This window comes from Luteococcus sanguinis, assembly GCF_039527675.1.
GTDB classification, from domain to species: Bacteria; Actinomycetota; Actinomycetes; order Propionibacteriales; family Propionibacteriaceae; genus Luteococcus; species Luteococcus sanguinis.
On sequence record NZ_BAAAKI010000013.1, the window covers coordinates 58,391 to 114,403 of the forward strand.

Here is a 56,013-nt window from a genome sequence, read left to right on the forward strand (position 1 = left end):
CTGGGGTCGGTGACATTCCGCCAGAACGCGCAGCTCACGGCGATCCGGTCCCGTGGCGGGACCGGATCGCCCTGAGCGGGCGATTTTGGCGGACGTTGACTCGCCAAGGGTCAGGCGACGGCCTTGGCGACCGTCTCGAGCACCAGCGCCAGGCTGGTGGCCCCGGGGTCGGGAGTGCCGACCGACTTCTGGCCCAGCGGACGGGCGCGGCCGAGCTTCGCGACCATGTCGGCGGTGGACTCAGCACCCGTCTGCGCCGCGGGCACCGACTCGGCGAAAGCCTGGGCAGCGGGCTTGCCACTCTCGATGGCGGCGACGAAGGCGTCGACCGCAGGCTGCAGCGCGTCGACCATCGTCTTGTCCCCCACCTGCGCTCCACCCAGGCGCTGCACCGATGCCAGCGTGGCGCGGGCTGCGCCAGCCAGCGTCGTGGTCTGCGGATCGTCGTCGTCGCCGAGCGCATTGCCCAGCGCTGTGAGAACGGCGCCCCACAGCGCGCCCGAGGTGCCACCGGCCGCATCGGACCAGGCGGCCCCGGCCCCACTCAACGTCGTCTGGACACCCGCCCGCTGACCGGTCAAATCCCTGGCTGCGGCCACGGCAGCTGCCGAGCCGCGGGCCATGCCGATGCCATGGTCTCCGTCGCCGGCCACCGCGTCCAGGTCACCCAGCTTCTCCTCGTTCTGCTTGAGCGTGGCCGCAACCTGCTCCAGCACCTGCGCGACACGGCCAGCCAGCGCCTGGGAGTTCTCGCTACCGGGACGCTCGACGGACGCCTTGATCGCCTCTTGCTGCAACTCGGTCTCGTCGCGCTCGACGTCCCCGATCGAGCCACGACGGTAGGCGGGGGTGTCGCAGGGCGCGAACCAGAACTTCTCCAGTTCCTCGTCCAGGAAGACCAGCGTCAGGCTGATGCCGGCCATGTCGAGGCTGGTGACGAACTCCCCCACCTCACCCTGGGCGATCACCAGTCCGGCCTCCCGCAGGTACTTCTGCACCGAATGCCAGACGACGAACATCTCCTCGTACTTGCTCGCGCCCAGGCCGTTGAGAAGCGCGACGACGCGCTGGCCGTCATCAGCAGGGTGGTCGGCGAGCAGGCCGTCGACGAGCAGCTTGGCGACCTCGTCGGCGGTGCCCAGCGGCGCTTCGTCGACGCCGGGCTCGCCGTGGATGCCCAGGCCGATGCCCATCTGCCCGCTCGGAACGGTGAACAGCGGGTGGTTCTGGCCGGGCAGGGTGCAGCCGGCGAAGGCGACGCCATAGCTGCGGGTGGCTTCGTTGGCCTTGTTGAAAACCCGCACCACCTCGTCGATGTCCAGCCCCGCCTCGCAGGCGGCGCCGGTGATCTTGAAGGTGGGCAGGTCGCCGGCGATGCCGCGGCGCTTGAGATGTTCCTGCGGCTTGGCCGAGGCGATGTCGTCGGTGACCAGCAAGGTGCGGGCATCGATCCCCTCACCGGACAGCCGCTCGACGGCCTGGCCGAAGTGCAGCACGTCCCCGGCATAGTTGCCGAAGCCGATCAGCACGCCAGCGCCGCGGTCGGCGGCCTTGCAGACCGAGTAGGCCTGAGCGCCCGACGGTGAGGAGAAGATGTTTCCGCAGACCGCACCGTCGGCGAAGCCCTGGCCGACCCAACCGGCGAAGGCCGGGTAATGGCCGGAGCCACCTCCGACCACCAGCGCTACCTTGCCCTGACGCGTCTTGGTGGAGCGGACGACGCCGCCGAAGACGGGCTTCACATACTCGCTGTAGGCGTCCGCGAAGCCGGCCACGGCCTCCGCGGGAAAGTCATCGGGATTGTTCACAAGACGCGTCATGGCTGTCTCCTTCGACAGGTGAGGGGTTCCGCGGGCGGATCAGGCCCCACGCTATGGCCGGGCCTGCACCTTGGCTAGGTTTGTGGACATGCGAGCAGCCGTCCTCCACGCCCCCGGCAACTTCGGTCTCACCGAGGTTCCCACTCCCACCCCCGGCCCCGATGAAGTACTCCTGCGCGTCGAGGCGACCACCCTGTGCGGCACCGATCTGCGGCTGATCAGCGGCGCCAAGACCGCGGGGGTTCGTCCCGGCGTTGTGCTGGGCCATGAGATCGCCGGACGCGTGGAGTCGGTCGGGGAGAACGTGGACGGCTACCCGGTCGGGGCGCAGGCCACCGTGTCCATCGTCGTCAGCTGCAACCACTGCGCGAATTGTCTGGCCGGGCGTGAGCACTTCTGCGAGAACCTCGAGTTGTTCGGCTACGGAATCGACGGTGGGCTGGCGGAGTACCTGCTGGTGCCCGCGCGCGCCGTCGCCAGCGGAAACGTCGTCCTGACCCCGGAGATGCCAGCCCGGACGCTGTGCCTGGCCGAGCCGCTGAGCTGCGTGCTGAACGGTGCATCGCAGTTCAACACCCAGCCCGGGGAGACCGTGGTGGTGCTGGGCGCGGGACCGATCGGGCTGTTGCACACCCAGTTGGCGCGGCTGCAGGGCGCGTCGAACGTGATCGTCACCAACCGCTCCGCGCAGCGTCGGGCCCTGGCCCTGGAACTCGGCGCAACTCATGCCGTTGACCCGACGTCGGAGGACGTCGCGGCCGTTGTCGGTGAGGTCACGAACGGACGCGGCGCGGACGTCGTCATCGTCGCCATCGGTGCGCTGGACCTGGCCAACCAGGCTCTGGAACTCGCCGGGACGGGTGGACGGGTGAACTACTTCGCGGGCTTCCCGAAGGGGTCGACGGCCGTGATGGACCCGAACCTGATCCACTACAAGGAACTGGTGGTGACCGGCGGCTCGAATGCGCGCCGTTCGGACGTGCATCGCGCGGTGCAGGTGCTGGCGAGCGGCGCCATCGACGCCGACAAGATCGTCACCCACACCTTCGCACTGGACGACGTCGACCAGGCGATCGAGGCGGTCGAGAACAAGCTCGGCGTCAAGGTGTGCGTGGAGCCCTGACCAGCAACAGCACCACCGGCACGTGGCCGAGGGCGGCGAAATCGGCCAGCCCGTCGTGGTGGAGGACGCCCATCACCGGTGCAGGCTCATCGGAAGCCCGACCGTCGCGGTCACGCGTGCCAGGTCACGACGCCGTCACTCGGACGCCCGGGTGCGGGCCACCTTCGCGAGCAGGCCATTCAGGAAGGGTGCGGAGTCGTCCGTGCTGAACTCCTCGGCCAGCTGGACGCACTCGGCGATGATGACCTGGGACGGCGTTTCGGTGTGGTCCAGCTCGTAGACCGCGATCCGAGCCAGGTTTCGGTCGACCCGGGGCATCCGCTCCAAGGGCCACTCCTCGGAGGCTGCCTCGCTGATCCGCTCGTCGATCTCGTCCCGGAAGGCCTCGACACCGCGGACGATGTCACGGGTGTACAGGCGCACGGGCGGCTCATTCGCCGCGATGCGCTCGTCCAGGGTCTCCAGCACGTCACGTCCGCGCAGTTCCGACTCGAACAGCAGGTCCATCGCCCGCATGCGGGCCTTGGTGCGGGTCGTGTGGTGAGGGTTCGGGACGACCGGGATCGGCTCCGGGGTGATCTTGAGCAGGTCGGGCCGCCCGGGAACGGGCTCCCCCACCAGCTCGGGATCGTGCGACGACATCAGTTGCTGACGCGCGAGAGGTAGGAACCGTCGCGGGTGTCGACCTTGATCTTCTCGCCGGTGGTGATGAACAGGGGCACCTGCACCTGCTTGCCGGTCTCCAGCGTGGCGGGCTTGGTGCCGCCGGTGGAGCGGTCGCCCTGCAGGCCGGGCTCGGTGTAGGTGACCTCGAGCTCGACGGAGGCGGGCATGTCAATGTAGAGGGGGGTGCCCTCGTGGATCGCCACGGTGGCGATCTGGTTCTCCAGCAGGTAGTCCTTGGCGTCGCCGACGGTGGCGTCCGGGATCGACATCTGGTCGAAGGAGACGGTGTCCATGAACACGAAGCCATCACCGTCGTGGTACAGGTACTGCATGTCGCGGCGGTCCACCGTGGCGGTGTCGACCTTGGTGTCGGAGTTGAAGGTCTTGTCGACGACCTTGCCGGTCAGGACGTGCTTCAGCTTCGAACGGACGACCGTGTTGCCCTTGCCCGGCTTGTGGTGCTGGAACCAGATCACCTGCCAGAGCTGACCGTCCAGGTCGAGCACCATGCCATTCTTCAGATCGTTGGTGGAGGCCACGAAACACCCTTTCAAGACGTCTGCCGCGAGTCGGCAGGTCAGTCTAACCCAAGCACCAGCGTGGACGCCCCCCGCCGGGACCTCCGCGGATGCGTAGGCTGCCCGGCATGTCGACGTCCCCGAAGCCTGCCACCGCCCCGAAACTCTCGCCGCTGCAGGTTGACCTGCAGCGCGTGGAACTCGTGGACGCGCAGCGGTTCGGGGACGACGAACTGGTCAGCGACTTGTCCTGCGCTCGCCTTGAACTGAGCGGTCTGCGCAGCGAGTTCATCGAGTTGTCGCAACTGCTGGCCGAGGGCGGCAGCCTGGCAGGCAGCCACTGGCGACGCACCAACTGGGTGGACGTGTCGATCAGCCACGCCGACGGCGCCAACGCGGTCTTCGACGAGTCGGGCCTGCACCGCACCTCGTTCACTGCCTGCCGCCTGACCGGTCTGGGCCTGCCCGGTTGCACCGCGCAGGACGTCACTTTCACCGAGTGCCGCCTCGACCTGGCGAACTTTCGGTTTGCCAACCTCAAGCGCGTCAGCTTCGTCGGCTGTGACCTGCGTGGCGCCGACTTCAGCAATGCCATGCTCAACGACGTCACCTTCGCCAACTGCACGCTGGACGAGGCGGTCTTCGACAAGGCCCGCTCCGAGCGCGTCCTGCTCGACGGCGGTTCGATCGTGGACGTGCGTGGGCTTGAGGGTCTGCGGGGCGCGCAGGTGCGCTCCGACCGGGTGCTCGACCTGGCCCGTTCGATGGCGCAGGCACTGGGTCTCGAACTCGTCGACTGATCGACTCGCGGGCTGGACCTGGTATGCAGCGCAGGTCACCAGGGCCCTGCGGTGTCACGTGCGCGCTCATGGCGATCAACACGCCCATGAAAAGGTCACCGCTGCGGGGACGATCAGAGCGGCGAAGGTTGGAGGCTGGGCGAAAGGCTCATGGCAGGAGCCCAGGCAACTACCGGGCCACGCCAGCCCAGCACTCCCGCAGGGCTTCCTCGTCCGGGCCGTCGATGATGGACACTCGACCGACCTCGGGGAGACCGACGAAACGGAGCTTCGCGCCCCGAGCCTTCTTGTCGAGCGACATGGTTGCGCGCAGGGTGTCGAAGTCGGCCCCGGAATAGGTGATCGGGAGTCCGACTGAGGTGAGCACGTCTCGATGTCGCTGGACGCTCGTCTGGTCGAGCCCCAGCGCGCGGGCCGAGAGTTCGGCGGCGAAGACCATGCCGACGCTGATCGCCTCGCCGTGACGCCAGGTGAAGTTCTCCTGCTTCTCGATCGCGTGGCCCAGGGTGTGGCCATAGTTCAGCTTCTCGCGTCCCACCCTGCCACCCACGGACGTCGACTCCCGCAGGTCGGCGCTGACGGTCTCGGCCTTGACGGCGATCCCTCGGGTGACGAGTTCGGCGAGGCGGTCACCACGCACGTCCAGCGCGTCGATCGGGTCGGCCTCGACCAGGTCGAGGATGACGGTGTCGGCGATGAAGCCGCACTTGATCACCTCGGCCAGACCGCTGACCACCTCGGGCGCGGGCAGTCCGTCGAGCACGGCCAGGTCGCAGAGCACGCCGCGCGGCTCATGGAAGGCGCCCACGAGGTTCTTTCCGGCCGGTATGTTGATGCCGGTCTTGCCGCCCACGGCCGCGTCGACCATCGCCAGGACGGTCGTCGGGACGCAGACATAGCCGACGCCGCGCAGCCAGGAGGCGGCGAGGAAACCGGCCATGTCGGTGGTCGCTCCCCCGCCAAAGCCGACGACGACGTCGGAACGGGTGAACCCTGCATCGGCCAGCGTGCTCCAGCCGGCAACGAGTTGCTCGGCGGTCTTGGCCCGCTCACCATCGGGCAGTTCGATGGGCGTGATGGTGCGCCCGGGGGCCTCCAACTGGCGGGCCAGTTCGCTCGCCCGGTCGGCCAGGGCGTGCGGGTGGACGAGCGCGACCCGAGCCGCATCCCCCACCAGCGCTGGGAGTTGGGTGAGCGCGCCGGCTTCGACGTGCACCTGGTAGGGGTTGTCCGCGTGAACCTCGATCGTCGTCATCGGGACTGCTCGCCAGGCTCGGGGAAGGTCTGGGGCGGCCCCTCGACAGGCTCGCCGAGGATATCGGGCTGCTCCGAGCCCGTGGCGGCCGGGAAACCCAGCATTTCCATCACGTCACGGGCCACCTGGTTGGGGCGGCGCCCGTTGGTGTCCACGCGATGGGTCGAGACCTGCTCGTACACGGGCAGGCGCTCGTTGAGCAGCCTCACCATCGTCGAATGGATGCCCTGACCGGCGAGCAGCGGACGGCTGTCCCCCAAGCCCACCCGACGGGTGGCCTGCGCGGCGCTGACGTCCAGCCACACCACGGTGTGTCGACCCAGCGCGTCCCGGATCTCCGGGCTCATCACTGCGCCGCCGCCCAGCGACACGACGCCGGGGCGCTGCAGGGCGCCCAGGGTCACCCGACGCTCCAACTCGCGAAACGCCGGTTCGCCGTCCTCCAGGAAGATGGCCGAGATTGGCTTGCCGGCGACCTGCTCGATCGCGGCGTCGACGTCGGTGAACTCGCACCCGGTGCGGCGGGCGAGCACGACCCCGACGGTCGACTTCCCGGCGCCCGGGGCGCCCACGAGCACAATCGTCTGGTCGGGGGGCAAGGGCTCAGCCATGGATGCGCAACCCCTGTTCGTCGACCCGCGCCAGGTAGGCGTCGATATTGCGTGTGGTCTCGCCCACCGAGTCGCCGCCGAACTTCTCCAGCAGGGCCTCCGCCAGCACCAACGCGACCATCGCCTCTGCGACGACGCCGGCTGCCGGGACGGCGCAGACGTCGGAGCGCTGGTGGTGCGCGCGCGCCGCCTCGCCGGTGGTGACGTCGATCGTGCGCAGCGCCTTCGGAACAGTTGCGATCGGCTTCATCGCGGCCCGCACGCGCAGCACCTCGCCCGTGCTCATGCCGGCCTCGGTGCCGCCAGCATGGTGGGTGAGTCGCTCGATGCCGTCGGCGCCAGGGACGATCTCGTCGTGGGCCTGCGAACCGCGGACGCGAGCCAGGTCGAAGCCGTCGCCGAGCTCCACGCCCTTGATGGCCTGGATGCCCATCAACGCGCCGGCCAGGCGCGCGTCCAGACGGCGGTCGCCCTGTGAATGCGAGCCCAGGCCCGGTGGCAGGCCCCAGGCCAGCACCTCGACGATCCCGCCGAGGGTGTCGCCCTCCTTGTGGCAGGCCTCCACCTCCGCCTGCATCAGCACGGCAGCCTCGGGATCGTTGCAGCGCAGGGGGTCGGCGTCGATGCGCTCCAGGTCGTCCACCGTCGGGAAGGTCTGCGCGGCCTTGACCGGGCCGAGCTCGACGACATGGCTCAGAACCGTGATGCCAGCCGCCTGCCGCAGGAAGTTCTTCGCCACCTGGCCAATCGCCACCCGAGCGGCGGTCTCGCGCGCCGATGCACGCTCCAGCAGCGGTCGCGCCTCGTCCCAGTCGTACTTCTGCATGCCGGCCAGGTCCGCGTGACCCGGGCGCGGACGGGTCAGCTTCTCGTTGCGCGCCAGCTGGGAGAGCACCTCCGGATCGACCTCGTCGGGGCTCATCACCTGCTCCCACTTGGGCCATTCGGTGTTGCCCACCATGATCGCGACCGGGCTGCCCAGGGTCTGGCCGTGGCGGAAGCCGGCGACCATCGTCACCTCGTCCGCCTCGAACTTCATCCGCGCGCCGCGGCCAGCGCCCAGACGACGCCGGGCCAGCGCATGGCGAATCTCGTCGCTGGAGACGCGGACGTGGGCGGGGATGCCCTCGATCGTGGCGACCAGCGCCTGCCCATGGGACTCACCGGCGGTCATGTAGCGCAACATGCCGGACAGTCTCTCAGAGGTCGCCGCGCCGCCGAAGTTCTTCTTGACCCGCAGAACGCAGCAGCTCGAAGTCCACCTCTCCCCCGGTCATCAGGCGCACCTGTTCGACGGCCTGACCCGCCAGCAGGTCCAGCCCGGTGATGACCGGACGGCCACCCTCGGCAGCAACCCGCGCCAAAGCGGTCGGCCAGGGGTGGTAGCTCACGTCGAAGACGGCCTGCGCGCTGGTGGCCAGCGGCTCGGCCAGTTCCGTCACACCCTTGGAGGGGACGGTGGAGACGAGCAGGTCAGCTGGCAGCACCTGACCCGACTCGAGCGGACGGACCCCGCAGACCATGCCCAGGCGGTTGGAGGCGAGATCCTTGAGCCCCGATGCGCGCTGCGGGCTCCTGGCCAGGACGAGCACCCGCTCGACGCCCATCTCCCGCAGCGCCACCACGGCCGACCGGGCCGTGGCGCCGGCCCCAACGACGGTCGCGGAATCGGCGGATTCGATGCCCGCGGCGGCGAAGGCCGTCAGGAAGCCACCCACGTCGGTGTTGCGCACGACGGGTCGCCCCAGCTCTGGGTTGTTCAACACCAAGGTGTTGGCCACGCCGGTCAGCTCGACCAGCTCGTTGGCCTCCCCCCAGCCCCGGATCGCCTCCTTGTGCGGCATCGTGACGCTGAGCCCGCGCCACGACCCGTCGAGATGGCCGACGAAATGGTCCAGTTCCTCGGGGGCGAGGTCGTGGGCGTCGTAGGTCCAGTTCAGCCCGAGCTCGCGGTACGCGGCCCGGTGCAGGGCCGGCGAGAGGGAGTGACCGGCCGGATGGCCGATCACCCCGCACTGGAATGCGGAGTCTTGCGAGTCAGGCATCAGCCGGTCGGGCAGCCGGACTTGTCGGTGGCCTTCTTGCACCAGGCCTCGAAGGCCGCGACATTCTTCTGGTGCTGCTGGAAGGTCTTGGCGAACTTCGTCTCGCCCGTCTCCAGATTCACCGCCACCCAGAACTTGTAGTCGGTGTCGGCGGGGTTCAGTGCCGCCTTGATCGCCGCCTCGCCCGGAGACCCGATGGGGCCCGGGGGCAGCCCCTGGTACAGGTAGGTGTTGTACGCGAAGTCCTTCGTGGTGAAGTTCGCCGGCAGGGGCTCGTCGTTGGGGATCTTCAGGCCGTAGTGCGCCGTCGAGTCGAGTTCGAGCTTGTCGCCGTCATCCAGACGGTTGTAGATCGCGCTGGCGACCATCGGCAAATACTCCGGCTTGTTCACCTCGCCCTCGATGATCGAGGCGACGGTGATGATCTCTTCCGGGCTGCGTCCCAGCTTCTCCGCCTTGGCGACCAGGTCGTTGGTCTTCGCCACGGCCTTGTACTGGGTCGACATCAGCTTGAGGATGCTGGTCGCGGTCGGCTTCTGGCCGATCTCGTAGGTCTCGGGGTACAGGAAGCCCTCGGGGTCCTTGACATAGGACGGGTAGCCGACGACCTTCGGGTCATCAAGCAGCTTCTTGAAGCTCGCCACCGGGATCTTGGTCTTCTTGCTGATCAGCGCCAGTGAGTCATCCAGCCACATGCCCTCCGGCACGGTGAGCTGGTTGCGGACGACGTGTTGCCCATCCAGCAGGAAGGCGATCGCATCGGCCGCGGGGATTTGCGTGGCCAGCTTGTAGTAGCCCGCCTGGATCGACTTCGACTGCTCGTTGCTCTCGTAGGCCTTGTTGAAGGCCTTGCGCGACTTGATGATGTCGTTGTCGAGCAGGGTGTTGGCGATGTCGGCGCCGGTGCTCTCCTCGACGATCTGGATCATCACCGGGGTGCCGCCGGGGCCGGGGTAGTCGTCCGCGGTCTTCCACGAGGTGTAGGCGTCGCTGGCCTTGGAGTAGGCGAACCACGCCCCGGCGAACAGGACCGCGAGGCTCAGCAGCACCGCGAAGGCGCTCCGCCCGTGGTAGCCGATCTTCTTCCAGTTGGTGTTGCCGTTGTTGTCGGTGAACAGGCTCAACTCCGCGTCCCCTTAGAACCTTGGGCCAGTGCTTGTTCCAATATGGCAACTGCCGCCATCTGGTCAATCATGCCCCGCCGTTGGCGGGAGTTCTTTCCTGCTTCCGCGAGCCGCTGGTGGGCGGTCGCGCTGGTGAGGCGTTCGTCGACGAGCGTGACGGGCAGCGGTGCGAGCGCGGCGGCCAGCTGCTCGGCCACCTCGCGCATCGCCAGCGCGGCTACGCCTTCTGCACCGCGCAGGTCGATCGGCAGCCCGAGCAGCACCTCCACCGGTTCGTACTGGGCCACCACCTGCTGCACCCGTCGCAGGGTCTGCGCCGGGTCCTTGGGCAGGTTCTGGATCGTGTCGACCGGGTAGGCGAGGACCCGGCCGGCATCGCACGCGGCGACGCCGATCCGGGCCTTGCCCCAGTCGAGCGCGACGAGCGCGCCAGTTGTCGTCAGCAAGAGGTCGGTTTCTCGGGGGGTCAGCCGGCCAGGGCCTGCTCGACGGCCTTCAATGCGTCCACGGCACCGGCACGATTCGTGCCACCGCCCTGCGCCAGGTCGTCCTTGCCACCGCCACGACCACCCAGCAAGGGGGCTGCGGCGCCGATCAGCACACCGGCCTTGGCGCCCTTGTCTCGGGCGGCGGGGCTGGTGGCGACGATGATGGCGGGCTTGTCGTCCGTCCCACCGACCAGCGCCACGACCGACGCGACGTCACCGAGGCGTCCCCGTAGCTCGGTGGCCAGGTTGCGCAGCTCGTTGCCGCCCACCCCGGGAACCTGATGGGTGATGACGGTGTAGCCATTGACGTCGTGCGCACCGGCCAGGATGTCGCCGATGCCGGCCAGAAGCTGCTGGGCCTTGAGCTCGGCGATCTGCTTCTCGGCATCCTTCAGCTGCGCGACCATCCGCTCGACGCGTTCGGTGAGCTGGTCGGGCTGGGTCTTCAGCACATCGGTCAGCTGCGCCACCAGCGCGCGCTCGGCGGCCATGTGCTTGAAGGCGTCGGTGGAGACCAGCGCCTCGACGCGGCGAGCGCCCGAACCGATCGACTGCTCACCGACCAGGGTCAGCATGCCGATCTGGGAGGAGTGCGCCACGTGGGTTCCACCACACAGCTCACGGCTCCATGGCCCCCCCATCTCGACCATCCGGACGATGGCGGGGTACTTCTCCCCGAACATCGCCATCGCGCCCATCGCCTTGGCATCGTCGAGCTTCATCGACTGTGCCGTGACCGCCAGGTCGTCGCGGATCGCGATGTTGCAACGCTCCTCGAGCTCGGCCTTCAGCGCATCCGACAGGCCGTGCTGGGAGGAGTAGTCGAAGCGCAGGTAACCGGGCTTGTTGTACGAGCCGGCCTGGGTGGCCGTCGGGCCGACGAGCTCACGCAGGGCGGCGTGCACGACGTGGGTTGCGGAGTGCGCCTGGCAAGAGCCGAGGCGGTGGAAGGGGTCCACGGTCGCGTCCACCGCAGACCCGACGCCGAACTCGGCGCCCTCGGGGACGATGACCTTGTGGACGATCAGGCCGGGCACCGGACGCTGCACGTCCACGACGTCGAGGCTGACGCCGTCGATGAACAGGCTGCCCGCGTCGGAATCCTGCCCGCCGGACTCGGCGTAGAAGGGGGTCTCGCCCAACACCAGTTCGACGGTCTGGCCGGCGGTCGCGCGGTCTGCGACCCGTCCGTCCGCCACGATGCCGCGCAAGGTGGTGGAAGCCGCCAGGTCGGTGTAGCCGAGGAAGGGAGTCTCGCCCTGTTCGCGCAGCTGGCTGTAGGCCTCGGTTGAGACCGTGCCGCCCTTCTTCGCCTTCGCGTCGGCCTTGGCGCGGTTGCGCTGCTCGGCCATCAGCGTCTTGAACTGGTCGACGTCGACGTCAAGCCCTTGCTCCGCGGCCATCTCGAGGGTCAGGTCGATCGGGAAGCCGTAGGTGTCGTGCAACTGGAAGGCCTTGTCACCTGACAGGGTCTTTTGGCCCGCTTCCTTCGTTGCGGTGGAGGCGAGGTCGAACAGCTGGGTGCCCGAGTTCAAGGTGCGCCGGAAAGACTCCTCCTCGGCGGTGGCGGCGGCGATCACGCGGTCCCACTGGGCGTCGATGTCGGGGTAGCTGGTGTGCATCAGGTCGCGGCTGGTGGTCAGCAGCTCCGGCAGCACCTTGTCGGTGACGCCCAGCAGGCGCATCGCACGGATGGAACGGCGCAGCAGGCGGCGCAGCACATAGCCGCGCGCCTCATTGCCGGGCGTGACGCCGTCGCTCATCAACATGAGGCCGGAACGCACGTGGTCGCCCACGACGCGCAGGCGGACGTCGTCCTCGCCATTGGCGCCGTACTTCTTGCCCGCCATTTCGGCGGCCTGCTCGATCACCGGGAAGACCTGGTCGATCTCGTACATGTTGTCCTTGCCCTGGAGCAGGTAGCTGATTCGCTCCAGGCCGGCACCGGTGTCGATGTTCTGCGTGGGCAGCTGGCGGGCGATGTCGAAGTCGTCCTTGGCGCGGACGGCCGACAGGTCCTCCTGCTGGAAGACCAGGTTCCAGATCTCCAGAAAGCGGTCCTCGTCCGCCTCGGGCCCACCGTCGGCACCGAACTGCGCGCCGCGGTCGATGTAGATCTCCGAGCAGGGGCCGCCGGGGCCGGGCACGCCCATGTTCCAGTAGTTGTCCTTCAGCGAGCGTCCCTGGATGCGTTCGGCGGGGATGCCTACCGACTTCCAGTAGCTGATCGCGTCCTTGTCACCCTCGGGGTAGTCGGGGTGGAAGCCGGGGCCGAGCACGGTCACCCAGACCTTGGACGGGTCGAAGCCGAAACCGCCGTTGTGCTGCTCGTTGGTGACCAGTTCCCAGGCGAACTCGATCGCCTCCTTCTTGAAGTAGTCGCCGAAGGAGAAGTTGCCGAGCATCTGGAAGAAGGTGCCGTGGCGGGTGGTCTTGCCCACCTCCTCGATGTCAAGGGTGCGGACGCACTTCTGGTTGCTCACCGCGCGCTTCCACGGGGCGGGTTCCTCGCCGGTGAAGTAGGGCTTGAAGGGCACCATGCCCGCGTTGACGAACAGCAGCGTCGGGTCGTTGTAGAGCAGCGATGCGCTGGGGACGACGGCATGCCCGTTCTTCTCGAAGTAGTCGAGGTAGGTCTGCGCGATGTCAGCGGCTTTCATGGTCGTCCCTGTTCTTGATTGACGTGCTGGGCTTGTTGGACGTGATGGGCTTGTTGGACGTGCTGGGCGTGCCAGCGGAATCGGGGGTGGTGCGGTCCCCCACCCTACCGGCCGGCAACTCCCCGGCCGGGAGCCGGACGCGGCGACGGCGGCGACGCACATTGCCGGCGACGGTTGAGACTGCACTGGCGCCCTTGCCGACCACCTCGGCGGTCTTGACCAGCGGGGTGGAGACGACGGTCGAGACGTCGGCGGCCTGCTTGGTCATGGCGGACGCGTTCTGGCTCATCCGGGTGAGTTCCTCGGTCACCTGGCTGAGCCGGGCGATCTCGTCGGTCGTCGTCGTGACGGTGCCCTTCAGCTCGTCCAGGATGGGTGTGGTCGACATCCCCAGGTCCTTGACGACGGCGCGCAGTTCGTCCAGCACGCCGCCGAGCTTCAGCAGCGGGACGGCGCACAGGCCGACGAAGACGATCGCGGCCAGCGCCGCGAGCAGACCGGCCACCTCACCGACGGACATGACAGCTCCTCCCTTGTTCAGCCATCAGCCGAACCTGGACGAGCGTAGTGCAAAGCGACTGCGCAGCATCGTTATGGTCGATCCGAAATCCAGCGAATCCCAGTGCGCGGAGGCACCCCCATGACCGAACAGCACACCACCGACGAGACGCGGGCGAAAGACGCCCGGGCGCCCCACCCGGACGATGCGCGCAAGCCCGCATCTCCCGCGGACCTCAAGCCCGTGGGCTGGAAGTTCACCGCGAAGAATGCCTGGCGCGAGTTCGGCTCCGACCAGTGCACCGACCTGGCCGCGGCGTTGACCTACTACACGGTGCTGGCCCTGTTCCCCGGGCTGATGGCGCTGGTCTCGTTGCTGGCGCTGTTCGGGCAGTCGGAGGGTGGCATCGAGCAGCTGATGAACATCGTGCGCCAGCTGGCACCGGCCGATGCGATCAGCCAGATCGAGGGTCCGCTGACCCAGATGGTGAACTCTCGCGGTACCGGGCTCGCGCTGGTGATCGGCCTGTTGTCGGCGCTGTGGTCGGCGTCGGGTTATGTGGGTGCCTTCGGTCGCGCGATGAACCGCGTCTACGAGGTCAGCGAGGGTCGTCCGGTGTGGAAGCTGCGCCCGGTGAACCTGGCCATCACCGTCTTCTGCGTGCTGGTGGCAGCGTTGATGCTGGTGGCGCTGGTCGTCAGCGGTCCGGTCGCCGAGGCGATCGGGAACACGTTGGGTGTCGGCAACACGCTGGTGACGGTGTGGTCCATCGCCAAGTGGCCGGTGATGCTGGCCCTGGTCGTGCTGCTGGTCGCGGTGCTCTACCACTTCACCCCGAATGTCCGTCAGCCCAAGTTCCGCTGGATCTCGGTGGGTGCCCTGGTCGCGATCGGCGTCTGGCTCATCGCCTCCCTCGCCTTTGCGCTCTACGTCTCGAGCGCGGGCAACTACTCCAAGACCTACGGCGCGCTGGCGGGCGTGATCGTCATGCTGTTGTGGATCTGGCTGACCAATCTGGCGCTGCTGTTCGGCGCCGAGGTCGACTCTGAGCTGGAACGGGCCCGTGAGCTGCAGGCGGGGATGCCCGCGGAGCAGAGCCTCCAGCTGCCGCCCCGGGACACCTCCGGCATCGAGAAGACCGAGAAGAAGCAGGCCGCGGCCGAACAGGAGGCGCGCGAGGTGCGCCTCAACTCCGGCAGCTCTCCGGTGGCGGCCTCCCGCCGTAACGAGAAGGCCAAGCAGAAGGGAAAGGGTCCCGACGGCAAGGATCTCGACGAGGACGGGTTCGTCCTCGAGGAGTGACGCAGCCTAGGATCACCCGGTGCCTGACACTGCCCCTAAGCACCCCGAGCCACTCGAGGGGATTGATCCAGCAGACCTCGACGCCCTCGGGCGGATCCTCGATGAGTTGGCTGCCCTGCCCCCGGACCACCCCGACCAGGTTGCCGCCAAGGTCGCCTTCAACCGCTTTCGCCGGCAGGTGCGTCAGGCTCGCCAGCGCGCCTACCGCCAGCCGATCATCGACGCGGACAATGCGGTGCTGGCACTGACCGCGACCGGCGCCCCACAGCGGATCGACGACGAGACCGCCGGCATCCCGCTGGTGTCCTCGGCTCCCGGAGCCGTCGCCGGGACACTGATCGAGCCGCGCGACTGCTACATCTGCAAGACCGACTACACCCAGGTCGACGCCTTCTACCACTGGCTCTGCCCGGCCTGTGCGGCGAAGTCACACGCCAAACGCGACCAGGGCACGGACCTGACCGGACGTCGTGCGCTGCTCACCGGCGGACGCGCGAAGATCGGCATGTACATCGCCCTGCGCCTGCTGCGCGACGGCGCCGACCTGACGATCACCACCCGCTTCCCGCACGACGCCGCGCGGCGGTTCGCGTCCATGCCCGACTCTGACCAGTGGATCGACCGCCTCGGCATCGTCGGCATCGACCTGCGAGACCCAACCCAGGTGGTGGCGCTGGCCGACGAGGTGTCGGCCCGCGGACCCCTGGACATCCTGATCAACAACGCCTGTCAGACGGTTCGGCGCTCGCCGGGCGCCTACACGCACCTGGTGGAGGGTGAGAAGGCGGCGCTGCCGAGTGATCGTCCGATGCCCCGGATGCTCACCTTCGACCGGATCTCCGAGGCCCACCCGGCATCGCTGGTCGGCGCGGGAGGCTCGCTGAACGGGGAACTCGCCAGCCAGTCGGCCGCCTCGATGACCGCCCTGGCATTGGAGGCCGGGCATGCGTCCCTGGAACGCCACCTGGCTGGCACCGCGCTGGACGCGGGCGGACTGCTTCCCGACCTGGCGAGCATCAACTCGTGGACCAAGACCGTCGACCAGGTCGATCCGCTGGAGATGCTCGAGGTCCAGCTCTGCAATGCAACCGCCCCGTTCATCCTGGTCAGCCGGTTGCGTGAGGCGATGCGCCGGTCGCCCGCGCGGCGCAAGTACGTGGTCAACGTCTCCGCGATGGAGGGCCAGTTCGGACGTCGGTACAAGGGCGCCGGCCACCCGCACACCAACATGGCCAAGGCCGCGCTCAACATGATGACCCGCACCAGCGCGCAGGAGATGTTCGAGACCGACCAGATCCTGATGACGGCGGTCGACACCGGCTGGATCACCGACGAGCGTCCGCACGACGAGAAGCTGCGGATCGCCGCCGAGGGCTGGCACGCACCACTCGACCTCGTCGATGGTGCCGCGCGGGTCTACGACCCGGTCGTCCAGGGCGAGCACGGCGTCGACCTGTACGGGGTCTTCCTGAAGGACTACGAACCCTTCCCCTGGTGACCCCTCCGGGATGATGGGATGGGCGCATGCGGACCCATTCGATCACCGTCCTGGCCGCCTCTGCCTGCCTTCTGCTGGTCGCGTGCTCGGGCACCGATAGCGCCACCCCCGGGAGCAGCGCCGGGAGCACGGCCACTGGTTCGGTCGCCACCAGTCCCCCCAGCGCCAGCTCCATCCCCGCGGCGCCGACGACATCATCCCCATCAGCCACGGCGAGCGCACCGAGCAACGCGGCGGCCCCCACGGCGTCCGCGACGCCGTCGGCGTCCAGCGCATCCCCGGCCGCCGAAACCAGTGTGCTGACGCAGGTGGACGCCGCGCTGTTCAAGCAGTCCACCGGCTACTACTTCGTGAGCCCGTCCGGGCACCTGCACTGCGGACAGCTCGAGGTCGAGACGGGGACGTTGACCGGCTGCCAGTCCGACCGCGTCGTCGCGAACCTGCCGAAGTGCAGCCGTCCGACCATGGACTCCGCACCCATCGTCACCTTGTCGGTGGATGGCGCGAAGGCCGACTGCACCAGCCAGGGGGTGTTCAACGTCGAGAAGGCCCGCGTGCTGCGGTACGGCCAGCGGCTCCAGCTGGGCGATGTCACCTGCACCTCGCAGTTTGACGCGGTGACCTGCACCGACCAGTCCGGGGCGTCGATCACGGCGTCCATGCAGGCCTTCCGCGCCCACTGAGGCAGCCGGAGGCACTCCCGTCCGAGCCAATCGACATCCGGACGCGATTTGGGGAACGAATCTTGCGGTGGGACGATGGCGAGTCGCATCTCCCACCGAAGGATTTGTTGTGAAGCACCCCTGTCGGCTCGCCGTGCTCGCGAGCCTCCTCCCGCTGGCCGCTACGGTCGGCTGCTCCAATGCCCTGGAGACCTCCGGCTCGCCCGTCGGCGCCTCGGGCGCTGCCACCGCGTCCATCGCACCGATCACCCCCGACGCCGCGCTCACCGCGAAGCTGCCGGCGAAGGTGCAGTCGGCGAAGAAGATCGTGATCGGCACCAATGCGACCTACAAGCCCAACGAGTACACCGAGGGCGACAAGATCGTGGGCATGGACATCGACCTGTACGACGCCGTCTTCGAGAAGATGGGCGTGGACGTGCAGTGGCAGCAGTCCCCCTTCGACCTGATCATCACCGGCGTCCAGGCCAGCAAGTACGACGCGGGCGTCTCCTCCTTCACCATCACCGCCGAGCGCGAGAAGTCGGTGAACATGGTCAGCTACCTCAATGCCGGAACCCTGTGGGCCGTCAAGGCGGGCAACCCGCTGGGCATCGACCGCACCAAGCCCTGCGGCCACACCATCGCCGTCGAGACCGGCACCATGCAGTACGACGAACTGGCCGCCCTGCAGAAGACCACCTGCACGGCAGACCCGATCGACATCAAGAGCTTCCAGGAGCAGGCCGACGCCACCACCGCGGTCATCTCCGGGCGCGTGGACGCGATGAGCGCCGACTCGCCCATCACCGACTATGCGATCCAGACCGCGGACGGTGCGATGGAGGCGCTGGGCGAGTCCTATGACTCCGCCCCCTATGGCATCGTCCTGCCCAAGGCCGACACCGAGCTCGCCGAGGGCGTCAAGCAGGCGCTGGAGGCACTCAAGGAGGGCGGCCAGTACGACGCCATCCTCGCCAAGTGGGGCCAGACCGACGGCGCCATCGACTCCTTCGAGGTGAACCCCGTATGACCACGTCCTCGACCAACACCTCGTCCGCTGGCGCGGCCGAGCGTCCCGGGACGATCGACGCGATCCCCGTCCGGCACCCCGGTCGCACCATCGCGAGCGTGATCGTCGGCCTGCTGGTGCTGATGCTGGTGCACCAACTCGCCACCAACCGCGGCTTCGACTGGCCCTTCACCATCTTGGCGATGCGCCAGACGCCCGTGTTCATGGGCTTCGTCATCGGCACCTGTCTGGTGACGGTGCTGTCGATGGTGCTGGGCGTCGCCGGGGGCGTGCTGCTGGCCGTGATGCGGATGAGCCCCAACAAGCTGCTCTCGGGCGTCGCCTTCGCCTATGCCTGGTTCTTCCGCTCCATCCCACGCTACGTGCTGCTGATGATGATGGGAGCGCTGGGCTACTTCTTCCCGAATGCGCAGATCGGCATCGGCATCCCCTACGACCAGCAGATCCTGCACCTGTTCGGGCTGTCGGGTTCCCTGCAGCCCTGGCACCTGGACGCGAACCGCCTGTTCAGCGGTTTCTTCGGCGCGATCATCGGCCTGGGCATGAGCGAGGCCGCCTACATGTCCGAGGTGGCGCGCGCCGGCATCCTGTCGGTCGACCGCGGGCAGCTGGAGGCCGCGACGGCGCTCGGCATGAACCGCAACCAGGCGATGCGACGGATCGTCCTGCCCCAGGCAATGCGCGTCATCGTCCCGCCGATGGGCAACGAGACCATCGCCATGTTCAAGGACACCTCGCTGCTGTCGGCGCTGCCGCTGACCACGGAGCTGTTGTGGCAGCTGCGCCTGATCGGCACCAACTGGTACAAGATGATGCCGGTCTATGTCGCCGCGACGCTGTACTACCTGATCACCACGACGATCCTGATGATCGGGCAGTCATGGCTGGAGAAGCGGTTCGGACGCGGCCACTCGCCGCTCAGCTACACGGGAAGCGACCACTGATGAGCCAGAACGCCCAGAACCTCCAGAACCTCCAGAACGACCAGAACCTCCAGAACGACCAGAACCTCCAGAACGACCAGATCGTCCAGGACGACCAGACCGGCCGGACCCCGGGCGAGGTGCAGGTGCGTGCCCTCAATGTCCACAAGAACTTCGGTGACCTCGAAGTGCTCAAGGGCATCGACCTGGACGTGCACCGCGGTGAGGTCGTCTGCCTGTTGGGGCCGTCCGGCTCGGGCAAGACGACCTTCCTGCGCCTGATCAACCAGATGGAGACCCTCACCGGCGGACGCATCTGGGTGGACGGTGAACTGATCGGCATCGAGGAGCGCGACGGGAAGCTCTACCGACGCACCGACGCCGACATCGCCCGGCAACGTTCGACGCTGGGCATGGTCTTCCAGAAGTTCAACCTCTTCCCGCACAAGACCGTGCTGGAGAACGTCACCGAGGCCCCGATCGTCGTCAAGAAGCTCGCCAAGGCGGACGCGGAGCGGCGTGCCCGCGAGCTGCTGGCACAGGTGGGCCTTGACGACAAGGAGTCCGCCTATCCCTCGCAGCTGTCCGGGGGCCAGCAGCAGCGCGTGGCGATCGCCCGCGCCCTGGCGATGGACCCCGCCATCATGCTCTTCGACGAGCCCACCTCTGCCCTCGACCCCGAGCTGGTGGGCGAGGTGCTGGCCGTGATGCGTGACCTGGCCGCCAAGGGCATGACGATGGTCGTCGTCACCCACGAGATGGGCTTCGCCCGCGAGGTCGCCGACCGGGTCGTCTTCATGGACGGTGGTGTCGTGGTCGAGCAGGGCAGCCCGGACGAGGTGCTGTCGAACCCGAAGCAGGAGCGCACGAAGGCCTTCCTGGCCCGCGTCAGCTGATCTGCGGCGAGGCCCCCTGAAGACCTGGAGTCTGGGTGCAGCTCGGCGAATGGAAGGTTCCATCTGCTGAGTTGCCCACGTTTTCAGGGCTGCCGGCGGCTCAGCCGTCGCGTCCCAGGAGCTGCCGGATCGCGGCCATCCTTTCGGTGATCTGCGCCTCGTGGCCGTGGTCGGTGGGCTGGTAGTAGCGCTGGTCGACCAGCTCGTCGGGCAGGTACTGCTGCTTGGCCACGCCGTGAGCGTGGTCGTGGGCGTACCGGTAGCCCCGGCCGTGACCCAGCTTCTTGGCGCCGGCATAGTGCGCGTCGCGCAGGTGCTCGGGGACCTGGCCGATGCGTCCGGCATCGACGTCGGCCATGGCGGCTCCGATCGCCGTGGTCACCGCATTCGACTTGGGTGCCATGGCGACCGCAACCGTCGCATGGGCCAGCGTGAGCTGGCCCTCGGGCATCCCGATCATCTGGACCGCCTGGGCGGCCGCGACCACTGTCTGCAGCACACCAGGGGCAGCCATCCCGACGTCCTCGCTGGCCAGGATGATCAACCGGCGGGCAATGAAACGCGGATCCTCCCCGGCCGACAGCATCCTGGCCAAGTAGTGCAGCGCAGCGTCCACGTCGGAACCGCGGCACGACTTGATGAAGGCGCTGATCACGTCGTAGTGCTGGTCGCCGTCCTTGTCGTAACGGATCGCGGCCCGGTCGACGGCCTTCTCGACCACCTCGGGCGTGATGACGTCCGAGCCGATCGCCTCGGCACCAGCCGCGGCCTCCTCGACGAAGGTCAGCACCCGGCGCGCGTCGCCCCCCGCAAGCCGCACGAGCGTGGAGCGCGCCTCCGTGTCGATGCTGAACAGGCCACCCTCGCGGGTCCGGAGCCCCCGCTCGTCGGTCAGTGCGCGGTCGAGCAGGGACGCGATGTCGTCGTCGGTCAGGGGCTTGAGGGTCAGCAGCAGCGAGCGGGACAACAGCGGCGAGATGACCGAGAAGGAGGGGTTCTCCGTGGTGGCCGCGATCAGCGTCACCAGCCGGTTCTCGACGGCGGGCAGCAGGACGTCCTGCTGGGCCTTGCTGAAGCGGTGCACCTCGTCCACGAAGAGCACCGTCGGACGTCCGTGGGCCAGTTCCTTGCGGGCGGTCTCCAGCTCGGCGCGGACATCCTTGACCCCGGCCGTCACCGCGGACACCTCGACGAAGCGTCGGTTGGTGGCGTGTGAGACGACGGCGGCGATCGTCGTCTTGCCGACCCCGGGTGGTCCCCACAGGAAGACCGACATGGCGGCGGTCCCCTCGGCCAGACGCCGCAAGGGCGAGCCGGGTGCCAGCAGGTGCTGCTGGCCGACGATCTCGTCGATGGTGCGCGGGCGCAGCCGGACCGCCAGCGGCAGCTGATCATGGCTGGCGCCAGTCAGCGACCCTCCCGTCGCAGAAGCTGCGGGCGGAAGGTCGCTGGGGTCTGGGTTTCCGAACAGGTCCGTCATCGCCGACGAGCCTAGTCGCCGTGACCCGCCGACGGTGCCTGCACCAGAACGCCCTAGTGTTTGACCGTCGCACCAGCCACCGCATCCCACCCCGGAGGGCCGATGAGTACAACCGAACCCGCACGCACGGCACCCATCGCGCAGGACAAGTCCGACCATGGCTACGAGAAGCAGCTGAAACCCCGTCACATCCGGATGATCGCCATTGGCGGCTCCATCGGCACGGGGCTCTTCCTCGGCGCCGGCGGACGACTGGCCGCCGGCGGACCGTCGCTGGCCTTCGTCTATGCCGTCTGCGGCATCATCGCCTTCCTGATGGTCCGGGCACTGGGCGAGCTGACGATCCATCGTCCGAGTTCGGGAGCCTTCGTCAGCTATGCCCGGGAGTTCATGGGCGAGAAGGGTGCCTACGTCACGGGCTGGCTCTTCTTCCTGGACTGGTGCACCACGGTGATGGCCGACATCACGGCCGTCGCCCTCTACGTCCACTTCTGGACGATCTTCAGTTCCATCCCACAGTGGGTGATCGCCCTGGTCGCGCTGGCCATCGTGTTCACGATGAACATGCTCAGCGTGAAGTTCTTCGGCGAGTTCGAGTTCTGGTTCGCGATGATCAAGGTCGCCGCCATCGTCGGCTTCATGCTGGTGGCCGTGTACTTCATCGCCACCGGCCACGAGGTCGCCGGCAACACCCCCGGCTTCGGCACCATCACCTCCCACGGCGGCTGGTTCCCCAACGGCATCGCCCCGATGGTCACCCTCGCGCTGGGCGTCGTCTTCGCCTTCGGTGGCACGGAGATGGTCGGCGTCGCAGCCGGCGAGGCCGAGGACGCGGAGAAGATCATGCCGGGCGCCGTGAACTCGATGATGTGGCGCATCGGTCTGTTCTACGTCGGCTCCGTGGTGCTGTTCACCATGCTGATGCCCTGGACCGCCTACTCCAAGGCCGAGTCGCCCTTCGTCACCTTCTTCAACGCGATCGGCGTGCACAACGCCGGGTCGATCATGAACCTGGTCGTGCTGACCGCCGCGCTCTCGTCGCTCAACGCCGGCCTGTACGCCACCGGACGGACGCTGCGCTCGATGGCGGTCGCGGGTTCCGCGCCCGCCTTCGCCGCTCGGATGAACCGCTTCAACGTTCCCTTCGGCGGCATCACGATCACCGCCGGGCTCGGCCTGATCGGCGTGCTGATCAACTACGTCTACCCAAGCCAGGCCTTCGACATCGTGATGAACCTGGCCGGCATCGGCATCGCCGGCACCTGGATCTCGATCATGGTCAGCCACTGGATCTTCGTGAACAAGGCCAAGCAGGGCCTCTACGCACGTCCCAAGTACCGCCTCTTCTGGGCTCCGTGGACCAACCTGGTCACCATCGTCTTCCTGCTCGGGATCATCGTGATGATGTGGTTCGCGGACGACATCGGCAAGCCCACCATCGGCCTGTTCGCCCTGATCGCGCTGCTGATGGTGGCCGGTTGGTATGTCGTCCGGGGTCGGATCGACTCCGACCTGCTGGAGACCGGCATCTTGTCCGGCGACCCGGTCGAGGCGGAGATCGAGCGCGAGGATCGCCCCTGATGGCCACCACCGGACGGGTGTTGGTCATCTACACCGGCGGAACCCTGGGCATGGTCGAGACCGACCAGGGCTGGGCTCCCGGCGCCGACCTGGACGGCTGGCTGCGCGAGCTCGTCGCCCGCGAACTGCCCGGCGTGGCCTTCGAGCTGGTCAGCCTCGAACCGCTGATCGACTCGTCCAATGCCCGTCCCCAGGAGTGGCAGCGGATCGTGGACGCGGTGGAGTCACGCGCGGATGAGTTCGATGCCTTCGTCGTGCTGCACGGCACGGACACGCTCGGCTTCAGCGCCGCGGCCGTCCACTTTGCCCTGCGCGGCACTGGGCGGACGGTGGTGCTGACCGGGGCGCAGCGGTCCCTGGTGCTGCCCGACAGCGATGCGCCCGCCAATGTGTCCGGCGCGATCCGGGCCGCCCTGCACCCTCGGGTCTCTGGGGTCTCGATCTACTTCGACCGCACCCTGGTTGCGGGCCACCACGCCACCAAGATCTCTTCCGAGGACGACCACGCCTTTGACAGCGTCAACCTGCCGCCGCTGGCGACCATGACGCACAACGGACGACTCGTCGTCCGCGACATCGAGCCGGCGGCGAGCATGGCGGGCGGCGCGCCAACCCCAGGCCCGCGCAAGCCCTACCGTCCGGTGGACCTGGTCGTGCTGACGCTGCACCCGGGGCTACAGGCCTCGCGCGTCCGGTCTTTGCTGACCCCCGCCCCCGAGGCCGTGGTGCTGCGGGCCTACGGCACCGGCAACGCCCCCGACGACGACCCGGAACTGCTCGACGCGCTGCAGCAGGCCAACGACGCCGGCACCGTGCTGGTGGTCACCACCCAGTGCCCCCACGGTGGTGTGCACCTCGGTCGGTACGCCGTCAGCCAGGGCCTGTTGTCGGTGGGTGCGGTCTCCGGTGGCGACTTCACCTCGGACGCGCTGGTGGCGTGGGTGACCGACCTGCTCAGCCAGGGGCTTTCCCCCGAACAGGTGAGGGAAGCGATCAAGCAGCAGACACACACGCACTGATCCGCGTCCGTGGTGCACAGTTGGCAGACGTGTCCACCACCACGATCGAAACCCACGGCATCGACGTCATCCCCGAGCACGCTCGCAAAGGACGTCCGCGCAGCCAGTTCTGGCCCTGGGCGGCCGGCAACATCCACGTCCTGAGCATCTCCTGGGGCGGTTACCTGCTCGGGTACGGACTCTCGTTCTGGCAGGCGCTGGTCATCTCGCTGCTCTCGGTCGTGGGCTCCTTCGCCCTGGTCGGGCTGGTCTCGCTGGCGGGCCAGCGCGGCTCGGCGCCGACGATGGTGCTGTCTCGGCGGGTCTTCGGACGCTGGGGCAACATCCCCGCTGGCATCGTCGGCTACCTGCTCGTGGTCGGCTGGGAGATCGTCCTCACCTCACTCGCGGTGCTGTCGACCGCAACGGTGGCCGAACGGCTGGGCCTGCACGCGGGGACGGGTTTCATGGTGGCGGTGCTGCTCGTGATGGAGGCCATCGTCGTCGGCCTGGGCGTGCTCGGCTTCGACGCGATCATGGCCTCCCAGAAGTGGATCACCTCCGCGGTCATCATCGTCAGCCTCGTCTACCTGGTGCTCGCCCTGCCGCACGTCCGGTGGGGTGCGCTGCAGTCGCTGCCCTCGGGTGGCGCCAGCGCCATGATCGGCGCCGCGGTGATGGTCTTCTGCGGCTTCGGCGTCGGCTGGACCAGTTGCGCCGCCGACTACTCCCGCTACCTGCCCCGGAACGCGTCCCGCTCCAGCCTGGTCGGGTGGACCACCCTGGGCGGCACCGTTCCGGTGGCAGTCTTCATCGTCTTCGGGTTGCTGCTGTGCGGGTCCGACCCGGCGCTGATGGCCGCGATCGTGGACGACCCGATCGGCGCGCTGACCAACATGTTGCCCCTGTGGTTCGTCGTCCCCTTCTGGCTGGTCGCGGTCACCGCACTGGTGGCCGGGGCTGTCATCGACATCTACTCCTCTGGTCTGGCGCTGCTCGCGATCGGGGTCCGGCTGCCGCGCTGGTCGACCGCGCTGGTGGACGGCGTGCTGGTGCTCGCCGGGGTCGTGCTGGTGGTCTGGTTCTCCCCCGACTTCCTCACCCCCTTCGAGGGTTTCCTGACCACCTTGGGGGTCCCGCTGGCGGCGTGGACGGGCATCTTCGGTGCCGACCTGTTGGTCCGCTGGCGCGAGGGCTACCCGGACGAGCAACTCTTCGATCGCGCTGAGGCGGTCCGGTGGCCGGCGTTGCTGGCGATGCTCGCCTGCTGCGTCATCGGCTTCGGCCTGGTCACCAATGTCTCGGCCGGCTGGCTCGACTGGCAGGGCTACCTGTTGGGTCCGCTGGGCCTGGGTGGCCGGACGGGTGCCTGGGTCGCCTCGAACATCGGCGTGCTGGTCGCGCTGGTGCTGGCCTTCGCGGCGGGACTCCCGATCGCGATGCGGGCCGCCCACGATGACATCGCCTGAGGCAGGAAATCCCTCACCGCCTCGCCACAGTGGCCGCTAACGTGTCGCCATGACAACCCCCCTGCCCGAGATCGGACTGGCCAGCAGCGAGCGCACCACGCTGGATGAGTTCCTGGACTTCTACCGCGCTGTCGCCCGCCGCAAGGCCGAGGGCCTGTCGGACGAGCAGTTGCGCCAACGCCTTCCCGGACACCCGTCCACCATGAGCATCGGCGCGATCATCAAGCACCTCGCCAGCGTCGAGACCTGGTGGGCACGCGGCTGCTTCGCCGGGCTCGACGTCGAGGAGCTGGACGAGCCCTGGCGCACTGGCTGGCAGCAGACCGAGGGCGACTGGGAGTGGGAGGCAGAAGGCGATCGCGCCGCCGACCTGTTGGAGTGGTTCGACCGGGCGGTGGCGAACGCCCGGGTGACCTTCGCCGCCGCGGACCTGGACGCGCTGGGGGTTCGCGCGTCCCGCGAGCCCGGCGAGGGCAGCTACAGCCTGCGCTGGATCCTCGTGCACCTGATCGAGGAGTACGCCCGCCACGTCGGCCACCTGGACCTGCTGCGTGAGCTGGCCGACGGGGCCATCGGCGACTGATTGGCGTCGGCCGTCACCCAGCCGAGAACCTGTGGTGCCCGCCAGGCTGGGGCCGCTAGCCTCGCGTCCATGATTGCGCTGACCCGTCTGGACCCCACTGGCACCGACCGCGAGGCCCTGGTCCAGTTCATCGTCAAAAACCAGTGGCCCTTCCATGTCCTGGTCCGACGCACCACCGATCAGGTGCGCGAGTCGATCGACCAAGGCGCCTACCGCGACGACACGTGCGACACCTATTGGGTCGAGCACGACGAGCTGGGACGAATCGGCATCATGCGTTTCGAGGACCTCGACGATCCCACTCCCCTGTTCGACCTCCGGCTTGCGGAGGAATTCCGGGGACGGGGTCTCGGCGTCGAGGTGCTGCGCGCTGCCACCGACCATGTCTTCACCGCCATGGAACACGTCCACCGCTTCGAGGGGCACACCCGCGCGGACAACCTCCCGATGCGAATGACCTTCGAGCGTGCCGGCTGGGTGCAGGAGGCTCACTACCGGCAGGGCTGGCCCACCGGTGATGGACGCCACCTCGACAGCGTCGCCTACGCCGTGCTGCGGTCGGACTGGGAGAACTGCACGCGGACTCCCGCCCATCTCGGCTGCTGGCACCCTGACCCCGTGTGCCGAGCTTCATCATTGGGGAAACTGCGCTCCACCGGTGGTAGGCGAGTTTCCCCAACGATTCACGGCTCGATTCAAGAGCGCTTGATGGAGGCGATCTTCTTCCCGCGAGCCAGCTCGTCGACGACCTTGTCCATCCAGCGGATCTGCTGCATCAGCGGGTCCTCGATCTGTTCGACGCGCATCCCGCAGATCAGACCGGTGATCTTGTCGGTGTTCGGGTTCATCGCCGGTGCCTTGGCGAAGAATTCCCGCAGGGTCCGTCCGTCATCGACGGCGTCCTGCAACCCGGCCTCGTCATAGCCGGTGAGCCAGCCGATCAGGTCGTCCAGCTCGGCGCGCGTCTTGCCCTTGCGCTCGACCTTCGTGACGTACAGGGCGTGGATGTCGCCGAAGGGGTAGTTGAAGACCCGCTCGCTCACCGAAGAGGCTCCGCAGGGCCCGGCGCATTCACCGGCTCCGCCGGATGGTGCTCATACAGCCAGGTCAGCGTGGTCTCCCAGGCCCCCTCGCTGGACACCTGGTGGTGGAAGAGCGGGTTCGGGTTGTCGAAGGCGTGCCCGGCACCCGGCCACGAGCAGAACTCGGCATTGTCGCCGGTGGTGACCACCTCGGCGATGTGGCGGGCCTGCGCAAAGGGGATGTAGGCGTCCTTCTCCCCGAAGTGGTGCAGGGACGGGACGTCGACGACCGGGATGGTGTCCACCAGCTGGGGCAGCGCGGAACCGTAGTAGCTCACCAGCGCGTCGGGGGCGACGGGCGCCTGCACCCCGGAAGCCGCCGCATAGGCCAGGCCGCCGCCGTAGCAGAAGCCCATCAGGCCCACCCGGCCGCCGGTCTCGGCGTGCGTGCGCAGGGCTGCGACACAGGCGCGGATGTCGGCGACCGTGTCGTCCCAGGGGTTGGCGCCCATCATCTCCGTCGCCTTCGGGAGCGCGTCCGGTTCGTCGTCCCCCACGACTCCCCCGCCGATGCGCCAGTAGAGGTTCGGGACGAGCACCGTCCAGCCCTCGTCGGCCAGGTCGGCCGCGCGCTGCAGGATGTAGTTGGAGACGCCGAAGATCTCGTGCACCACGACGATCCCGGCGCCGTGGCCGAGCTCGGGCAGGAAGAGCTTGGCGGGAATCGCCCCGTCGGCGACCTCGATGGTCTGCTCGGTCATGGTGACGTTGGTCTTGGCCTGCCAGGCGCGGGGAACGATGCTCACCGGGGCATCATGCCTTGTCCGCGGCCGCGCTGTCGACGGCCGCGCTGTCGACGAGCTTGGTCACCAAGGCCTCCTGGTCGGCATCGGTCCAGCCGTGGGCGCGCAACCACCCGTCCACTCCCCCATAGGTCTGGTCCACGGCGTCCAGCAGCATCTCCATCGTCTCGGCCGGGGTGGTCTGGTCCTTGATGGTCTGGCCTGACAGGTCGGCGGCATAGGTGCGCGAGGTGGACAATCGCTCGAAGATCTTCTCGATCACCTGGTTGGTCGCGTCGTAGTCGGCGATGACGACCTCGCGGGGGACGCCGACGGCCGACAGCGCGAGTGCGGTGATCGTCCCGGTGCGGTCCTTGCCCGCGGCGCAGTGGACGACCACCGCGCCGTCCGCGGCGGCAATGGCACGCAGGGCGCGGATGACATTGTCGGGACGGCGGTCCAGGTAGCCGAGGTAGTGGCGGGCCAGGTGTTCCTCGTGGCCATTCTCGGCGCGGGAGGCGCCGTCCCAGGTGCCCTGCCAGGGAAAGACGGGATCGTTGGAGTCGTCATCGTCGTCCGGGATGCCCGTCTCGTCGGACTCCTCCGGGTACATGGTCAGCTCGTGGAAGCTGAGGCCGGGCTCGTCGGCCAGCGGGCCGGGGCCAGTGGAGACGCGCTCCACGTCGGTGCGCAGGTCGACGATGTCGGTGACGCCCAAATCGTCCACGACGCGACGGACCGACTCGGGCGACAGGTCCTGCAGGTTGTCGCTGCGCAGGTAGGTGTTTGCGCGGATGCGTCCGCCGGTGGCCACTGGCTGCCCACCCAGGTCTCGCATGTTCACGACGCCGGGCAGGGTGATCCAGGTGGGTTCGTAGGCCATGCGCCCAACCTACAAGGGGCTGTGGAACAGCCGGTGAACGGGTCAGCGCACCAGCCGACGACGGCGTCCCTCTGCCACGGCGGCGGTCCGGTTGTCGACTCCCAGCTTGGCGAACAGGTGGGCCAGATGGGTCTTGACGGTCGACTCGCTGATGAACAGTTCCTTGGCCAGTTGCCGGTTGGACGCCCCCTGCGCCAGTGCCGCCAGGATCTCCAGTTCGCGGGGGCTGAGTTGGTCGTCGGGACGGATCGCGCGCGCCACCACGCGTGCCTGCACCGACGTCGACAGGGCCGGGCTGGTGGGCTCGGCGCGTTCGATCGCGGCGACCAGTTCCTCGACCGGGGAGTCCTTGAGCATGTAGCCGGACGCGCCAGCGGCCAGGGCGTCGAGGATGTCTGCGTCCGCGTCGAAGGTGGTCAGCACCACCACCCGGACGTCGCGGTGGCGGGCCAGGATCGTCCGGGTGGCGGCGACCCCGCCCTCGCCGGTGCCCAGGTTGAGGTCCATCAAGACGACATCGACGCCCTCTTCGGTGGTGACCAGCCGGTCGATGAGCGCGACGGCCTCGGCGGCGGTGCCAGCCTCTCCTGCGACCTGGATCCCCGGACGGGCGGACAGCAGCGCGACCAGTCCCCCGCGGACGATGGCATGATCGTCGACGACCGCTACGCGCGTCATGCTGCCTCCTGCGGAAGCACCAGGCCGACCGTGGTGCCAGCGCCTGGCTCCGACTCCACCGACAGGGCGCCACCCGCCGACTCGACGCGGCGCCGAAGGGCCCGCAGGCCGAAACCCGTGCTGGTGGCCGGGTCGAAGCCTCGTCCGTCGTCGGCCACGTCGAGGGTCACCTCGTCCGGCAGATGGGTCAACGTCACCACGCAACGGCTGGCCGCGGCATGCCGGACGACATTCGACAGCAGCGAGCTGGCCGCGAGCACCAGCAACTGCGCCCGTTCGGTGGCCAGCAGCCTTTCGACACCCTCGACCCGGCACTCAACCTGTACTGGCTGGCCCATCGCGGTGGCCTGTCGTCCAGCTGCCGCGGCGGCCGCACGGACGCGGTCGGTGACCGTGGAACCCTCGTCCCCGGCTCGGACGATGTCCCGGGCGACGGCGAGGTTCTCTCGAGCGGTGCGCTCGATTTCTGGCAGCACGTCAGCGCTACCCTGTCGGGCCAGCAGCACGATGGCGTTCAGACCCTGCGCGATGGTGTCGTGCACCTCGCTGGCCAGCCGTTCCCGCTCCTGCACAGAGGCACGCGTCAGTGCGTCGGCCCGCAGCCACGCGACCACACGGTGAACCCCCACGGCGAACAGGGCAGCCAGGGCCGGCCCGAGCAGTGCGCCGAGTGTCCAGGGGCCACCGCGCAACAGGGGCAGGGCCCCGCACCAGACCACCATCATGGCCACCAACAGCAATGACCACGGCGCCGCGACGATGAACAAGGCGAGGAAGAACAAGGGGAAGGCCAACCAGACGAAACCCTGTCCGCTCAGGCAGGCGATCGTCCACACCAGCACCAGGGCGGTGATCCAGACCAGGCCCGCACGACGGTCCCGGGCCCGGGACGGCCGTGATGCCTGCCAACCGATGCCGCCGGCATAGACGATCGCAACCGCCGCCGCAGACGCCCACACTCGCGCCCGGTGGTCGTCGGAGAGACTGACGACGACGCCCACGCCGAGCAGCACCACGAAGGCGGCATGCATCGCGCGGCGAACCAAGGCGCCGGCGGACTCGGGGTGGGCGTACATCCCGTTCAGCCTAGGGCCGGGCGTGCGCCGGGCGCGAACGCTGGGCATCGTCCGTTTTGATGATCCCGACGACGTCCCTTCGACGGCGGGGACGGTCCGGGAGCGCCGATGGCGCTGGCGGTGCTGGCGGCTGGACTGGTTGCCATGTTCCTCGCAATCCGTGACATTCGCTTCGCCAGGGGACGATTCGCGCTGATGACCACCGTCGTCGCGCTCGTCACCGTGCTGCTCGTCCTGCTGTCGTCCCTCACCCGTGGCCTCGGTGCCCAGAACACGTCCGCGCTCGACTCCTTGCCCGGGCAGTCGGTGCTCCTGTCTCCCACCGGCGACCAGATCTCCTGGGACGACTCGGTGATCGAACCCGCCACCGTCACCCGGCTCACCGGCGCCCAGCCCGTCCGACCCCTGGTCGTGACCCGCGCTCGGATGGAACTGGACGGACGGACCGGTTCGGTCGTCGTGCTGGGCAGCGATGCAAACCACCCGGCCGGGACCGTGGCCTTGGGTCGGAGCACTGCGGAGGACCTCGGCGCCGAGGTTGGCTCGACCCTGGAGCTCAACGGCACGCGCCTGCGGGTCGCAGCCGTGGACGACGACCTGTCCTGGTCGCACCAAGCCGTGGCGTGGACGAGCGTCGCGGACGCCAATGCCATCGGCCACCTGCCCGCCGGACAGGCCACTGCGCTGCTCGTCGATGGCGACGTCGAGCTGACCGGCTCCGGCCTGGTCGAACTCTCCCGTACGGACGCCATCGCCGCCCTGCCCGGCTACTCGTCCGAGCACGGTTCGCTGGTCACCATCCAGGGCTTCCTGTACGGGGTCAGCGGACTTGTGGTGCTGGCCTTCCTGAGCGTCTGGACGGTGCAGCGGACGCGCGACATCGCGGTACTGCGCGCGCTGGGCGCCACCCGGCGCTATGTGCTGGGCGACTCGCTCGGCCAGGCAGCGCTGCTGCTCGCCGCCGGGGTGGCACTCGGCAGCCTGTTCGGTACTGGCCTGGCGTTGCTGGCGGCCCGCGCCGTGCCCGTCCTGGTGGCGCCGGGCACCACCGTCGTCCCCGCCCTCGGCGTACTGGCAGTCGGGCTGCTCGGGTCCGTGCTCGCCACCCGCCGCGTCACCACCGTCGACCCCCTGCTCGCCCTTGGAGGCAACTGATGCTCACCCTGTCCGATGTCACCGTCACCCGCGCCGACGGTCCGGTCCAGCGCACCATCCTCGACCGCGCAGGCCTCCAGGTCGCCGCGAGTGAACTGGTGGCCCTGGTCGGCGCGTCTGGTTCCGGCAAGTCGACCCTGTTGGCCGTGGCCGCTGGTCTCGTGACGCCCGATTCCGGGACCGTGAACGTCTCGGGGCGGTTGGGGCTGGTCTTCCAGCAGGCCAATCTGCTGGCACCGCTGACCGCCACCGAGCAGGTGCTGTTGCCGCTGCACGTCGCCGGCACCAGGGGACGTGCGCTCCGCGATGCCCGTCCCAAGGCCCTGGAGCTGTTGGACCGCGTGGGGCTGGGTGGCCTGGGAGATCGACGTCCGCACCAACTCTCCGGCGGGCAGCGCCAGCGGGTCGCACTGGCCCGGGCTCTGGTCGTCGATCCCGAGGTGCTGTTGTTGGACGAGCCCACTTCCGCTCTGGACGCGGAGGCCGGGAACGCGGTTCTCGATCTTGTCCGCGAGGTGACCGACGAACGCAGCCTGGCGACCCTGCTGGTCACCCACGACCGCGAACTGGCGCGCCGCGCCGACCGGATCGTCCAGATGGACCAGACACATCAGTCCCCCGCGGGTCACATCAGTCCCCGTTGACGGGGACTGATCCGGCCCTTGGGGGACTGATCCGTGCGGGAGGGTCAGCTGGCGTCGGCCGGCTGGGCCTTGGCCTCGGCGGCCTCGGCCTTATCCGCCGACTTCTCGTCCTTCTTGTCGTCCTTCTTGTCGTCCTTCTTGTCGTCCTTCTTCTCGGGCTTGGCGTCGACGCCGGCTTCCTTGCGCTGCTTGTCCGTGATCGGCGCGGGCGCCTGGGTGAGCGGGTCGTAGCCATTGCCGGTCTTCGGGAAGGCGATGACGTCGCGGATGGTGTCGAAGCCGCCGAGCAGCATCACCAGACGGTCGAGGCCGAAGGCGATGCCACCGTGCGGCGGGGCGCCGAACTTGAAGGCGTCCAGCAAGAAGCCGAACTTCTCCTGCGCCTCCTCCTCGCCGATGCCCATCACGGAGAACACCCGCTCCTGCATGTCGCGACGGTGGATACGGATCGAGCCACCGCCCACCTCGTTGCCATTGCAGACGAAGTCGTAGCCGTACGACAGGGCCGAACCGGGGTCGGCGTCGAAGGTGTCCCAGAACTCGGGCTTGGGCGAGGTGAAGGCATGGTGGACGGCGGTCCACTTGCCCTCGCCCAGCGCCACGTCGCCCGACGCGGTCGCGGCGGCGGCCGACTTGAACATCGGCGCGTCGACGACCCACAGGAAGCTCCAGGCGTTCTCGTCGATCAGGCCGGTTCGGCGTCCGATCTCCAGACGAGCGGCACCCAGCAGTTCCTGGGAGCTCTCCCGCTCGCCCGCGGCGAAGAAGATGCAGTCGCCGGGGCTGGCGCCGGCCGCCTCGGCCAGGCCCATCCGCTCGGTCTCGGAGATGTTCTTGGCGACGGGGCCGCCCAGTTCGCCGTCCTCACCCACGGTGACGTAGGCCAGGCCCTTGGCGCCGCGTTGCTTGGCCCACTCCTGCCAGGCGTCGAACTGGCGACGTGGCTGCGAACCGCCGCCGGGCATGACGACCGAGCCCACGTAGGGGTTCTGGAAGACGCGGAACGGCGTGTCAACGAAGAATCCGGTCAGCTCACGGATCTTGAGGTCGAAGCGCAGGTCGGGCTTGTCGGAGCCGTAGTTGTCCATGGCGTCGTGCCAGGTCATCCGGGGCAGCGGCAGCGGCATGTCGACGCCGATCAGCTTCCAGCAGGCGGCCATGACGGCCTCGCCGAGCGCGATCACGTCGTCCTGGTCGACGAAGCTCATCTCGATGTCGAGCTGGGTGAACTCGGGCTGGCGGTCGGCGCGGAAGTCCTCGTCGCGGTAGCAGCGCGCGATCTGGTAGTAGCGCTCCATGCCGGCCACCATCAGCAGCTGCTTGAACAGCTGGGGGCTCTGCGGCAGCGCGTACCAGGAACCAGGAGCCAGACGGGCCGGCACCAGGAAGTCGCGCGCGCCCTCGGGCGTCGAGCGGGTCAGCGTCGGGGTCTCGATGTCGTAGAAGTTCTTGCCGTCAAGCACATTGCGGATCGCGGACGTGACCTTGGAGCGCAGCACAAGCGCGTCGTGCTGGCGCTGGCGGCGCAGGTCCAGGTAGCGGTACTTGACGCGGGCGTCCTCACCGACGGTGATGCGCTCGTCGATCTGGAAAGGCAGCGTCGCGGCGGCGTTCAGCACCGACAGTTCACGGATGGCGACCTCGACCTCGCCGGTGGCGATGTTGGGGTTGATGTTCTCATCCGTGCGGGCGTCGACGACGCCGGTCACCGTGATGCAGAACTCATTGCGCAGGTCGTGGATGCCTGCCTTCTCGAGGTACTCGTCGCGGACGACGACCTGGCAGATGCCCGAGGCGTCGCGCAGGTCGATGAAGGCAACGCCGCCGTGGTCGCGCCGCTTGGCGACCCATCCGGCGAGGGTGACGGAGGTACCGACGTCGGCCTTGGACAGGGTCCCGGCCTCATGGGTGCGCAGCATGCAGCTATTCCTTTCTGAGGCCACGCATAGACGGTGCGCGGCCTGACGGGTGTGCCGCACCAGACTAGGCCATCGCGGCGACGCCACTGCCCGGTTGTCGGGCGGCACACTGGAGCGATGGACGCGTTCACCCAGCTGCTCTCCGACTGGCAGCTCACCTGTGCTGGTGAGCTGGTGCATGGACGAGCGCTGGTGCAACCCGTGCGCACCGTGGACGGACGTCCGGCGGTGCTAAAACTCGCCTCCCCCGAGGGTTGGCATGCCGGACAGGTGCCGGCCTTGAAGGCATGGGCCGGTGACGGGACGGTCGAGGTGTTGCGCGCCAAGCCGTCGATCGGGGCCTTGCTGCTGGAGCCCCTGGACGTTGAGCGGCTGCCGCAGGACCCGGAATTGACGGCGGTGGCTGCGTTGTGGGGGCGGCTGCACCGTCCGGCGCCCGCCGCGCTCCCCCGGTTGTCCGACCTGGTGTCGCCCGTCCTCGATCGGTTGCACGCCGACCCGCGCGGGGCTGGGGTCCCGCCGCGGCTGGCCCAGCAGGCGGTGGTCACCGGACGACGGCTCCTGGACGATGCGCCGGCGGCAGTGGCGCTGCACGGTGCCTTGCGCGCGGAGCACCTGGGACGGCGCCGGGAGGGAGAGACGGTGGCCCTTGCACCGCTGGGCTTGGCCGGGGATCCCGACGCGGAGGCCTTCGGCGTGTTCGACGCTGCGCCCGGGAGCGCCGCCCTCCTGCAGGAGCGCTTCTGGGCGTTGGTCGACGCCCTCGGTGCTGCCGGCGTCGAGGCGGACGAGCGACGCCTGCGCGACTGGACGGTCGTCCTCGCCATCGTCACCGCGTCCGGGGCAAACGACTCGTCGCGGGTGACCCAGCTCGTCAGCCTCGCCAAGGCCGTGGGCGCCATCCAAGTCGATCACGACTGGTGACGCAGCCCAGCCCAACCCAGCCCAGCCACGGTCCCCGGGCTCGAACCACGGTTCGAGACCAGGCTCGAGGAACGGCAGCTCAGCCCTGGAAGCTGACTCCAGGACGCAGGTCCTCGCGCGGGGGCTCCCAGGAGGATGCGTCGGCGTCGACCTGGTCGCCGGAGCGGATGTCCTTCACCTGGCCGGACATCCCACCGAACCAGACGAAGGGGATCCCGCGCCGGTCGGCGTGCTTGATCTGCTTGCCGAACTTGTCTGCCCTGGGCGCGACCTCGCACGGGATCCGACGCTCACGCAGGGCGGCCGCGACCTCCTCGGCCACCTGGCGCGTCGCCTCGTCGTCCACCGCGACCAGCACGGCGGAGGGCACCGAACGGTTCGCCGTGAGCTGCCCCTTGGTGATCAGCGGACCGAGCAGGCGCGTCACACCGAGTGAGATGCCGACGCCCGGGAAGGTGATCTTTCCGTCGCTGGCGAGTGAGTCATAGCGTCCGCCGGAACTGATCGAGCCGAGCTTTTCGTGGCCCACCAGCTCGGTCTCGTAGACCGTGCCCGTGTAGTAGTCGAGGCCCCTGGCGATCTTGAGGTCGGCGACAATGCGCCCCGGAACCCGCCTGTTGGCGGCCAGGACGACCGCGCGCAGCGACTCCAGACCCTCCTCCAGCATCGGGTGCTCGACGCCGAGGGCCCGCACCTGGTCGACGAAACCGTCGTCAGGGGTGCAGATGCCGGCCAGCGCGACGCACTTGCGCGCAACATCCTCGGCCAACCCCAGCTCACCGGTCAGCAGCTCCACGACAGCGTCGCCACCGATCTTGTCGAACTTGTCGACCCGCTGCAGCACCTCGAGGGTGTCCTCGATGCCGAGCCCACGGTAGAAGCCCTCGGCAAGCTTGCGGTTGTTGACGTGCATCAGCGCCTGGGGCAGTCCGAGCTCGGCGTGCATCCGCTCCAGCGCGGCCAACATGACGATCGGCGCCTCGACGTCGAAATGCTCGGCCAAGGTGTCCTGCCCGACGATGTCGATGTCGGCCTGGCAGAACTCGCGGTAGCGGCCCTCTTGCGGACGCTCACCACGCCAGACGTGCTGGATCTGGTAGCGGCGGAAGGGGAAGGCGAGGTGGCCGGCGTTCTCCAGCACATAGCGCGCGAAGGGCACGGTCAGGTCGAAGTGAAGGCCCAGGTCGTCCGACTTCTCGGAGGCGGCATCGTCGGCGTGCAGGCGCCGGACGACGTACACCTCCTTGGTGATCTCGCCCTTGCGGGTGAGCTGCTCCATCGTCTCAACCGCGCGGGTCTCGATCGGCGCGTAGCCGTGCAGCTCGAAGGTCTCGCGCAGGATGTCGAGGACGTACTGCTCGGCGATCCGGCCGGCGGGGAGGAACTCGGGGAAGCCGGAGATCGGCTTGGGGCGTGCCATCAGTTGTCGCTTTCCATGAGCTGGGCCAAGGTGCCCGGCTGCAGGTAGGGGTTGTTGGCCCGTTCGTGGGCCATCTGGGTGGCCGGGCCATGACCCGGAAGAATGTAGCTCGCATCGTCGAGCCCGAGCACCACATTTTTCAGGGTGCGCACCATCGTCGCCATGCTGCCGCGCGGCAGGTCGGTGCGTCCGATCGATCCCGCGAACAACACGTCTCCGGTGAAGGTGAGCGGACCTTCCTCGGCCTGGGCGCCCAGCAGGACGCAACCGGGGGTGTGGCCGGGGGCATGCAGCACGTCGAAACCGATGCCGGCGAGCTCAAGACGCTGGCCGCCGACCATCTCCTCCACCCGGCGCGGCTCGGCGAGGCGCGTACTCCCCATCGTCTCGACCATCAGCTCCATCATCTGCGCAGAGACCGCGAGGGAGGGGTCAGTCAGCAGCTCACGGTCGTCTGGGTGGATGTGGACGGGGATGTCGTGGGTGTCAGCCACCAGTGCGGCCTCGGCGACGTGGTCCAGATGGCCATGGCTGGCGACCACGGCGACAGGAGTCAACCGATACTGCTCCAGCGCCCGCTTCACACCAGCAGCGGCCTCCATGCCGGGGTCGATGACGACGCACGTGGCGCTCTCGGCCTCGGCCACCAGGTAGCAGTTGGTCTGGAAGGGTCCGGCTGGAAATGAGGCGATGAGCACGCAGCGAAGACTATCGGGCAAGATAGGCACCATGAGCGAATCTGCAGGGCCGAACTCGTTCGGTCAGGACCAGGGCGTGCAGCAGTTCGGGCGCGTCGAAGCCGATGGAACTGTCTACGTGATCACCGCCGAGGGTGAACGTCGCGTGGGCCAGGTGCCCGACGTGACACCGGAGGAGGCGATGGCCTTCTACGTCCGGCGCTACCAGACGCTCGAGACGGAGGTTGGTCTGCTCGAATCGCGCGTGAAGTCCGGGGCCTTGGGCCCCGAGGAGGCCCGCAAGTCGATCGAGGCGCATCGCAAGGCCGTCGCAGACGCCAATGCGGTCGGTGACCTGGCCTCGCTGGCCGCCCGCCTCGACGCCCTCGCCCCCGCGCTGCACGAGCAGGCCCAGGCCCGCAAGGCCGAGAAGGCTGCCGCCGCGCAGGCCGCGAAGGCCGAGAAGGAGAAGATGGTCGCGGAGGCCGAGAAGCTGGCCGCTGGCACCGATTGGCGCGGTGGGGTGAACCGTTTCCGTGCCCTGCTGGACGAGTGGAAGGCGCTCCCCCGCATCGACCGCGCCACCGACGACGAGCTGTGGCACCGCTTCTCGTCCGCCCGCACCACCTACACCCGTCGCCGCAAGGCCCAGTTCGCCGAGCAGAACACCAAGCGCGAGAGCGCCAAGAAGGCGAAGGAAGACATCATCGCCGAGGCGCGCGAGCTGGCCGACTCCACCGACTGGGGCCCCACCGCTGGCGCCTTCCGTGACCTGATGACGCGCTGGAAGGCCGCCGGTGCGGCTCCGCGCAGCGATGATGACAAGCTGTGGGCCGAGTTCCGCGGCCTGCAGGACCAGTTCTTCGCCGCCCGCAACGGCGTGATGGCCGAGCAGGACGCCGAGTTCATGGGCAACCTGACCGCCAAGCAGGAGTTGCTGGACGCCGCTGAGCCCGACATCCTGCCGGTCACCGACCTGGCCGTGGCTCGCGCCAAGTTCCGCGACTTCCTGACCAGGTTCAACGAGTTGGGCAAGGTGCCGCGAGACTCGATCCGAGCGCTCGACAGCCGCGTCCGCGCGATCGAGAACGCGATCAAGGATGCCGAGGCCGAGGAGTGGCGCCGCACCGACCCGGAGGCCCGCCAGCGCGCCGCCGACACCGTGGCGATGTTCACCGGCCAGATCGAGAAGCTCAACGCCCAGGCCGACAAGTTCGAGGCTGCTGGCAATGCCAAGAAGGCCGCCGAGACCCGCGCGTCGATCACGACCTACCAGTCCTGGCTCGACCAGGCACAGAAGGCCCTCAACGAGTTCAAGGCCTGATTTTGTAGGACTTTGCCTTCAGTTTGGCCACGAAGAGCCCTGTACCCTGACGTGGGTGCGGGGCTCTTCGATCTTGCCCTGAGCCAGCGGGGGCGATGAGCCAGCGGGGAGCACTGTCACTGCTTGACGCGGTAGACGTCGTAGACGCCCGGCACCTTCCGCACGGTGTTCAGCAGGTGCTCCAAGTGGGTCGGGTCGCCGGCCTCGAAGACCAGCTTCACCTTGAACACCCGGTCACGATGGCTGGACGCGGTCGCCGAGGTGATGTTGACCTTGAGGTCGCTCATCACCCGCGTGACATCCGACAGCAGGCCGTGGCGGTCCAGGCCCTCGATCTGGATTGCGACCAGGTAGGCCTGCGCGCGGTTCTGCGCCCACGCGACGTCGACGATCCGCTCGGGGGTCTCCAGCAGGTTGGACGCATTGGTGCAGTCGCGGCGGTGCACCGACACCGCCCCCTCACGGGTGACGAAGCCGAGGATCTCATCTCCGGGCATCGGGGTGCAGCACTTGGCGAGCTTGGTCCAGGTCGAGGTGTCGCCGTCGACCAGCACACCCGTCTCGCTGGACGACTGGTTGCGAGGACGTCGGGTCTGGTGCAGCGGGGCGTCCTCGAGCCCCTCCTCGGCGACCTCCTCCGGACCACCGGCGAGGTTCACCAGGCGCTGGACGACGTTCTGCGCGCTGACCGTCCCCTCACCAATCGCGGCGTACAGGGCGGTCGCGTCGGCCAGCCGCAGCGAGTCCGCCACGGCGGTGAGGTAGGGGGCGGTGAGCATCCGCTGCATTGGCAGGCCGGACTTGCGCAGCTGGCGGGCCAGCTCCTCGCGTCCGCGCTCGATGGACTCCTCGCGGCGTTCCTTGCTGAACCAGGCCTTGATCTTCTGCCGCGCCCGTGGGGAGACGACGAAGTTGAGCCAGTCCCGCGAGGGGCCGGCGTGCTCGTCCTTGCTGGTGAGGATCTCGACGACGTCGCCGTTGTTGAGTTGCTTCTCCAGCGGCATCAGACGTCCGTTGACGCGGGCGCCGATGCAGCGCTGGCCGACCTGGGTGTGCACCGTGTACGCGAAGTCGACGGGCGTGGCGCCGGCGGGCAGCGCGATGACGTCGCCCTTGGGCGTGAAGACGTAGACCTCGGTGGAGTTGATCTCGAAGCGCAGCGACTCCAGGAACTCTCCCGGGTCGGCCTCCTCCTTGCTCCACTCGTTGAGCGAGGCCACCCAGGACAGGTCCGCGTGCTCCTGCCCGCTGCCCGACCCGCCACGCAGTTCTTCCTTGTACTTCCAGTGCGCCGCAACACCGTACTCGGCCTTGCGGTGCATCTCGTGGGTGCGGATCTGCAGCTCCACCGGGCGCCCACCGGGGCCGATCACCGTGGTGTGCAGCGACTGGTACATGTTGAACTTCGGCATCGCGATGTAGTCCTTGAACCGCCCGGGCAGGGGGTTCCATCGCACGTGCATGACGCCCAGCGCGGCGTAGCAGTCGCGCTGGTTGTCGACCAGGATGCGCAGGCCGACCAGGTCGTAGATCTCGCCGAACTCGCGACCTCGCACGACCATCTTCTGGTAGATCGAGTAGTAGTGCTTTGGACGTCCGTAGACGACAGCCGGGATGCCCGCCTGGGCGAGGTCGTCCTTGACCTGCTCGATGACGGTTCGCAGCTGGCGTTCGCGCTGCGGGGCATGTTCGGCGACGAGGTGGACGATCTCGTCGTAGACCTTGGGGTTCATGGTCGCGAAGGAGAGGTCCTCCAGCTCCCACTTCACGGCATTCATGCCGAGGCGGTGCGCCAGCGGCGCGAAGATCTCGAGGGTCTCCTTGGCGATCCGGAACTGCTTGTCGGGCCGCAGGAAGCTCAGCGTCCGCATGTTGTGCAGGCGGTCGGCGAGCTTGATGACGAGCACCCGGATGTCGCGGCTCATCGCGACGACCATCTTGCGCAGCGTCTCCGCCTTGGCCGATTCGCCGTAGGTGATCTTGTCGAGCTTCGTGACGCCGTCCACCAGCGCGGCGACCTCGGCGCCGAAGTCGGCGGTCAGCTGCGCGAGCGTGTACGAGGTGTCCTCGACCGTGTCGTGGAGCAGCGCCGCGACCAGCGTCGGCTCGGTCATGCCGAGCTCGGCCAGGATCGTCGTCACGGCCAGCGGATGGGTGATGTAGGGGTCACCCGACTTGCGGAGCTGCCCGCGGTGGTAGTGCTCGGCGGTGTTGTAGGCGCGTTCCAGCAGCGCGAGGTCGGCTTTGGGATGGTTGGCCCGAACGACGGTGAACAGCGGATCCAGCACGGCCGCGGAAGGCGACTTCTGGGTCGCACCGAGGCGGGCCAGCCGCTGACGCATCCGCAATCGCGGTTGTTCCGGGCCAGAGGAGAAGCGGTCGAGCGCAGCGGAGTGGGGGCTCCCGGGGGTTGCGTCCCCGCTTCCATAGGGCCCGTACAGGCCCTGCTCCTGCCCCTGGCTCGCCGTCACGTCAGCCTTCGACCGTGCAGATGGTGCTGAAGGAGTCGATGCCGGCGGCGTCCAGCGCCTTGCGTCCGTCGAGGAAGGCCAGCTCCATCACGACGGCGACGTGCACCAGCTGGACGTCCAACTGGCGCAGCAGGCCTGCGGTTGCCCCGATCGTGCCGCCGGTGGCCAGGACGTCGTCCACGACCATCACGCGAGCGCCCGGCTTGATCGCGTCCTTGTGCACGGTGAGGGTCTCGTGGCCGTACTCGAGCGCGAAGGACTCCTCGAAGACTGGACGGGGCAGCTTGCCGGGCTTGCGGACGGGCACGAAACCCGCGCCCAGTTTCAGCGCCACCGGCGCGGCGAAGATGAAGCCACGGGCCTCCATGCCGACCACCACGTCGATGTCGCTGGGGGCATGCGCGGCGATCGACTCGACCGCCGCTTCGAAGCCCTCCGGAGAGGCCAGCAACGGAGTGATGTCCTTGAACATGACGCCGGGCTTCGGGAAGTCGGGGACGTCGGTGATCAGGGACTCGACGAGCGCCCGGCCCTGGGCTGCCGCGGTGTGTGCAAGATCAAGCATGGTCACTTCTTTCGGTTCGCACGAGTGCTGCGGGGCGGCTGGCGACGATCGCCGACGAGGGTTCCCAGGGGCGCGGTTCCCAAGGGCGCGGACGCGACCCCGGTGTCACCCGCGACCGCGGCCGTCGCATCCCCGATCTTCGCACGTCCGCGCGCCTTCTCGCTGCGACGCGCAAGACGTTCCCGGTGGGCCTTCATGCCCGGCTCGCGCTCCTTCAGCAGCGCGAGCAGCGGGGTCGCGATGAAGATGGACGAGTAGGCGCCCGCGACCATGCCGACGAACAGGGCCAGGCCGAGGTCGACCAGCGGACCGCCGTGCAGCCAGAACAGGCCAGCGGCCAGCAGCGCCGCGACCGGGATGACGCCGATCAGCGTGGTGTTGAGCGAGCGGACCAGCACCTGGTTGACGGCGGTGTTGGCCGCCTCGGTGTAGCTGCGGTTCTGGCTGGTGAGGCCGTGCACGTTCTCCTTCACCTTGTCGAACACGACCACCGTGTCGTACAGGGAGTAGCCAAGGATCGTCAGCACGCCCGTCAGGGTCGCGGGGGTGACCGTGAAGCCGGCCAGGGCGTACACGCCGACGGTGAGGATCAGGTCGTGCAACAGCGCCACGATGGCGGCGATCGACATCTTCCAGTCCCGGAAGTAGGCCCAGATCATCGCCATCACGAGCAGCACGAACACCACCAGCGCCTGGATGGCCTTGTTGGTGATCTGCTTGCCCCAGGAAGCGCCGATCAGGGAGTAGGTGACCGACTCATTCGTCGTCCCGGCCTCCTTGGCGATGGCGCTGCGGACGGTCGGAACCTCGGCGGCCGTCAATGAACGGGTCTGCACCCGGACGGTGTCATTGCCGACCGTGAGCACCTGGGTGCCCTCCAGGTCGGGCAGGCCGGTGGCGTCCACGGCCTCGCGGTAGTCCTGCACCGTGGTGTCGCTGATTGCGGCGGGCGCGGAGAAGTCAGCGCCGCCACGGAACTCGATGCCCAGGTCCAGGCCACGGAACCCCAGCGCGCCGAGCGAGAGGGCCAGCAGCAGGCCAGAGACGAGGAACCAAGTCTTCCAGCGGCGGACGAACTCGAAGCTGACCTCGCCGGTGTACAGCCGGTGGGTCAACGAGTTCTTGCGCGCCTTCGTGGTGCCGGCTCCGTCGTCGCGGGTCGGCTCGGTCTCGAGTGGGGTGCTCATCACGCCTCCTCGGCGGCGGAGGTGGTGGACGTGGTGCGGCGGCGCGAGCTGCCAGCGCGTGAACTGGCGCGGGTGCCCCTTGCGCGGATGCCGAGCAGCGAGGCCCGGGAGACGCCCATGTGGTCGGCGTCCAGACCGGAGAACTTGCGTCCCTCGCCGAAGTACTTGGTGCGGCCCAGCAGCGTCATCAGCGGCTTGGTGAACCAGAAGACGATTGCGAGGTCGATCAGTGTCGTGAGACCCAGAGTGAAGGCGAAGCCCTTCACTGCACCGACCGCGAGGAAGAACAGCACCACGGCCGACAGCAGCGAGACCATGTCGGCGATGACGATCGTCGAGCGCGCCTTCTGCCAGCCCGTCTCGATCGCCGTCCGCAGGCTGCGTCCATCGCGGATCTCGTCGCGGATGCGCTCGAAGTAGATGATGAAGGAGTCGGCGGTGACGCCAATCGCCACGATCGCGCCGGCGATGCCGGGCAGGTTGAGCGCGAAGCCCAACGCCGGGCCGAGCAGCGTCATCGCGCCGTAGGTGACCAGCGCGGCGACGGCAAGCGATCCCACCACCACGATCGACAAACCGTGGTAGTAGACCAGCGAGTAGAGCAGCACCAGGCCGAGGCCAATGGCGCCGGCGATCAGGCCGGTGCGCAGCTGCTCACCGCCCAGGCTGGGCGAGACCGTCTGCACCTCGGAGACGTCGAAGTTCAGCGGCAGGGCGCCGTACTTGAGGACATTCGCGAGATCCGTGGCGGTCTGCTGGGTGAAGTTGCCGGAGATCTGCGCCTGGCCATTCGGGATCGCCGACTGGATGGTGGGGGCGGAGGTGACCTTGCCGTCCAGGACGATCGCGTTCTGGTTCATCGGCGCGGTCTTGCTGACCAGCGCTGCGGTGAGGGTGCCGAAGTCGGAGGTGCCCTTGGAGTCGAAGACGAGGTTGACCACCGGCTGGATGCCGTTCTGCGGGATGCCAGCGGTGGCATCGGTGACGTGGCTGCCCTCGATCGCGACCGGGCCGAGCAGGTACTTGTACATGCCGGTGTCGTCACAGGTGATCAGCGCCTGGTCGAGCGAGTCGGTGACCGGGTCGGTGCACTTGTAGGCCGCGAAGTCGGTCTGGTCGGTGGCGGTGGGCTCCCAGGCCATCACCTTGTCCAGCGCCAACAACTTGTTCGTCCCCTTCGGACGAGCCTTGGCCGGGGCGGTCGGCAGACCCGGCGTCGCGTTCAGCGAGGCGGAGGCCGACGGCGTGGCGCTGGGCGAAGCGGCAACCTGCTCCATCGCGTAGACATTGCGGAAGTTCAGCTTTGCCGTCTTGCCGACCATGGCGATCAGCTGGTCCGACTGGACATTCGGGACGCTGACAACGATGTGCTGGTTGCCCTGGGTGGTCACCGAGGCCTCACCGACGCCCAGACCGTCGACGCGCTGCTGGATGATCGAGCGGGCCTGTTCCAGGTTCTCCGCCGTCACCGCCTGCCCCGTGTCGGTGGACGCCGTCAGGGTGATGGTCGAACCGCCTGCGAGGTCCAGGCCCAGGCGCGGAGTGTGCGCCTTGGCCGGGAACATCAGCGCGTACATGGCGGCCGTGACCGCGAGGAAGATCGCCAACGTCCGCACCGGGTGCGTCCGGCGCGGCGTGGTGGGTGCTGAACTGGCCACTGTCGTCAAATTCCTTGGTAGGGAGTGCCCGACACTGGGTACGGGCTTCGCAAGACTACCCAATCACGCCGTGAACAGGTCCGGCGCCTCAGCGCGGGGGTCGGCGGGCGGCACCAGGCCGAGGTGTTGCCAGGCTGCCGGGGTCGCGACGCGGCCGCGCGGGGTGCGCATCAGGAAGCCCAGCCGCACCAGGAAGGGCTCGGCCACCTCCTCGACCGTCTCGGTCTCCTCCCCCACGCTGATCGCCAGCGTCGACAGGCCGACGGGCCCACCAGCGAACTTGGTGCAGATGGCGTTCAATACCGCCCGGTCGAGTCGGTCGAGACCCAACGGGTCGACCTCATACAGGCGCAGCGCCTCGTCGGCGATCGTCTGGGTGACCACCCCGGCGTGACGCACCTGGGAGTAGTCGCGCACGCGGCGCAGCAGCCGGTTCGCGATGCGCGGCGTACCGCGCGAGCGCAGCGCGATCTCGCGGGCCGAGTCGTCGTCAAGGTCGACGTGCAGTACGCCAGCAGAGCGGTGGACGATGTGCTCCAGCGCCTCGGGGGCGTAGAAGTCGAGGTTGGCGGTGAAGCCGAAGCGGTCGCGCAGTGGGCCGGGGAGCAGGCCGGCGCGGGTGGTGGCGCCCACCAGCGTGAATGGTGGGATCTCGATCGGGATCGCGGTGGCGCCGGGACCCTTGCCCACGACCACGTCGACGCGGAAGTCCTCCATCGCGAGGTAGAGCATCTCCTCCGCAGGTCGGCTCATCCGGTGGATCTCGTCCAGGAAGAAGACCTCGCCCTCCACCAAGCCGGACAAGATCGCGGCCAGGTCACCCGCGTGCTGGATCGCCGGACCGGACGAGATGCGCAACGGAGCGCCCATCTCGGCGGCGATGATCATCGCGAGCGTGGTCTTGCCGAGCCCGGGCGGCCCGGAGAGCAGCACGTGGTCTGCGGTGGTCCCGCGGTGACGGGCGGCGGCGAGCACCAGGCCCAATTGGTCGCTGACGCGGGGCTGGCCCTCGAACTCGTCCAGCGTGGATGGACGCAGTGCCGCCTCGACGGCGCGTTCCTCCGGTTCGGCGTGCGGGTCGACGGGTGAGTGCTCCACGGCGGCAACCCTACTTGCGGGCCAGCGAGGCCAGCGCCGCGCGCATCAGGACGGCGATGGAGGTCTGCGGGTCTTCCTCGACGAGGTGTTCGACGCCATCGCACGCGGCCTCGGCGTCGCGCGCAGGCCAGCCCAGGCCCATCAGACCCTCGGTGACCTGTTCGCGCCACTGCGCGGAACCGGTCCCGGTGGCGGTGGGCACGGCCACGGCGCCGAGGGCGTTGACCTTGTCCTTGAGCTCGATGACCATGCGCTGGGCACCCTTGCGTCCGATGCCGGGCACCTTGCACAGCGCCGTGAGGTTCTCGCTCGCGATCGCCTGGCGCAGTTCCTCGGGCGACATGACCGAGACGACGGCCTGCGCAATCCGCGGGCCGATGCCAGAGGCCTGCTGCACCAGCTCGAAGCAGTCACGCCCCTCGGCGTCGTCGAAGCCGTAGAGGGTCATGGAGTCCTCGCGGACGATCATGGACGTGTGCAGCGTCGTCGTGGCGCCCAGCCGGACCCCGGCGCAGGTGGCCGGCGTGCACTGGGACCGCATCCCGAAGCCGTTGACATCCAGGACGACCCAGGTGGCGCCGACGGCGGTGACAGTTCCGGTGAGGTGGCTGATCATACGGTCCCCTGCTTCTTCTTGATCGACGTCCAGCTGGCGCGCTGCTTGTGGCTCTGGGCCGCCGCGACGGCCTCGGCGTAGCGGTTGGTGGCCGGTCCGCGCCACACATGGCAGATCGCCAGCGCCACCGCGTCGGCGGCGTCGGCGGGTTTCGGAGGCTCCGACAGCCGGCAGATCCGGGCCACCATCGCGCCCACCTGGGCCTTGTCGGCCCGTCCATTGCCGGTGATGGCGGCCTTGACCTCGCTGGGGGTGTGCAGCACCACGGGGATGGAGTGGCGCGCCGCCACCAGCATCGCGATGCCGGCGGCCTGCGAGGTTCCGGTGACCGAGTGCAGGTTGTGCTGGGTGAAGACGCGCTCGACGGCCATCGCGTCGGGACGATAGGTGCGCACCCACTCCTCGATGCCGGTCTCGATGGCCAGCAGGCGATGGGCATGGTCCCTGTCGGCGGGGGTGCGGACGACACCGACGGCGGTGAGTTCGACGCGGCGCCCCGCATCGGCGTCGACGACACCGATGCCACACCTCGTCAGCCCGGGATCCACCCCCAATACGCGCACGCGCCCTCCTCGAATAGGCGTTCGAAAGACTACTCCACTAGCCTTGCCCGGTGCTGTTCGTGGAGTTGCTCGGAGTGTTCGCGTTCGCCCTCTCAGGAGGCCTGGCCGGGGTCCGTCGCCGCTTCGACATCTTCGGCATCCTCGTGCTGGCCGTGCTCACCGCTCTGGGCGGCGGCATGGTGCGCGACGTGCTGCTGGGCATCACTCCCCCGCGCGGCATCAGCGACCTCAACCTGATCGGAACGGCGCTGGTCGGTGGCCTGGTGACCTTCTGGTTCTCCGGGACGCTGGCTCGCGCGCGCCGGGTGATCCTGGTGGCGGATGCGCTGGGTCTGGGTGCCTTCGCCGTCACAGGTGCCGCTGTGGCCATCGAGGCGGGGTACCCGGGTGTGGAGGCCATCGCGGTGGGCATGATCACCGCCGTCGGCGGCGGTGTGCTGCGCGACGTGCTGTCCGGTCAGGTTCCCAGCGTCTTCGGGCGCGAGCTCTACGCGGTCCCCGCCCTGCTGGGTGCGCTGCTCACCGACTGCGCCCACCGATTCGGCTGGTTCAACGGGTTGGTCCAGTGGATGCTGGTGCTGCTCGTCTTCGGCCTGAGGGTGCTGGCGCTCAGGTTCTGCTGGAAGACGCCGCTGCCCCGCCGTCTCGAGCACTGACACCCACCCAGCCCGGACCCACCCAGCCCCGACCCACCCAGCCCCGACCCACCCAAGCCGGACCCACCCAGCCAGGAAGACACCCGTGGGTGGGCCCACCCGCGTCATTCGCGAGCAGACCCACCCACGGGTGGAAGCCTCAGGTCACTCTGCCTCGAGCTGCGCCCGGACCTCGTCGTTCAGTGCGGCGTTGTGGTAGACGTTCTGCACGTCGTCCGACTCCTCCAGCGCGTCGACGATCTTCTCGACCTTCTCGGCCACCTCGGCCGAGTCGATCTCCTGGTCGAAGGTGGCGCGGAAGGCCACCTCCGCGGAGTTGTAGTCGATACCTGCGTCCTGCACGGCCTTGCGGACCGCGACCAAGTCGTTGGGGTCGCAGATGAGCTCGAACTCGTCGCCCTCATCGTTGATGTCCTCGACATTGGCCTCGAGCGTGGCCTCCAACAGGTCGTCCTCGGTGATCTCCCGGGTGGCCGCCTTGCGACCCTCGCTCGGCGCCTCCTGCGTCTTGGCGACGGTGACGACGCCCTTGCGCTCGAACAGGCGCTGCACGGACCCGCCGTCGGCGATGGTGCCGCCGTTGCGGGTGACCGCGACGCGCACGTCGCTCACCGCGCGGTTGCGGTTGTCGGTCAGGCACTCGATCAGGATGGCGACGCCGGCGGGGCCATAGGCCTCGTACATGATCGTGTCGTAGTTGACGGCGTCGGCACCGACACCCGAGCCACGCTTGACGGCGCGGTCGATGTTGTCATTGGGGACCGAGGTCTTCTTGGCCTTCTGGATCGCGTCGTAGAGCGTCGGGTTTCCGCCGGGGTCACCGCCACCAACTCGTGCTGCCACCTCGATGTTCTTGACCAGCTTGGCAAACAGCTTGCCGCGCTTGGCATCGATGACAGCCTTCTTGTGCTTGGTGGTTGCCCACTTGGAATGCCCGCTCATGGACCAGTTCCGCCCTCTCCTGGATTACTCGGTCTGCCGCTGGCGCGCCGGGCGCGTCCGCAGCGGGACAATGCTAGCCGGTCACCCGCAGGCCGTAGAGCACCACCGAGTCCCCGGCCACGTAGCCGAGGTGTTCGTACAGGCCCAGCGAGGTCTCCGGATCCTCCGTGTCGACGCCCAGCCCGGCACCCGCCAGGCCCTCGTCCCGGAAGGAGCGCATGGACGCGACCAGCAGCACCTCGCCGAGGTGGTGGCGTCGCCACATCGGGCGCACGCCAAGCCGGTCGGTCCAGCCCTCGCCGAGCCCGTCGTACTCCCCCAAAGAGTTCAGGGCGTAGCCGACGACCTGCTCGCCGTCCATCGCCACCCACGACCATTGCGGACGTGCTTCGGCGCGGGCCAAGGAGTCCTCCCACTGTCTACGGTCGACCTCGGTCGTCCCACGGCGGGTGGCGAAGGCCTCGTTGTGGGCGGCGCGCACCTGCTCGCTGAGTACCGGGTGGAAGGGAACGACCTGGACGGGTGTCACGGGCGGCACCGGGGGCAACGGCGTCGGGGACCCGTCGTCGCCGACCAGCGGACGGTGCAGGTCGGTGCACCAGCGCTCTGCGCTGAGCCCGGCGTCCAGCATCAACTGGACCAGGCCGGTGTTGCGGGTCTCGACATGGGCGCCCGTCCACAACGGCTCGCGGAGCTCGACGCCTGGTTCGAAGGCGAGTTCGCTCGCCAATTCGCGCGCCCGCTCGACCTGCCAGGTGAGCAGGTGGGTGCCGATGGCCTTGTGCCGCCAGGCGGGGTGCACGCCGCCGGTGAGCCAGACGCGCGGGCGACCCTGGGCCACGCCGTGTACCTGGTTCCAGCCGTAAGCGACGATCGTCCCGCCCTTGTCGCGGCCCACCACACCATCGCGGGAGGGTTCGCCGGCGCCACGGAACTCCGACTCGAGGTCGGCCAGCGAGACCTGTTCCATCGGGTCGTCGAAGTACTCGATCGCCTCACACAGCTCGGCCAGCTCGGCGAGGTCGTCGACGTTCAGAGGGGACCAGTCGAGGGTCGCCTCGACGTAGGGATCCATGGCTCAGCGCTCCACGGTGGTCACCGCTGACGGCGCGGCATCCGCCAGCGAGGCATGGTCTCGGGGGCGGGCCAGTCGACGATCGACCAGCCGTTCTTGCGGGCGGCGCGCACCAGGCCGACATCCGGGTCGACGACTACCGGGTTGCCGACCGCATTGAGCATCGGCAGGTCGACGTGGCTGTCGGCGTAGGCGAAGGACTTGGACAGGTCGACCCCGTGCAGGCTGGCGTAGTGCTTCAACCAGGCCGAGCGAGCATCGCCCACCATCGGCGGGTTGAGCAGGAAGCCGGTGCAGGTGCCCTGCGCGTCGGTCTCCAGCTCGGCCGCGACGACGACGTCGAAGAGGTCCTCCAGCGGGCGGGTCAGCGGACGGATCACACCGGTCAGCAGGATCGTCGTGTGCCCCGCGTCGCGGTGCTCCTTGATCCGGGCGATCGCCTCCGGGGAGAGGCGGTCACGGACGAAGGGGGTCATCTGCTGGTCCACGAAGCGCTCGAGCTGTTCCATGCTCATGCCCTCGTAGCGGCGGTACAGCGTCCGCAGGAAGGTGGCGCGGTCGCGGCGCTCGGCGCCCAGGTAGCGCGGCAGGTGCGCGGCGACCCCGGCGACCTCCTTTGCCTTGCCGCCCAGCGAGAGCTGCGGCAGGCGGGCCCACAGGTAGGTCTCCACGACATTGGTGCTCATCACGGTGCCGTCGAGGTCGAAGGCGGCCAGGATGGTGCCGGGCTGCTGGGCGGGCTTCAGCTCGCGGAAGGTGCTGGCGCGGGTGCCGCGACGCTTGCGAGCCGCCTCCAGCCGACGCACCGGGTCGGTGATCGCCGGGGCGTGGATCTCCTTCATGTAGACCCGCCAGTCGACGACGCCGGTGTCGAAGGCGAAGGCCGCGACGTCGTCGGGGTGCAGCGAGTTGTGCAGGGCCAGCGTGCAGTCGTCCACGAAGTGCAGCTGCGACTGCAGGTACTCCCCGTAGAGGCTGAGGTAGCGACGCAGGAAGTCGAGGTTCTTGCCCTGCCGGTCGAGCGCGACGACGGCATCGCGCGTCCGCTTGCCGCGGGGCAGCCAGGTGACGGCCTGCTCACCGAGGCGGTGGGCGCGCTCGGCGACCTCCAGGTACATCTTGACCGGCTCCTCACCGGGGAAGCTCCAAGTGGCCAGCGGCGCGACGGTGCCGTCGGAGCGGGTGTAGGGGTGCTCGGCGAAGTACTCGCGCAGCAGTTCATAGATGCGGCGGAAGGTCAGCGGGTTCCGGGCGCCGGTCGAGCAGTGGTAGTACTCGGGCTGCCCGACGGCCGGGTCGGTGGCGCAGACCGCGACGATCGCGTTGACGACGTGGTCACAGGGGACGATGTCGAGCGCGGCGTCCGGGGAGGCCGGGAACTCCTTCAGCTGCCCCTTGCCGTAGGCCAGGATGATCGGGTCGGCCATTTTGAAGCCCTCGATCCAGCCCGGGTAGGGATGCACGAGGGACGACTCGACGATGGCCGGTCGGACGACCGAGACCTTGATGCCCTTGCCGAGGTCCTCGACGATCCGCTCCCCCATCGCCTTGGCGAAGGTGTAGACGTCGGTCCAGCCCAGCGAGCGGGCGCGCTCGGTGCCGGCCTCGACCAGCTCGGCCTTGACCCACTCCTGACGGCGACGCTCGGTGTCCTCGGCAGTGGTCAGGTAGCCCGCCTGGCGGTGCTCCTTCTCGGCCTGCTTGCGCAGGATGGTCAGGCGCTCGGCGCTGCGGCTCTCGTTCTCCACCCGCTCGGCCATCGCCAGCGCGGCCTGGGTCTCGACCTGGTAGTCGACGTCGTGGACGTGCGCCGCCTCGGGGATCGCGCCGCGGCGACGACCCGCCGTGTAGGCGGTGGAGATGTGGACGTAGTGCGGGACGCGCACCAGGTTGCCCTGGTCGTCGCTGCACGCCTCCAGCATCTTCTCCATCAAGGCCTTGGTGCCCAGCACATTGGTCTTGAAGGCGGCATCGATCGGCGGGTCGAAGGAGACGTCGCCGGCGCAGTGGATCACGACGTCCAGGTCTCGCGGCAGGTCCGGGACGTGGGGCAGGTCGCCCGACAGGACGTCCACGCGCGCGTCACACAGCGCGTCCGCACCGCCGGCCGCGGTGGCCAGTTCCTTGAAGATGGGCTTCTTGAGCAGGGAGACGACGCGGTCGCGAGCCGAGAGCGAGCCCTTCGGGCGGACGAGCACCACCGCGCGGGTGTCGGGGAGTTCCGTGAGGATCTTCCACAGGATCTGCTCGCCGATGAAGCCGGTCACGCCGGTCATCACGATCTTCTTGCCCGCCAGAAGCTCGGCCAGGCGTCCGTCCAGCAGCGGCGGGACGTGCGCGGGGGCCACCGGCACCCCGAAGCTGGCACTCGGCACCTGGGGGTTGTGCTCGCTCACCGATTCTCCTTGTCGCGGTTCAGTTGAGTTCCTGCGGGCCGGCCACGTCGATGGCCTCCGCAAGGGTGAAGTTCCCGACGTACAGCGCGGTGCCGATGATGGCACCCTCGACGCCGATCGGCACCAGGCCGCGGAGCTGGACGAGGTCCTCGAGGCGGGAGACGCCCCCGGACGCGATCACCTTGGCGTGCTGTTCGGGGTGGTTCGCGCGCATCGTGGCGCTGACGGCGCCGAGCAGCTCCAGGTTGGGACCGCTGAGCATGCCGTCGCTGGCGACGTCGGTGACGACGAAGCGCTCACAGCCAGCGATGCTCAGCCGCTCGACGGTGGCGAGGGCATCGCCACCCTCGGTGGTCCACCCACGGGCGGCCAGCTTGCCGTCGCGGACGTCAAGGGCGATGGCCACCTTGTCGCCGTAGTCGGCGATGACGTGCTCGCACCATTCCGGGTTCTCCAGCGCTGCGGTGCCGATGTTCACCCGGGCCGCACCAGCGTCCAGCGCCCGGCGCAGGGAGGCGTCGTCGCGGATGCCGCCGGTCAGTTCGACGTTGATGCCGAGTTCGCCGGCGATGCGGGAGGTGATCTCGGTGTTCTGGCCGTCCCCGAAGGCGGCATCGAGGTCGACGAGGTGGATCCACTGGGCTCCGGCGTCGCGCCAGCGGCGGGCCTGTTCGAGCGGATCACCGAAGACCTTCTCGGTCCCCGCGACGCCCTGGACGAGCTGAACCGCCTGCCCCTTGCGGACGTCGACGGCCGGGAAGAGCAGAAGTGAAGTCACCACAGCACCCTATCCGATGACCCAGTTGGCCAGCAGTGTGCCGCCGGCCGGTCCGGACTTCTCGGGGTGGAACTGGGTGGAGGTCACCGAGCCCTTCTCGACGGCCGCTACGAAGCGGTCGCCGCCGTGCTCCGACCAGGTGACAAGGGTATTTTCCAGTCCGTTGACGGCGGTGCGGACGCCGTAGGAGTGGACGAAGTAGAAGCGCTCGCCGGCCACGCCGTTGAAGGCGCGTGAGGTGGCGGGAGCCTCGACGGTGTTCCATCCCATGTGCGGGAGCGGACGCGCGTCCAACTGTTCGACGACGCCGGGGAGGATGCCCAGGCCGGGCGTGTCAACGCCGTGCTCCACGCCGCGGTCGAACAGCACCTGGTGCCCGACGCAGATGGCGAGCAAGGGGCGCTCGTCCGCCACCCAGCTGGCGACGAGGTCGTCGCCACCGACAGAACGCAGCTGGTCGATGCAGGCGGTGAAGGCACCGACGCCGGGCAGCACCAGCTTGTCGCAGCGCGTCAACTCGTCGTGGTGAGCGGACAGGACGACGTCCGCACCGGCGGCCTCGAGGGCACGGCAGGCCGAGTGCAGGTTGCCGGAGCCGTAGTCGAGGACGCCGACGCGGGGGGTTGCACCCGGAGCCGAGGTCACAGGCTGCCCTTGGTCGAGGGCACGCCGACGACCTTCGGGTCCAGCGCGATGGCGGTGCGCAGCGCGCGGGCCAGTGCCTTGAACTGCGCCTCGACGATGTGGTGCGGGTCGCGGCCGGCGAGCAGGCGCAGGTGCACGCACAGGCCGGCGTTGATCGCGAAGGACTCGACGACGTGGTAGGTCATCGACCCGGCGTAGGGCACCCCGGAGCCACCGATCAGGGCGTAGACCTGGGCGTCCGGCTCCCCGGTGCAGACGCAGTAGGGACGTCCGGCGACGTCAACGACGCACTGGGCCAGCGCCTCGTCCAGCGGGACGAGCGCGTCGCCGTAGCGGGTGATGCCGGACTTGTCGCCGAGCGCCTCCTTCAGCGCCTGCCCCAGCGCGATGGCGGTGTCCTCGACGCTGTGGTGGCCGTCGATGTGCACGTCGCCGGTGCACTTCACGTCCATGTCGATGCCGGAGTGCTTGCTCAGCGCAGTGAGCATGTGGTCGTAGAAACCCACGCCCGTGTCGATGGTGGAGGTGCCGGTGCCGTCCAGGTCGATGCTGACCCGGATGGACGACTCGCTGGTGGTGCGCTCGATCGTGGCGGTGCGGTTCATGCCAGTGCGGTTCATGCCTGTGCGGTTCATGCCAGTGCGGTTCATGAGTCAGCTCCTTCGGTGTCGGTGGTGCTCATCCGCTGCGCCGCGGGAAGGACGTCCAGCAGGGCGTCGCGGAAGGCCGCCATCTCGTCCGGCGTGCCGGCGGAGACGCGCAGGAAGCCGACGGGGCCGGTCTCGCGGACCAGGGCGCCGTGGTCGAGCAGCGCCTGCCAGACGGCGTGGCGGTCGGCGAAGCGTCCGAACAGGCAGAAGTTGGCCTGGCTGGGGACGACCTCCAGACCGTGTTCGCGCAACCACTGCTGCAACTGCTGGCACTCGCGGCGCAGCTGGCTGACCTGCTGCAACATCTCGGCCGAGTGCTTCAGCGCGACGACCGCAAGAGCCTGCGACGGGCCGGACAGGTGGTACGGCAGGCGGATGATGCGGCAGGCGTCGACGACGGCCGGGTTGGCGGCCAGGTATCCAAGCCGTCCACCGGCATAGCTGAAGGCCTTGCTCATGGTGCGGGTGACGACCAGGCGCGGGTGGCGCGGCAGCAGCGCGATCGCCGAGTCGTCCGGGATCTCGGTGAACTCCTGGTAGGCCTCGTCGACCACCACGATGCAGTCGAGCTGCGAGCACACCTCGTCGATGACGCTGACCGGCGTCGTGGTGCCGGTGGGGTTGTTCGGCGTGGTGATGATGATGACGTCGGCCTTGTGCTCGCGGGCGGCGGTCACGATCGCCTCCGCGGAGATGGCGTAGTGCTCGTCGCGGGGCGCGGTGACGTAGTTCGTGTGGGTGTTGCGCGCGTACTCGGGGTACATCGAGTAGGTGGGCGTGAAGCCGAGCAGGGTGCGACCGGGGCCGCCGAAGGCCTGCAACAGCTGGGTCATCACCTCGTTGGAACCGTTGGCTGCCCAGATGTTCTGCGGGCCGAGCCCGAAGCCGAGGTAGTCGGCCAAAGCGGTGCGCAGTTCGAGTGCTTCGCGGTCGGGGTAGCGATTGATCCTCACCGCAGCCTCGGCCACGGCCTTGCCCATCGCGTCGCGCAGGGACGAGCTGGGGGCGTAGGGGTTCTCGTTGACGTTCAGACACACCGGGACGTCGAGCTGGGGGGCGCCATAGGGCTCCTCCCCCACCAGTTCGGGACGCAGCGGCAGGTCGGACAGCTCGAAGCCGCTCATCGTCCGGCCTCCTTCTGGTCGGTGTCGGAGGTGGCCGGGGTGGTCGCATCGGCACGCCGGACGGTGATCGCGTTGCCGTGGGCGGGCAGGTTCTCCGCCTCGGCGAAGTCCTCGACGAGGGTGGCGATCTCCATCAGGGCGTCGCGGGAGTAGTTGATGACGTGCACGGCCTTCATGAAGGAGCGCACGGACAAACCGCTGCTGTGGCAGGCGCAGCCGGCGGTGGGCAGGACGTGCGTCGAACCGGCCGAGTAGTCGCCCAGCGAGACCGGCGACCAGGAGCCGACGAAGATCGCGCCGGCATTGCGGACGCGGGCCGCCCAGGCCTCGGCGTCGCGGACCTGGATCTCCAGGTGCTCGGCGGCGTAGGCGTCCACGACGGCAAGACCCTGCTCAAGGTCACGGACCAGTACCGTGCCGGACTGTTCGCCGGTGAGCGCGGTGCGGACGCGTTCGGCGTGCCGGGTGGCGGGCACCTGCGCCTCGAGCTCGCGTTCGACCGCAGCAGCGAGTTCCTCGGAGTCGGTGACCAGGACCGATGCGGCCATCGGGTCGTGCTCGGCCTGGCTGACCAGGTCGGCGGCGACGTGGGCGGGGTTGGCGGAGTCGTCGGCGAGGATCGCGATCTCGGTGGGTCCGGCCTCGGAGTCGATGCCGACCCGTCCACGCAGCAGGCGCTTGGCGGCGACGACGTAGATGTTGCCGGGGCCGGTGACCATGTCGACGGCCGGGCACAGGCCCTCGACACCGTGCGCGAACATGGCGATCGCCTGGGCGCCGCCGACTGCGTAGACCTCGGTGACGCCGAGCAGCTGGCACAGGGCGAGGATGTTGGGGTGCGGCAGGCCGCCGAACTCGGCCTGCGGCGGGGAGGCGACGGCGATCTGCTCGACACCCGCGACCTGGGCCGGGACGACGTTCATGATCACCGAGCTGGCAAGGGGTGCGAGGCCACCGGGGACGTAGAGGCCGACGCGGTGCACGGGGATGATCCGCTGGCTGACGTTGGCTCCGGGAGCGACCTCGACGACGCCGAACGACTGCTCCAGTT

Annotated in this window: 52 protein-coding genes and 1 pseudogene (1 of these 53 running past the window's edge); 18 read left to right on the plus strand and 35 right to left on the minus strand. The window is 68.7% G+C overall.

The window, feature by feature from the left end; translation table 11 throughout:
* Positions 1–110: 110 nt before the first annotated feature.
* The gene (gene dhaL, locus ABD089_RS09525) at positions 111–1,820 is read right to left on the minus strand and encodes a dihydroxyacetone kinase subunit DhaL (RefSeq protein ID WP_343886122.1); all 1,710 of its coding nucleotides are present in this window, start codon (positions 1,818–1,820) and stop codon (positions 111–113) included.
* 88 nt (positions 1,821–1,908) lie between these two features.
* On the opposite strand from dhaL, the gene ABD089_RS09530 reads away from it, so the two are divergent.
* Positions 1,909–2,943 carry an alcohol dehydrogenase catalytic domain-containing protein gene (locus tag ABD089_RS09530; protein WP_343886124.1) on the plus strand — a complete coding sequence of 345 codons (1,035 nt, stop codon included), beginning with the start codon at positions 1,909–1,911 and terminating at the stop codon, positions 2,941–2,943.
* Positions 2,944–3,078: 135 nt separating this feature from the next.
* Here ABD089_RS09530 and nusB read toward each other — a convergent pair whose 3' ends face one another.
* Both nusB and efp read right to left on the minus strand, forming a co-directional pair.
* Complete coding sequence (gene nusB, locus ABD089_RS09535) at positions 3,079–3,585, minus strand: transcription antitermination factor NusB (RefSeq protein ID WP_343886125.1); 507 nt, start codon at positions 3,583–3,585, stop codon at positions 3,079–3,081.
* Positions 3,585–4,148 (minus strand): elongation factor P, encoded by a 564-nt coding sequence (efp, locus tag ABD089_RS09540; protein ID WP_343886126.1) that lies wholly within the window; start codon positions 4,146–4,148, stop codon positions 3,585–3,587. Before efp ends, nusB begins: the two co-directional genes overlap by 1 nt.
* A 107-nt stretch (positions 4,149–4,255) precedes the next feature.
* Here efp and ABD089_RS09545 point away from each other — a divergent pair, with 107 nt between their 5' ends.
* Positions 4,256–4,927 (plus strand): pentapeptide repeat-containing protein, encoded by a 672-nt coding sequence (locus tag ABD089_RS09545; RefSeq protein WP_343886127.1) that lies wholly within the window; start codon positions 4,256–4,258, stop codon positions 4,925–4,927.
* A 169-nt stretch (positions 4,928–5,096) separates the two neighbouring features.
* Here the strand turns inward: ABD089_RS09545 and aroB are convergent, their stop codons facing one another.
* From aroB to ABD089_RS09585, 8 genes are read right to left on the minus strand one after another with little or no spacing between them, the layout of a single operon-like run.
* Positions 5,097–6,182 carry a 3-dehydroquinate synthase gene (gene aroB / locus ABD089_RS09550; RefSeq protein WP_343886128.1) on the minus strand — a complete coding sequence of 362 codons (1,086 nt, stop codon included), beginning with the start codon at positions 6,180–6,182 and terminating at the stop codon, positions 5,097–5,099.
* Positions 6,179–6,793, minus strand: coding sequence for a shikimate kinase (locus tag ABD089_RS09555; RefSeq protein ID WP_386769650.1), 615 nt, complete (start codon positions 6,791–6,793; stop codon positions 6,179–6,181). The genes aroB and ABD089_RS09555 overlap by 4 nt, the downstream gene beginning before the upstream one ends.
* On the minus strand, positions 6,786–7,979 hold the full coding sequence (gene aroC, locus ABD089_RS09560) for a chorismate synthase (protein WP_343886129.1): 1,194 nt from the start codon (positions 7,977–7,979) through the stop codon (positions 6,786–6,788). The genes ABD089_RS09555 and aroC overlap by 8 nt, the downstream gene beginning before the upstream one ends.
* Positions 7,980–7,992: 13 nt before the next feature.
* Entirely contained in the window at positions 7,993–8,838 is an 846-nt protein-coding gene (locus tag ABD089_RS09565) for a shikimate dehydrogenase (RefSeq protein WP_343886131.1), read from the minus strand.
* Positions 8,838–9,962 carry an endolytic transglycosylase MltG gene (mltG, locus tag ABD089_RS09570; protein WP_343886132.1) on the minus strand — a complete coding sequence of 375 codons (1,125 nt, stop codon included), beginning with the start codon at positions 9,960–9,962 and terminating at the stop codon, positions 8,838–8,840. Before mltG ends, ABD089_RS09565 begins: the two co-directional genes overlap by 1 nt.
* Positions 9,959–10,408 carry a Holliday junction resolvase RuvX gene (gene ruvX / locus ABD089_RS09575; protein WP_343886133.1) on the minus strand — a complete coding sequence of 150 codons (450 nt, stop codon included), beginning with the start codon at positions 10,406–10,408 and terminating at the stop codon, positions 9,959–9,961. Before ruvX ends, mltG begins: the two co-directional genes overlap by 4 nt.
* Before the next feature lie 20 nt (positions 10,409–10,428).
* Complete coding sequence (gene alaS, locus ABD089_RS09580; protein ID WP_343886134.1) at positions 10,429–13,110, minus strand: alanine--tRNA ligase; 2,682 nt, start codon at positions 13,108–13,110, stop codon at positions 10,429–10,431.
* Positions 13,097–13,630 (minus strand): DUF948 domain-containing protein, encoded by a 534-nt coding sequence (locus ABD089_RS09585; protein ID WP_343886135.1) that lies wholly within the window; start codon positions 13,628–13,630, stop codon positions 13,097–13,099. The genes alaS and ABD089_RS09585 overlap by 14 nt, the downstream gene beginning before the upstream one ends.
* A 120-nt stretch (positions 13,631–13,750) precedes the next feature.
* Between ABD089_RS09585 and ABD089_RS09590 the strand changes: the two genes are divergently transcribed.
* The 6 genes from ABD089_RS09590 to ABD089_RS09615 all read left to right on the plus strand — a co-directional run bounded on the left by ABD089_RS09590 (position 13,751) and on the right by ABD089_RS09615 (position 19,923).
* Entirely contained in the window at positions 13,751–14,911 is a 1,161-nt protein-coding gene (locus ABD089_RS09590; RefSeq protein WP_343886137.1) for a YihY/virulence factor BrkB family protein, read from the plus strand.
* Between the two features lie 19 nt (positions 14,912–14,930).
* Entirely contained in the window at positions 14,931–16,409 is a 1,479-nt protein-coding gene (locus tag ABD089_RS09595; protein WP_343886138.1) for an SDR family NAD(P)-dependent oxidoreductase, read from the plus strand.
* A 26-nt stretch (positions 16,410–16,435) separates the two neighbouring features.
* Positions 16,436–17,092, plus strand: coding sequence for a hypothetical protein (locus ABD089_RS09600; RefSeq protein WP_343886139.1), 657 nt, complete (start codon positions 16,436–16,438; stop codon positions 17,090–17,092).
* 109 nt (positions 17,093–17,201) lie between these two features.
* On the plus strand, positions 17,202–18,104 hold the full coding sequence (locus ABD089_RS09605; RefSeq protein WP_343886140.1) for an ABC transporter substrate-binding protein: 903 nt from the start codon (positions 17,202–17,204) through the stop codon (positions 18,102–18,104).
* Positions 18,101–19,048: an amino acid ABC transporter permease gene (locus tag ABD089_RS09610; protein WP_343886141.1), complete on the plus strand. Its 948-nt coding sequence runs from the start codon at positions 18,101–18,103 to the stop codon at positions 19,046–19,048. The genes ABD089_RS09605 and ABD089_RS09610 overlap by 4 nt, the downstream gene beginning before the upstream one ends.
* Positions 19,048–19,923, plus strand: coding sequence for an amino acid ABC transporter ATP-binding protein (locus ABD089_RS09615; RefSeq protein ID WP_343886142.1), 876 nt, complete (start codon positions 19,048–19,050; stop codon positions 19,921–19,923). The genes ABD089_RS09610 and ABD089_RS09615 overlap by 1 nt, the downstream gene beginning before the upstream one ends.
* Before the next feature lie 100 nt (positions 19,924–20,023).
* Here ABD089_RS09615 and ABD089_RS09620 read toward each other — a convergent pair whose 3' ends face one another.
* Complete coding sequence (locus ABD089_RS09620; protein WP_343886143.1) at positions 20,024–21,403, minus strand: replication-associated recombination protein A; 1,380 nt, start codon at positions 21,401–21,403, stop codon at positions 20,024–20,026.
* A gap of 102 nt (positions 21,404–21,505) precedes the next feature.
* On the opposite strand from ABD089_RS09620, the gene ABD089_RS09625 reads away from it, so the two are divergent.
* From ABD089_RS09625 to ABD089_RS09645, 5 genes and pseudogenes are all read left to right on the plus strand, one after another.
* Positions 21,506–22,984: an amino acid permease gene (locus ABD089_RS09625; RefSeq protein WP_343886144.1), complete on the plus strand. Its 1,479-nt coding sequence runs from the start codon at positions 21,506–21,508 to the stop codon at positions 22,982–22,984.
* Positions 22,984–24,003, plus strand: a complete 1,020-nt coding sequence (locus ABD089_RS09630; RefSeq protein WP_343886145.1) for an asparaginase — start codon at positions 22,984–22,986, stop codon at positions 24,001–24,003. Before ABD089_RS09625 ends, ABD089_RS09630 begins: the two co-directional genes overlap by 1 nt.
* A gap of 29 nt (positions 24,004–24,032) precedes the next feature.
* Positions 24,033–25,451, plus strand: a complete 1,419-nt coding sequence (locus ABD089_RS09635) for a purine-cytosine permease family protein (protein WP_343886146.1) — start codon at positions 24,033–24,035, stop codon at positions 25,449–25,451.
* A gap of 49 nt (positions 25,452–25,500) precedes the next feature.
* Complete coding sequence (locus tag ABD089_RS09640; protein ID WP_343886147.1) at positions 25,501–26,034, plus strand: DinB family protein; 534 nt, start codon at positions 25,501–25,503, stop codon at positions 26,032–26,034.
* Between the two features lie 69 nt (positions 26,035–26,103).
* Positions 26,104–26,499, plus strand: a pseudogene (locus tag ABD089_RS09645) (GNAT family N-acetyltransferase); the annotation flags it as partial.
* 230 nt (positions 26,500–26,729) lie between these two features.
* Here ABD089_RS09645 and ABD089_RS09650 read toward each other — a convergent pair.
* The 5 genes from ABD089_RS09650 to ABD089_RS09670 are packed head-to-tail and all read right to left on the minus strand — an operon-like array spanning position 26,730 to position 30,475.
* Positions 26,730–27,077, minus strand: coding sequence for a DUF2200 domain-containing protein (locus ABD089_RS09650; protein WP_343886148.1), 348 nt, complete (start codon positions 27,075–27,077; stop codon positions 26,730–26,732).
* On the minus strand, positions 27,074–27,862 hold the full coding sequence (locus ABD089_RS09655) for a dienelactone hydrolase family protein (protein ID WP_343886149.1): 789 nt from the start codon (positions 27,860–27,862) through the stop codon (positions 27,074–27,076). Before ABD089_RS09655 ends, ABD089_RS09650 begins: the two co-directional genes overlap by 4 nt.
* Positions 27,863–27,869: 7 nt before the next feature.
* A complete protein-coding gene (locus tag ABD089_RS09660; protein ID WP_343886150.1) occupies positions 27,870–28,721 on the minus strand; it encodes a tyrosine-protein phosphatase in 852 nt (283 codons plus the stop codon).
* Between the two features lie 42 nt (positions 28,722–28,763).
* A complete protein-coding gene (locus tag ABD089_RS09665; RefSeq protein WP_343886152.1) occupies positions 28,764–29,399 on the minus strand; it encodes a LuxR C-terminal-related transcriptional regulator in 636 nt (211 codons plus the stop codon).
* Positions 29,396–30,475 carry a sensor histidine kinase gene (locus ABD089_RS09670; protein WP_343886153.1) on the minus strand — a complete coding sequence of 360 codons (1,080 nt, stop codon included), beginning with the start codon at positions 30,473–30,475 and terminating at the stop codon, positions 29,396–29,398. Before ABD089_RS09670 ends, ABD089_RS09665 begins: the two co-directional genes overlap by 4 nt.
* Positions 30,476–30,619: 144 nt before the next feature.
* Here ABD089_RS09670 and ABD089_RS09675 point away from each other — a divergent pair, with 144 nt between their 5' ends.
* Positions 30,620–31,630, plus strand: coding sequence for an ABC transporter permease (locus ABD089_RS09675; RefSeq protein WP_343886154.1), 1,011 nt, complete (start codon positions 30,620–30,622; stop codon positions 31,628–31,630).
* Complete coding sequence (locus tag ABD089_RS09680) at positions 31,630–32,274, plus strand: ABC transporter ATP-binding protein (RefSeq protein WP_343886155.1); 645 nt, start codon at positions 31,630–31,632, stop codon at positions 32,272–32,274. The genes ABD089_RS09675 and ABD089_RS09680 overlap by 1 nt, the downstream gene beginning before the upstream one ends.
* Positions 32,275–32,318: 44 nt before the next feature.
* Here the strand turns inward: ABD089_RS09680 and aspS are convergent, their stop codons facing one another.
* The gene (gene aspS / locus ABD089_RS09685) at positions 32,319–34,193 is read right to left on the minus strand and encodes an aspartate--tRNA ligase (protein WP_343886156.1); all 1,875 of its coding nucleotides are present in this window, start codon (positions 34,191–34,193) and stop codon (positions 32,319–32,321) included.
* A 117-nt stretch (positions 34,194–34,310) separates the two neighbouring features.
* On the opposite strand from aspS, the gene ABD089_RS09690 reads away from it, so the two are divergent.
* Complete coding sequence (locus ABD089_RS09690; RefSeq protein ID WP_343886157.1) at positions 34,311–35,117, plus strand: aminoglycoside phosphotransferase family protein; 807 nt, start codon at positions 34,311–34,313, stop codon at positions 35,115–35,117.
* 79 nt (positions 35,118–35,196) lie between these two features.
* Here ABD089_RS09690 and hisS read toward each other — a convergent pair whose 3' ends face one another.
* Together hisS and ABD089_RS09700 are read right to left on the minus strand one after the other, a co-directional pair.
* Positions 35,197–36,537, minus strand: a complete 1,341-nt coding sequence (gene hisS / locus ABD089_RS09695; RefSeq protein WP_343886158.1) for a histidine--tRNA ligase — start codon at positions 36,535–36,537, stop codon at positions 35,197–35,199.
* Positions 36,537–37,235, minus strand: coding sequence for an MBL fold metallo-hydrolase (locus tag ABD089_RS09700; RefSeq protein WP_343886159.1), 699 nt, complete (start codon positions 37,233–37,235; stop codon positions 36,537–36,539). The genes hisS and ABD089_RS09700 overlap by 1 nt, the downstream gene beginning before the upstream one ends.
* Here ABD089_RS09700 and ABD089_RS09705 point away from each other — a divergent pair.
* Positions 37,228–38,538, plus strand: coding sequence for a DUF349 domain-containing protein (locus ABD089_RS09705; protein WP_386769638.1), 1,311 nt, complete (start codon positions 37,228–37,230; stop codon positions 38,536–38,538). The genes ABD089_RS09700 and ABD089_RS09705 overlap by 8 nt on opposite strands.
* 116 nt (positions 38,539–38,654) lie before the next feature.
* Here the strand turns inward: ABD089_RS09705 and ABD089_RS09710 are convergent, their stop codons facing one another.
* From ABD089_RS09710 to ruvC, 7 genes are all read right to left on the minus strand, one after another.
* Positions 38,655–41,009 carry a RelA/SpoT family protein gene (locus ABD089_RS09710; RefSeq protein ID WP_343886161.1) on the minus strand — a complete coding sequence of 785 codons (2,355 nt, stop codon included), beginning with the start codon at positions 41,007–41,009 and terminating at the stop codon, positions 38,655–38,657.
* A 1-nt stretch (position 41,010) separates the two neighbouring features.
* Positions 41,011–41,574 (minus strand): adenine phosphoribosyltransferase, encoded by a 564-nt coding sequence (locus ABD089_RS09715; protein ID WP_343886162.1) that lies wholly within the window; start codon positions 41,572–41,574, stop codon positions 41,011–41,013.
* Between the two features lie 2 nt (positions 41,575–41,576).
* Entirely contained in the window at positions 41,577–42,761 is a 1,185-nt protein-coding gene (gene secF, locus ABD089_RS09720) for a protein translocase subunit SecF (RefSeq protein ID WP_343886163.1), read from the minus strand.
* Entirely contained in the window at positions 42,761–44,338 is a 1,578-nt protein-coding gene (secD, locus tag ABD089_RS09725; protein WP_343886289.1) for a protein translocase subunit SecD, read from the minus strand. The genes secF and secD overlap by 1 nt, the downstream gene beginning before the upstream one ends.
* Positions 44,339–44,482: 144 nt before the next feature.
* Positions 44,483–45,517 carry a Holliday junction branch migration DNA helicase RuvB gene (gene ruvB, locus ABD089_RS09730; RefSeq protein ID WP_343886164.1) on the minus strand — a complete coding sequence of 345 codons (1,035 nt, stop codon included), beginning with the start codon at positions 45,515–45,517 and terminating at the stop codon, positions 44,483–44,485.
* A gap of 10 nt (positions 45,518–45,527) precedes the next feature.
* A complete protein-coding gene (ruvA, locus tag ABD089_RS09735; protein WP_343886165.1) occupies positions 45,528–46,133 on the minus strand; it encodes a Holliday junction branch migration protein RuvA in 606 nt (201 codons plus the stop codon).
* Entirely contained in the window at positions 46,130–46,687 is a 558-nt protein-coding gene (gene ruvC, locus ABD089_RS09740; protein ID WP_343886291.1) for a crossover junction endodeoxyribonuclease RuvC, read from the minus strand. The genes ruvA and ruvC overlap by 4 nt, the downstream gene beginning before the upstream one ends.
* A gap of 59 nt (positions 46,688–46,746) precedes the next feature.
* On the opposite strand from ruvC, the gene ABD089_RS09745 reads away from it, so the two are divergent.
* The gene (locus tag ABD089_RS09745; RefSeq protein ID WP_343886166.1) at positions 46,747–47,352 is read left to right on the plus strand and encodes a trimeric intracellular cation channel family protein; all 606 of its coding nucleotides are present in this window, start codon (positions 46,747–46,749) and stop codon (positions 47,350–47,352) included.
* A 144-nt stretch (positions 47,353–47,496) separates the two neighbouring features.
* On the opposite strand, the gene ABD089_RS09750 is transcribed toward ABD089_RS09745, so the two are convergent.
* From ABD089_RS09750 to hisD, 8 genes are all read right to left on the minus strand, one after another.
* Positions 47,497–48,294, minus strand: a complete 798-nt coding sequence (locus tag ABD089_RS09750) for a YebC/PmpR family DNA-binding transcriptional regulator (RefSeq protein ID WP_343886167.1) — start codon at positions 48,292–48,294, stop codon at positions 47,497–47,499.
* Between the two features lie 73 nt (positions 48,295–48,367).
* On the minus strand, positions 48,368–49,369 hold the full coding sequence (locus ABD089_RS09755; RefSeq protein ID WP_343886168.1) for a GNAT family N-acetyltransferase: 1,002 nt from the start codon (positions 49,367–49,369) through the stop codon (positions 48,368–48,370).
* A 20-nt stretch (positions 49,370–49,389) separates the two neighbouring features.
* Positions 49,390–51,765, minus strand: coding sequence for an HAD-IB family phosphatase (locus ABD089_RS09760; protein ID WP_343886169.1), 2,376 nt, complete (start codon positions 51,763–51,765; stop codon positions 49,390–49,392).
* Positions 51,766–51,784: 19 nt separating this feature from the next.
* Positions 51,785–52,546: a bifunctional 1-(5-phosphoribosyl)-5-((5-phosphoribosylamino)methylideneamino)imidazole-4-carboxamide isomerase/phosphoribosylanthranilate isomerase PriA gene (priA, locus tag ABD089_RS09765; RefSeq protein ID WP_343886171.1), complete on the minus strand. Its 762-nt coding sequence runs from the start codon at positions 52,544–52,546 to the stop codon at positions 51,785–51,787.
* Between the two features lie 6 nt (positions 52,547–52,552).
* On the minus strand, positions 52,553–53,188 hold the full coding sequence (gene hisH / locus ABD089_RS09770; RefSeq protein WP_343886172.1) for an imidazole glycerol phosphate synthase subunit HisH: 636 nt from the start codon (positions 53,186–53,188) through the stop codon (positions 52,553–52,555).
* Positions 53,185–53,793 (minus strand): imidazoleglycerol-phosphate dehydratase HisB, encoded by a 609-nt coding sequence (hisB, locus tag ABD089_RS09775; RefSeq protein WP_343886292.1) that lies wholly within the window; start codon positions 53,791–53,793, stop codon positions 53,185–53,187. Before hisB ends, hisH begins: the two co-directional genes overlap by 4 nt.
* Before the next feature lie 41 nt (positions 53,794–53,834).
* A complete protein-coding gene (locus tag ABD089_RS09780; protein ID WP_343886173.1) occupies positions 53,835–54,962 on the minus strand; it encodes a histidinol-phosphate transaminase in 1,128 nt (375 codons plus the stop codon).
* Positions 54,959–56,013: the 3' portion of a histidinol dehydrogenase gene (hisD, locus tag ABD089_RS09785; protein ID WP_386769634.1), read on the minus strand. It continues 307 nt past the right edge of the window; the window shows 1,055 of its 1,362 coding nt (coding positions 308–1,362); its start codon lies beyond the right edge, outside the window; it ends in the stop codon at positions 54,959–54,961. The genes ABD089_RS09780 and hisD overlap by 4 nt, the downstream gene beginning before the upstream one ends.

What these genes read in the sequence shown, in the direction of transcription:
- dhaL (WP_343886122.1), bottom strand. Translation starts at nt 1,820, where the DNA reads ATGACGCGTCTTGTGAACAATCCCGATGACTTTCCCGCGGAGGCCGTG.
- ABD089_RS09530 (WP_343886124.1), top strand. Translation starts at nt 1,909, where the DNA reads ATGCGAGCAGCCGTCCTCCACGCCCCCGGCAACTTCGGTCTCACCGAG.
- nusB (WP_343886125.1), bottom strand. Translation starts at nt 3,585, where the DNA reads ATGTCGTCGCACGATCCCGAGCTGGTGGGGGAGCCCGTTCCCGGGCGG.
- ABD089_RS09545 (WP_343886127.1), top strand. Translation starts at nt 4,256, where the DNA reads ATGTCGACGTCCCCGAAGCCTGCCACCGCCCCGAAACTCTCGCCGCTG.
- aroB (WP_343886128.1), bottom strand. Translation starts at nt 6,182, where the DNA reads ATGACGACGATCGAGGTTCACGCGGACAACCCCTACCAGGTGCACGTC.
- ABD089_RS09555 (WP_386769650.1), bottom strand. Translation starts at nt 6,793, where the DNA reads ATGGCTGAGCCCTTGCCCCCCGACCAGACGATTGTGCTCGTGGGCGCC.
- aroC (WP_343886129.1), bottom strand. Translation starts at nt 7,979, where the DNA reads ATGTTGCGCTACATGACCGCCGGTGAGTCCCATGGGCAGGCGCTGGTC.
- ABD089_RS09565 (WP_343886131.1), bottom strand. Translation starts at nt 8,838, where the DNA reads ATGCCTGACTCGCAAGACTCCGCATTCCAGTGCGGGGTGATCGGCCAT.
- alaS (WP_343886134.1), bottom strand. Translation starts at nt 13,110, where the DNA reads ATGAAAGCCGCTGACATCGCGCAGACCTACCTCGACTACTTCGAGAAG.
- ABD089_RS09585 (WP_343886135.1), bottom strand. Translation starts at nt 13,630, where the DNA reads ATGTCCGTCGGTGAGGTGGCCGGTCTGCTCGCGGCGCTGGCCGCGATC.
- ABD089_RS09590 (WP_343886137.1), top strand. Translation starts at nt 13,751, where the DNA reads ATGACCGAACAGCACACCACCGACGAGACGCGGGCGAAAGACGCCCGG.
- ABD089_RS09600 (WP_343886139.1), top strand. Translation starts at nt 16,436, where the DNA reads ATGCGGACCCATTCGATCACCGTCCTGGCCGCCTCTGCCTGCCTTCTG.
- ABD089_RS09610 (WP_343886141.1), top strand. Translation starts at nt 18,101, where the DNA reads ATGACCACGTCCTCGACCAACACCTCGTCCGCTGGCGCGGCCGAGCGT.
- ABD089_RS09615 (WP_343886142.1), top strand. Translation starts at nt 19,048, where the DNA reads ATGAGCCAGAACGCCCAGAACCTCCAGAACCTCCAGAACGACCAGAAC.
- ABD089_RS09620 (WP_343886143.1), bottom strand. Translation starts at nt 21,403, where the DNA reads ATGACGGACCTGTTCGGAAACCCAGACCCCAGCGACCTTCCGCCCGCA.
- ABD089_RS09625 (WP_343886144.1), top strand. Translation starts at nt 21,506, where the DNA reads ATGAGTACAACCGAACCCGCACGCACGGCACCCATCGCGCAGGACAAG.
- ABD089_RS09630 (WP_343886145.1), top strand. Translation starts at nt 22,984, where the DNA reads ATGGCCACCACCGGACGGGTGTTGGTCATCTACACCGGCGGAACCCTG.
- ABD089_RS09640 (WP_343886147.1), top strand. Translation starts at nt 25,501, where the DNA reads ATGACAACCCCCCTGCCCGAGATCGGACTGGCCAGCAGCGAGCGCACC.
- ABD089_RS09660 (WP_343886150.1), bottom strand. Translation starts at nt 28,721, where the DNA reads ATGGCCTACGAACCCACCTGGATCACCCTGCCCGGCGTCGTGAACATG.
- ABD089_RS09665 (WP_343886152.1), bottom strand. Translation starts at nt 29,399, where the DNA reads ATGACGCGCGTAGCGGTCGTCGACGATCATGCCATCGTCCGCGGGGGA.
- ABD089_RS09670 (WP_343886153.1), bottom strand. Translation starts at nt 30,475, where the DNA reads ATGTACGCCCACCCCGAGTCCGCCGGCGCCTTGGTTCGCCGCGCGATG.
- ABD089_RS09675 (WP_343886154.1), top strand. Translation starts at nt 30,620, where the DNA reads ATGTTCCTCGCAATCCGTGACATTCGCTTCGCCAGGGGACGATTCGCG.
- ABD089_RS09680 (WP_343886155.1), top strand. Translation starts at nt 31,630, where the DNA reads ATGCTCACCCTGTCCGATGTCACCGTCACCCGCGCCGACGGTCCGGTC.
- aspS (WP_343886156.1), bottom strand. Translation starts at nt 34,193, where the DNA reads ATGCTGCGCACCCATGAGGCCGGGACCCTGTCCAAGGCCGACGTCGGT.
- ABD089_RS09690 (WP_343886157.1), top strand. Translation starts at nt 34,311, where the DNA reads ATGGACGCGTTCACCCAGCTGCTCTCCGACTGGCAGCTCACCTGTGCT.
- hisS (WP_343886158.1), bottom strand. Translation starts at nt 36,537, where the DNA reads ATGGCACGCCCCAAGCCGATCTCCGGCTTCCCCGAGTTCCTCCCCGCC.
- ABD089_RS09705 (WP_386769638.1), top strand. Translation starts at nt 37,228, where the DNA reads ATGAGCACGCAGCGAAGACTATCGGGCAAGATAGGCACCATGAGCGAA.
- ABD089_RS09715 (WP_343886162.1), bottom strand. Translation starts at nt 41,574, where the DNA reads ATGCTTGATCTTGCACACACCGCGGCAGCCCAGGGCCGGGCGCTCGTC.
- secF (WP_343886163.1), bottom strand. Translation starts at nt 42,761, where the DNA reads ATGAGCACCCCACTCGAGACCGAGCCGACCCGCGACGACGGAGCCGGC.
- secD (WP_343886289.1), bottom strand. Translation starts at nt 44,338, where the DNA reads ATGTACGCGCTGATGTTCCCGGCCAAGGCGCACACTCCGCGCCTGGGC.
- ruvA (WP_343886165.1), bottom strand. Translation starts at nt 46,133, where the DNA reads ATGATCAGCCACCTCACCGGAACTGTCACCGCCGTCGGCGCCACCTGG.
- ABD089_RS09750 (WP_343886167.1), bottom strand. Translation starts at nt 48,294, where the DNA reads ATGAGCGGGCATTCCAAGTGGGCAACCACCAAGCACAAGAAGGCTGTC.
- ABD089_RS09755 (WP_343886168.1), bottom strand. Translation starts at nt 49,369, where the DNA reads ATGGATCCCTACGTCGAGGCGACCCTCGACTGGTCCCCTCTGAACGTC.
- hisB (WP_343886292.1), bottom strand. Translation starts at nt 53,793, where the DNA reads ATGAACCGCACCGCCACGATCGAGCGCACCACCAGCGAGTCGTCCATC.
- ABD089_RS09780 (WP_343886173.1), bottom strand. Translation starts at nt 54,962, where the DNA reads ATGAGCGGCTTCGAGCTGTCCGACCTGCCGCTGCGTCCCGAACTGGTG.